At 71.9% G+C, this 46,920-nt stretch carries 52 protein-coding genes and 1 pseudogene; 38 read left to right on the top strand and 15 right to left on the bottom strand.

The features are described 5' to 3' along the window. Nucleotides 1-81: 81 nt before the first annotated feature. Genes F8568_RS30060 through F8568_RS30050 form a run of 3 tightly spaced genes read right to left on the bottom strand, consistent with a single transcriptional unit; the run spans nucleotide 82 to nucleotide 1,340 of the window. Nucleotides 82-273, bottom strand: a complete 192-nt coding sequence (locus F8568_RS30060; protein ID WP_151597070.1) for a DUF397 domain-containing protein — start codon at nucleotides 271-273, stop codon at nucleotides 82-84. A gap of 48 nt (nucleotides 274-321) precedes the next feature. Beyond that, complete coding sequence (locus tag F8568_RS30055) at nucleotides 322-513, bottom strand: DUF397 domain-containing protein (protein ID WP_151597069.1); 192 nt, start codon at nucleotides 511-513, stop codon at nucleotides 322-324. Then, on the bottom strand, nucleotides 438-1,340 hold the full coding sequence (locus F8568_RS30050) for a helix-turn-helix domain-containing protein (protein WP_151597068.1): 903 nt from the start codon (nucleotides 1,338-1,340) through the stop codon (nucleotides 438-440). The genes F8568_RS30055 and F8568_RS30050 overlap by 76 nt, the downstream gene beginning before the upstream one ends. Before the next feature lie 99 nt (nucleotides 1,341-1,439). Here F8568_RS30050 and F8568_RS30045 point away from each other — a divergent pair, with 99 nt between their 5' ends. Beyond that, on the top strand, nucleotides 1,440-1,898 hold the full coding sequence (locus F8568_RS30045; RefSeq protein ID WP_151597067.1) for an ATP-binding protein: 459 nt from the start codon (nucleotides 1,440-1,442) through the stop codon (nucleotides 1,896-1,898). Further along, a complete protein-coding gene (locus F8568_RS30040) occupies nucleotides 1,892-2,218 on the top strand; it encodes a hypothetical protein (protein WP_151597066.1) in 327 nt (108 codons plus the stop codon). The genes F8568_RS30045 and F8568_RS30040 overlap by 7 nt, the downstream gene beginning before the upstream one ends. Here the strand turns inward: F8568_RS30040 and F8568_RS30035 are convergent, their stop codons facing one another. The 3 genes from F8568_RS30035 to arfB all read right to left on the bottom strand — a co-directional run bounded on the left by F8568_RS30035 (nucleotide 2,219) and on the right by arfB (nucleotide 4,744). Beyond that, nucleotides 2,219-2,722 (bottom strand): Uma2 family endonuclease, encoded by a 504-nt coding sequence (locus F8568_RS30035; protein WP_202125527.1) that lies wholly within the window; start codon nucleotides 2,720-2,722, stop codon nucleotides 2,219-2,221. Between the two features lie 264 nt (nucleotides 2,723-2,986). Next, nucleotides 2,987-4,057, bottom strand: coding sequence for a right-handed parallel beta-helix repeat-containing protein (locus F8568_RS30030; RefSeq protein ID WP_151597064.1), 1,071 nt, complete (start codon nucleotides 4,055-4,057; stop codon nucleotides 2,987-2,989). A gap of 261 nt (nucleotides 4,058-4,318) precedes the next feature. Further along, the gene (arfB, locus tag F8568_RS30025; protein WP_151597063.1) at nucleotides 4,319-4,744 is read right to left on the bottom strand and encodes an alternative ribosome rescue aminoacyl-tRNA hydrolase ArfB; all 426 of its coding nucleotides are present in this window, start codon (nucleotides 4,742-4,744) and stop codon (nucleotides 4,319-4,321) included. 95 nt (nucleotides 4,745-4,839) lie between these two features. Between arfB and F8568_RS30020 the strand changes: the two genes are divergently transcribed. Beyond that, on the top strand, nucleotides 4,840-5,673 hold the full coding sequence (locus tag F8568_RS30020; RefSeq protein WP_151597062.1) for an oxygenase MpaB family protein: 834 nt from the start codon (nucleotides 4,840-4,842) through the stop codon (nucleotides 5,671-5,673). Between the two features lie 176 nt (nucleotides 5,674-5,849). Here the strand turns inward: F8568_RS30020 and F8568_RS30015 are convergent, their stop codons facing one another. Then, on the bottom strand, nucleotides 5,850-7,007 hold the full coding sequence (locus tag F8568_RS30015) for a S1C family serine protease (RefSeq protein WP_236009370.1): 1,158 nt from the start codon (nucleotides 7,005-7,007) through the stop codon (nucleotides 5,850-5,852). Here F8568_RS30015 and F8568_RS51170 point away from each other — a divergent pair. The 3 genes and pseudogenes from F8568_RS51170 to F8568_RS30005 form a co-directional block, all read left to right on the top strand. Next, nucleotides 7,006-7,452: pseudogene (locus F8568_RS51170) on the top strand (TetR family transcriptional regulator); the annotation flags it as partial. The gene F8568_RS30015 and the pseudogene F8568_RS51170 sit on opposite strands and share 2 nt — an antisense overlap. Nucleotides 7,453-7,743: 291 nt before the next feature. Next, nucleotides 7,744-8,481, top strand: a complete 738-nt coding sequence (locus F8568_RS48765; RefSeq protein ID WP_407924497.1) for a response regulator transcription factor — start codon at nucleotides 7,744-7,746, stop codon at nucleotides 8,479-8,481. Nucleotides 8,482-8,750: 269 nt separating this feature from the next. Continuing rightward, the gene (locus F8568_RS30005; RefSeq protein ID WP_328601087.1) at nucleotides 8,751-10,352 is read left to right on the top strand and encodes a sensor histidine kinase; all 1,602 of its coding nucleotides are present in this window, start codon (nucleotides 8,751-8,753) and stop codon (nucleotides 10,350-10,352) included. A gap of 177 nt (nucleotides 10,353-10,529) precedes the next feature. Here the strand turns inward: F8568_RS30005 and def are convergent, their stop codons facing one another. Together def and F8568_RS29995 are read right to left on the bottom strand one after the other, a co-directional pair. Beyond that, nucleotides 10,530-11,063, bottom strand: coding sequence for a peptide deformylase (def, locus tag F8568_RS30000; RefSeq protein WP_328601086.1), 534 nt, complete (start codon nucleotides 11,061-11,063; stop codon nucleotides 10,530-10,532). Nucleotides 11,064-11,181: 118 nt separating this feature from the next. Then, the gene (locus F8568_RS29995; protein WP_151597058.1) at nucleotides 11,182-12,192 is read right to left on the bottom strand and encodes a DivIVA domain-containing protein; all 1,011 of its coding nucleotides are present in this window, start codon (nucleotides 12,190-12,192) and stop codon (nucleotides 11,182-11,184) included. A gap of 298 nt (nucleotides 12,193-12,490) precedes the next feature. Here F8568_RS29995 and F8568_RS29990 point away from each other — a divergent pair, with 298 nt between their 5' ends. The 3 genes from F8568_RS29990 to F8568_RS29980 all read left to right on the top strand — a co-directional run bounded on the left by F8568_RS29990 (nucleotide 12,491) and on the right by F8568_RS29980 (nucleotide 17,635). Then, the gene (locus F8568_RS29990) at nucleotides 12,491-13,012 is read left to right on the top strand and encodes a gamma carbonic anhydrase family protein (RefSeq protein ID WP_151597057.1); all 522 of its coding nucleotides are present in this window, start codon (nucleotides 12,491-12,493) and stop codon (nucleotides 13,010-13,012) included. Nucleotides 13,013-13,148: 136 nt separating this feature from the next. Beyond that, nucleotides 13,149-17,258, top strand: a complete 4,110-nt coding sequence (locus F8568_RS50670) for a hypothetical protein (RefSeq protein WP_160573800.1) — start codon at nucleotides 13,149-13,151, stop codon at nucleotides 17,256-17,258. 191 nt (nucleotides 17,259-17,449) lie between these two features. Further along, nucleotides 17,450-17,635 carry a hypothetical protein gene (locus F8568_RS29980; protein ID WP_151597056.1) on the top strand — a complete coding sequence of 62 codons (186 nt, stop codon included), beginning with the start codon at nucleotides 17,450-17,452 and terminating at the stop codon, nucleotides 17,633-17,635. A 96-nt stretch (nucleotides 17,636-17,731) separates the two neighbouring features. On the opposite strand, the gene F8568_RS48755 is transcribed toward F8568_RS29980, so the two are convergent. Beyond that, nucleotides 17,732-17,935, bottom strand: coding sequence for a heavy-metal-associated domain-containing protein (locus tag F8568_RS48755; protein ID WP_328601085.1), 204 nt, complete (start codon nucleotides 17,933-17,935; stop codon nucleotides 17,732-17,734). A gap of 216 nt (nucleotides 17,936-18,151) precedes the next feature. On the opposite strand from F8568_RS48755, the gene F8568_RS29970 reads away from it, so the two are divergent. Both F8568_RS29970 and F8568_RS29965 read left to right on the top strand, forming a co-directional pair. Then, nucleotides 18,152-18,769 carry a DUF47 domain-containing protein gene (locus tag F8568_RS29970; RefSeq protein WP_151597054.1) on the top strand — a complete coding sequence of 206 codons (618 nt, stop codon included), beginning with the start codon at nucleotides 18,152-18,154 and terminating at the stop codon, nucleotides 18,767-18,769. Next, entirely contained in the window at nucleotides 18,766-19,926 is a 1,161-nt protein-coding gene (locus tag F8568_RS29965) for an inorganic phosphate transporter (RefSeq protein WP_328601084.1), read from the top strand. Before F8568_RS29970 ends, F8568_RS29965 begins: the two co-directional genes overlap by 4 nt. A gap of 176 nt (nucleotides 19,927-20,102) precedes the next feature. Here F8568_RS29965 and F8568_RS29960 read toward each other — a convergent pair whose 3' ends face one another. Continuing rightward, nucleotides 20,103-21,782 (bottom strand): bifunctional metallophosphatase/5'-nucleotidase, encoded by a 1,680-nt coding sequence (locus tag F8568_RS29960; protein WP_151597053.1) that lies wholly within the window; start codon nucleotides 21,780-21,782, stop codon nucleotides 20,103-20,105. Between the two features lie 97 nt (nucleotides 21,783-21,879). Here F8568_RS29960 and mshD point away from each other — a divergent pair, with 97 nt between their 5' ends. From mshD to F8568_RS29910, 10 genes are all read left to right on the top strand, one after another. Next, entirely contained in the window at nucleotides 21,880-22,692 is an 813-nt protein-coding gene (gene mshD, locus F8568_RS29955; RefSeq protein ID WP_151597052.1) for a mycothiol synthase, read from the top strand. 94 nt (nucleotides 22,693-22,786) lie between these two features. Beyond that, entirely contained in the window at nucleotides 22,787-22,978 is a 192-nt protein-coding gene (locus F8568_RS29950; RefSeq protein ID WP_151597051.1) for a hypothetical protein, read from the top strand. Beyond that, nucleotides 22,975-23,565, top strand: a complete 591-nt coding sequence (locus tag F8568_RS29945; protein WP_151597050.1) for a hypothetical protein — start codon at nucleotides 22,975-22,977, stop codon at nucleotides 23,563-23,565. The genes F8568_RS29950 and F8568_RS29945 overlap by 4 nt, the downstream gene beginning before the upstream one ends. A 333-nt stretch (nucleotides 23,566-23,898) precedes the next feature. Then, the gene (pstS, locus tag F8568_RS29940; RefSeq protein WP_151597049.1) at nucleotides 23,899-25,014 is read left to right on the top strand and encodes a phosphate ABC transporter substrate-binding protein PstS; all 1,116 of its coding nucleotides are present in this window, start codon (nucleotides 23,899-23,901) and stop codon (nucleotides 25,012-25,014) included. A gap of 170 nt (nucleotides 25,015-25,184) precedes the next feature. Beyond that, nucleotides 25,185-26,102 (top strand): phosphate ABC transporter permease subunit PstC, encoded by a 918-nt coding sequence (gene pstC / locus F8568_RS29935; RefSeq protein WP_151597127.1) that lies wholly within the window; start codon nucleotides 25,185-25,187, stop codon nucleotides 26,100-26,102. Next, complete coding sequence (gene pstA, locus F8568_RS29930; RefSeq protein WP_151597048.1) at nucleotides 26,099-26,995, top strand: phosphate ABC transporter permease PstA; 897 nt, start codon at nucleotides 26,099-26,101, stop codon at nucleotides 26,993-26,995. Before pstC ends, pstA begins: the two co-directional genes overlap by 4 nt. A gap of 22 nt (nucleotides 26,996-27,017) precedes the next feature. Next, nucleotides 27,018-27,794: a phosphate ABC transporter ATP-binding protein PstB gene (pstB, locus tag F8568_RS29925; protein WP_151539321.1), complete on the top strand. Its 777-nt coding sequence runs from the start codon at nucleotides 27,018-27,020 to the stop codon at nucleotides 27,792-27,794. A gap of 9 nt (nucleotides 27,795-27,803) precedes the next feature. After that, nucleotides 27,804-28,964, top strand: a complete 1,161-nt coding sequence (locus F8568_RS29920) for an EfeM/EfeO family lipoprotein (protein ID WP_151597047.1) — start codon at nucleotides 27,804-27,806, stop codon at nucleotides 28,962-28,964. After that, the gene (gene efeB / locus F8568_RS29915; RefSeq protein ID WP_151597046.1) at nucleotides 28,961-30,169 is read left to right on the top strand and encodes an iron uptake transporter deferrochelatase/peroxidase subunit; all 1,209 of its coding nucleotides are present in this window, start codon (nucleotides 28,961-28,963) and stop codon (nucleotides 30,167-30,169) included. Before F8568_RS29920 ends, efeB begins: the two co-directional genes overlap by 4 nt. Nucleotides 30,170-30,208: 39 nt before the next feature. Further along, nucleotides 30,209-31,879 carry a phospholipase C gene (locus F8568_RS29910; protein WP_151597045.1) on the top strand — a complete coding sequence of 557 codons (1,671 nt, stop codon included), beginning with the start codon at nucleotides 30,209-30,211 and terminating at the stop codon, nucleotides 31,877-31,879. Nucleotides 31,880-32,183: 304 nt separating this feature from the next. Here the strand turns inward: F8568_RS29910 and F8568_RS29905 are convergent, their stop codons facing one another. Beyond that, the gene (locus tag F8568_RS29905) at nucleotides 32,184-32,900 is read right to left on the bottom strand and encodes a winged helix-turn-helix transcriptional regulator (RefSeq protein WP_151597044.1); all 717 of its coding nucleotides are present in this window, start codon (nucleotides 32,898-32,900) and stop codon (nucleotides 32,184-32,186) included. A 213-nt stretch (nucleotides 32,901-33,113) separates the two neighbouring features. On the opposite strand from F8568_RS29905, the gene F8568_RS29900 reads away from it, so the two are divergent. The 10 genes from F8568_RS29900 (at nucleotide 33,114) to F8568_RS29860 (ending at nucleotide 39,520) form a co-directional block, all read left to right on the top strand. Beyond that, complete coding sequence (locus F8568_RS29900; protein ID WP_151597043.1) at nucleotides 33,114-33,374, top strand: MoaD/ThiS family protein; 261 nt, start codon at nucleotides 33,114-33,116, stop codon at nucleotides 33,372-33,374. Between the two features lie 139 nt (nucleotides 33,375-33,513). Next, nucleotides 33,514-34,221, top strand: a complete 708-nt coding sequence (locus tag F8568_RS29895; RefSeq protein ID WP_151597042.1) for an LmeA family phospholipid-binding protein — start codon at nucleotides 33,514-33,516, stop codon at nucleotides 34,219-34,221. Between the two features lie 31 nt (nucleotides 34,222-34,252). Beyond that, nucleotides 34,253-34,783, top strand: coding sequence for a sigma-70 family RNA polymerase sigma factor (locus F8568_RS29890; protein ID WP_151597041.1), 531 nt, complete (start codon nucleotides 34,253-34,255; stop codon nucleotides 34,781-34,783). Further along, nucleotides 34,780-35,547, top strand: coding sequence for an anti-sigma factor family protein (locus tag F8568_RS29885; protein ID WP_151597040.1), 768 nt, complete (start codon nucleotides 34,780-34,782; stop codon nucleotides 35,545-35,547). The genes F8568_RS29890 and F8568_RS29885 overlap by 4 nt, the downstream gene beginning before the upstream one ends. Nucleotides 35,548-35,610: 63 nt before the next feature. Continuing rightward, nucleotides 35,611-36,063, top strand: coding sequence for a thioredoxin family protein (locus tag F8568_RS29880; protein ID WP_328601082.1), 453 nt, complete (start codon nucleotides 35,611-35,613; stop codon nucleotides 36,061-36,063). A 93-nt stretch (nucleotides 36,064-36,156) separates the two neighbouring features. After that, nucleotides 36,157-36,327 (top strand): putative leader peptide, encoded by a 171-nt coding sequence (locus F8568_RS51165; protein ID WP_407924496.1) that lies wholly within the window; start codon nucleotides 36,157-36,159, stop codon nucleotides 36,325-36,327. Nucleotides 36,328-36,407: 80 nt separating this feature from the next. After that, complete coding sequence (locus F8568_RS29875) at nucleotides 36,408-36,845, top strand: DUF4395 domain-containing protein (protein WP_151597039.1); 438 nt, start codon at nucleotides 36,408-36,410, stop codon at nucleotides 36,843-36,845. Beyond that, nucleotides 36,842-37,681: a sulfurtransferase gene (locus F8568_RS29870; RefSeq protein ID WP_151597038.1), complete on the top strand. Its 840-nt coding sequence runs from the start codon at nucleotides 36,842-36,844 to the stop codon at nucleotides 37,679-37,681. The genes F8568_RS29875 and F8568_RS29870 overlap by 4 nt, the downstream gene beginning before the upstream one ends. A 66-nt stretch (nucleotides 37,682-37,747) precedes the next feature. Beyond that, the gene (locus F8568_RS29865) at nucleotides 37,748-38,056 is read left to right on the top strand and encodes a DUF1416 domain-containing protein (RefSeq protein ID WP_151597037.1); all 309 of its coding nucleotides are present in this window, start codon (nucleotides 37,748-37,750) and stop codon (nucleotides 38,054-38,056) included. A gap of 156 nt (nucleotides 38,057-38,212) precedes the next feature. After that, on the top strand, nucleotides 38,213-39,520 hold the full coding sequence (locus F8568_RS29860; RefSeq protein WP_151597036.1) for a hypothetical protein: 1,308 nt from the start codon (nucleotides 38,213-38,215) through the stop codon (nucleotides 39,518-39,520). Here the strand turns inward: F8568_RS29860 and F8568_RS29855 are convergent. From F8568_RS29855 to F8568_RS29845, 3 genes are read right to left on the bottom strand one after another with little or no spacing between them, the layout of a single operon-like run. Then, nucleotides 39,402-40,019: a hypothetical protein gene (locus F8568_RS29855; RefSeq protein WP_151597035.1), complete on the bottom strand. Its 618-nt coding sequence runs from the start codon at nucleotides 40,017-40,019 to the stop codon at nucleotides 39,402-39,404. The genes F8568_RS29860 and F8568_RS29855 overlap by 119 nt on opposite strands. After that, nucleotides 40,016-40,612: a hypothetical protein gene (locus F8568_RS29850; protein WP_151597034.1), complete on the bottom strand. Its 597-nt coding sequence runs from the start codon at nucleotides 40,610-40,612 to the stop codon at nucleotides 40,016-40,018. The genes F8568_RS29855 and F8568_RS29850 overlap by 4 nt, the downstream gene beginning before the upstream one ends. Next, a complete protein-coding gene (locus F8568_RS29845) occupies nucleotides 40,612-41,424 on the bottom strand; it encodes a hypothetical protein (protein ID WP_151597033.1) in 813 nt (270 codons plus the stop codon). Before F8568_RS29845 ends, F8568_RS29850 begins: the two co-directional genes overlap by 1 nt. Nucleotides 41,425-41,468: 44 nt before the next feature. Between F8568_RS29845 and F8568_RS29840 the strand changes: the two genes are divergently transcribed. The 7 genes from F8568_RS29840 (at nucleotide 41,469) to F8568_RS29810 (ending at nucleotide 46,579) form a co-directional block, all read left to right on the top strand. Further along, nucleotides 41,469-42,173 (top strand): hypothetical protein, encoded by a 705-nt coding sequence (locus F8568_RS29840; RefSeq protein ID WP_151597032.1) that lies wholly within the window; start codon nucleotides 41,469-41,471, stop codon nucleotides 42,171-42,173. 74 nt (nucleotides 42,174-42,247) lie between these two features. Then, entirely contained in the window at nucleotides 42,248-42,658 is a 411-nt protein-coding gene (locus F8568_RS29835; protein ID WP_151597031.1) for a YbaB/EbfC family nucleoid-associated protein, read from the top strand. Between the two features lie 93 nt (nucleotides 42,659-42,751). Next, nucleotides 42,752-43,066, top strand: a complete 315-nt coding sequence (locus F8568_RS29830) for a type VII secretion target (RefSeq protein ID WP_151597030.1) — start codon at nucleotides 42,752-42,754, stop codon at nucleotides 43,064-43,066. Beyond that, on the top strand, nucleotides 43,063-44,052 hold the full coding sequence (locus F8568_RS29825) for a WXG100-like domain-containing protein (RefSeq protein ID WP_160573799.1): 990 nt from the start codon (nucleotides 43,063-43,065) through the stop codon (nucleotides 44,050-44,052). Before F8568_RS29830 ends, F8568_RS29825 begins: the two co-directional genes overlap by 4 nt. 28 nt (nucleotides 44,053-44,080) lie before the next feature. Next, the gene (locus F8568_RS29820; RefSeq protein WP_160573798.1) at nucleotides 44,081-44,545 is read left to right on the top strand and encodes a hypothetical protein; all 465 of its coding nucleotides are present in this window, start codon (nucleotides 44,081-44,083) and stop codon (nucleotides 44,543-44,545) included. A gap of 19 nt (nucleotides 44,546-44,564) precedes the next feature. Next, nucleotides 44,565-45,023, top strand: coding sequence for a hypothetical protein (locus tag F8568_RS29815; RefSeq protein ID WP_151597028.1), 459 nt, complete (start codon nucleotides 44,565-44,567; stop codon nucleotides 45,021-45,023). Between the two features lie 257 nt (nucleotides 45,024-45,280). Continuing rightward, a complete protein-coding gene (locus tag F8568_RS29810) occupies nucleotides 45,281-46,579 on the top strand; it encodes a S8 family peptidase (RefSeq protein ID WP_160573797.1) in 1,299 nt (432 codons plus the stop codon). The last annotated feature ends 341 nt before the right edge of the window (nucleotides 46,580-46,920 follow it).

Genomic DNA, 46,920 nt, shown 5'->3' with positions numbered 1-46,920 from the left:
GGTGTCTCGGGGGGGGGGGGGGGGGCCCCCCCCCCCCCACCCCCCCCCCCCCCCCCACAACTCAACGAAGGGAGGTGGGGGTTAGAGGTCGAGTTCGTTGCGCTTGGCGCGCGCGATGAGGTCGGCGAACGTAGCGGGGGTGAGGGTGAGGTGGCCGAGCTGCGGGTTCTTGCTGTCCCGGACGCCGACGCCGGAGGCCACGTCGGCGACTTCGACGCAGTCCCCCTGCTCGGGACCGCTGTGGCTGGACTTCCTCCACAGGGGGACGGTCATCGCATGTCCTCCATGATCTTCTGGATCATCTCGAACGTGGGGGCGGGGTTAGAGGTCGAGTTCGTTGCGCTTGGCGCGCGCGATGAGGTCGGCGAACGTGCCGGGGGCGAGGGTGAGGTGGCCGAGCTGCGGGTTCTTGCTGTCCCGGACGCCGACGCCGCTGGTCAGCTGGCTGACCTCGACGCAGGCACCCTGCTGTGTTCCGCTGCGGCTCGACTTTCGCCATGCTGGGAGGGACATCGCGTTTCCTCCATGATTCTCTGGATCATCTGGAAGGACGCCCCTTCGTCGAGCGCCATCGCGCTGATCCGCTCGTACCGTACGCCATACGATCTCACGTCCGCCGGGGATGCCACCAAGCGTCCGGCGCCGGGGGACTCGGTGTAGGCGACCTCTCCGAAGTCATCGCCGCTCATGAGATGGAAGGAGCCGTCGAGACCGGCGTGGGCTCCGGTCGCCCACGAACGCGGAATCACTCGGACGACGACGTTGACGCGTTCAGCCTCCTCCAGGAGGCGAGCGAGTTGCGCGCGCATGATCTCGGCCGTGCCGATGGGCCAGTCGAGGGCGTTCTGGGAAAGGATCACCGTGACATGCGGTGGAGGTGTCCGAAGCAGCAGATTCTGCCGTTCGAGACGGTCGGCGAGGAGTCGGTCCGGGTCGGCTTCGATGCCTGATCGCAGTAGCGCATCGGCGTACTCCGGCGTTTGGAAGATCCCCGGAATGACATTGGCTTCGTAGAGCCTCAGCATATCGGAGCGTTGTTCGAGTTCCACGTACTGGGCGAACCACGCGGGGTCGTGGCCGACCGCGGCATACCAGACGAGCAAGGAGAAAAGCCGCCCGGTATTCCATGCCTTGTCCAGCAGGGCCGCCTGCTTCGCGTCCAGACGGTCGATTCCCGTTTCGATTCGGGACACCTGGGACTTGCCTGCGCCGATGACCCGGCCGAGCGCCTCACCGGATAGTCCTCGCTGAGTGCGTTGGAAGCGCATGTAGTAGGCGGTGAAGTCCCGCAGGTTGGTCTGCGGCTTGGGGAGTTCTTCGGGTGATCGCTTGCGAGCCATGAGCTTCCCCCTGTTCCGAGATGTTCTCAGAACGCGGCGTACGTGCGACATCGGTCCCGTGTCGGAGGAATCTGTGACTCGGTTCACAGGAAAATTTCGGTGGAGGTGGTGGTGATGGAAGTGACGGAACGGCAAACTCGGATTACTCGGGCATTTCCGGTCTCATTGGCGGTTGCCGGGCTGGCGCGGGATCAGGTTGCTCATGCGCTGATCGGATGGGAAATGCCGGAAATGGTGCCCGATGCGCTTTCGATCACGGGGGAACTCGTGGCGAACGCGCTGCGGGCGTCCGAGCGACTCGAGACGATCAAGGTGCATGTCGGGCTCGGTGCCGGGGAGGTCGTCCTCGGAGTGTGGGACGGGTGCGCGGCGCGGCCGGCTCCGCGTCGCGTCGAACTCTCCCTGGAGACGCTCGATCTGCGGGAGGAGAACTTCGACGACAACGGCGGGTGGGGGCTGTCGATCGTCGACGCGCTGGCCGTCCGGTCGTGGGTGGAGGAGACGCGTCCGCGCGGCAAGTGGGTCTGCGCCGCGCTCAAGGCGGTGGGCGCGTGCTGACCGGGACGCGCACGCGGCGGCGGTCGGAGACGGCGGTGCGGCACCTGGAGGCTCTCGCGGTGGCGCTCGAACCGGACGGGTGGCGGTTCGTCCGCCTGTACCGGCGCGAAGAGTTCCCGCTGCCGGTGCCTCTGCTCTGGGTGTACGTGCGGGACGTCGGGCTCGCGGTCCGCGCCCGCGCCGTTCGCGGCGGTGGGTGGGTGTACGGCGAGGCGCAGCGTGGACGAGGGGAGGTCCTGGCTCCGTGCTCGGACGTGGACGCGGCGGCCGAGGCGGTCGCGGGCCGTCTCAAGCGGCGGATGTTCCCAGGGACATGGTGATCACGACTCGTCCTCGTAAGGGAGGAAGGCACCGCTGTCGATGGTGTATCCGCCGGCCTCGACCTGGTCTCCGAACACATGATCGTGGCGCCTGCGGTAGCGCGGGCCCTCGGGCGTGGAGCCCGGATCGCTGAGCACCGTCACCGTCGACTTGCGCGGATCGATGATGAGGTAGGTCGGGATGCCCATGGCCGGGTAGTCGGCCGCCTTGTTCTCGTAGTCGTTCTCCGGGTTGGGGACGGACACCACCTCGGCGACCAGTTCCACGTCCTCCGGCCGCAGATACGTCCGGCCGGGGCGTTCGAGTGCGGCCTCGGGGACGACGACGAGGTCCGGCCTGCGCAGCCGGCCCGTTGCCGGATCGTCGATTTCGGGTGTGCCGCCATGGGCCAGCATGTCCGGGCCGAGCTGAGCTTCCAGTTGCCGCCTCAGACGCGCGATCGCCAGCTCGTGCCGGTTGACCGGGCTCATCATGACGTGCACCCCTTGGTCGTCCAGCTCCACGCCATAAGCGTCCAAACGTTCCATGATCGCGATTGCGGTCGGGCGCAGCAGGTCGTATGCCCTCATGCTCCGTCCTTCGCGCTCGGCGGCACCGGTGAGGCACGGTCACTTCGCCCCATCGGCGGATTCTCGGTCGTGACGTGTCTGGAAGAGTCCCACCCCAGCCTAGAGCACTCGTGGTGGAGCACGCGGAACAAGCGGGTGTGAGGGGAGACCGCGTGGGAGCTGGAGGCGCCCGCGCGGTCTCCCGGTGCGGTGGTCAGGTCAGCAGAGGCCGGCCGGGTTGGAGGTGCGGCAGTGGTTGTGGCGGAACCGGTTGGTCTTGCTGCCGCTGTTGTCGACCAGGTCGAACGGCGCGTTGCCGCGGACGACGTTGAACTGGACGAGGTTGTCGCGGGCGGGCCGGTTCAGCGGCGGTGTTCCGGGGAACAGCACGATGCCACCTGAGTAGGGCAGCTTCCCCCGGTTGTCCTTCACCACGTTCTTCTGGACGACGTTGTGGTCGCCGCCGAAGAACAGCACGCCGGTGCCGCCGAGCGCCGGGACCTCCTCGTGCGGGGCGCACTGCCGGTTGTTCTTCGAGATGTTGTTCTTCCAGATCTTGGTGTTGCCCTGGCCGCCCTTCTGGCTGTCGTCGACGAGGGCGACGCCGGTGCAGTTGCCGACGAGTTCGTTGTCCCACGCCTTGACGTTGCGGGCGTGCCGGACGAGCAGGCCGATGGCGTTTCCGGTGGCGTGGTTGGCGGTGACGACCGTGCCGTGCGCGTTGGCGATGTCCCCGACGTAGAAGCCGGCTTCGTCGCCGTTCCGCACGGCCCAGTCGTGGGCGAACCGGCCGCGGGTCGAATTGAATTCCGAGATGCCGTATTCGCCGTTGTCGGCGGCCAGGACGTGCTCGACGGTGAGGCGGTCGGTGAAGTTGCCGAAGATGCCGTTCTTCTTGAATTTCTTCACCGTCAGGCACTTGATCGTGACGCCTTTGACGGGATGGCCGGGCCGGCCGATGACGCAGATGCCGGTGCCGGGCGCCTGGGCGGCGGCGCAGTGGTCGGTGCGTCCGGGCCGCAGGACGGTCTTGTCGCCGGCGCCGCGGATGGTGAGGCGCTTTTTGACCAGGACGCTCCCGTAGTAGGTGCCGCGGAGGAGCCGGATGGTGTCGCCGGGCCGGGCCCGGTCGACGGCCGCCTGGATCGAGTGTCCCGGACGCACGACGTGAGTGCGGTGCCCGTGCCCGGAGGCGCCGTCCTGCGCCGACGCCTGTCCCGCGAGTGCGAAGGGGGCGAGTCCGGTCAGTGCGGCGACGACGCCGGCCGGGCCCGCGATGGTCCATCTCATTCTATTTTGCTCCGTTTCTGGGTGATCTGCTGTCCGCGGGCGTGCGTGCGTCCGCGGCACGGCCCCGCGGCGCTCGCCGAGGGAACCGCGCAGGTCATTCCGTCAGTCCGGAGAAGCAAACATCGGCGGATCCGCGCGTGATCAGCCGAATTTGCCGTCGCTTTCGCAGTTGCCGGGTTTCCGTGGCCGATCGGCGCGAATGCCGCCCCGGCATTGCGGCCGAATGGCTTATTTCTGGCAATTCGCCACGAAGTGGGGTGCTCAGTCCCAGCGGCGGGAGCGCTGGCGCTTGATGTCGGAGCGGCGCTTCTTGTTCTCCAAGCGCCGCTCGTTGATGCCGCGCGGCACCTCCTTGGGGATGCGCTTCTTCGGCGGCGGGGCCGTGGCCTCGGCCAGCAGCGCGCCGAGCCGCGCCCGGGCGGCCTCGCGGTTGCGCATCTGGGAGCGGTACTCCTCGGCGCGGATCGTCAGGACGCCCCGGACGAGCCGTCCCGACAGCCGCTCCAGCGCGCGCGCCTTGAGCGGCTCGGGCAGGGATGGGGACGCGGCGACGTCGAAGGACAGCTCGGCGGCCGTCGCGCTGGTGTTGACGTGCTGCCCGCCGGGTCCCGAGGAGCGGGAGAAACGCCAGCCGAGCTCGGACTCCGGGATGGAGACCGAGCCGCGGACGTGGATGTCGTCGGGCATGCCCCCGATTATCCCCGGCCGGGAACGATCATGTCGTCCGGTTTTCCGCCACCCCGGGGCGCGCGTCCTGCAAGTGCTTACTTACACTGATCGCCATGACCGAAGGACTGTTCCGCGACGGCGACCTCATCCGCCACATCACCCGGGAGGGCGCGCTCATCGCGGCGGGCGGCGCCGCGTCGCTGCTGCAGACCGCGCACCCGCAGGTCGCGCAGGGCGTGTACGACCACAGCTACACCGCCGAGGACCCGCTGCGGCGGCTGCGCAACACCATGGGCTGGCTCTACGCGGTGCAGTTCGGGACGCGGGAGGAGGCGGAGACCTTCAGCGCCCTCGTCACCCGGGGGCACGACCAGGTCACCGGCCCCGGGTACCGGGCGAACGACCCGGAGCTGCAGGTGTGGGTCGCGGCCACGCTCTTCGCCGTCGCCGCGCAGTTCTACCAGCTGCTGTTCCGCCGGACGTTCACCGAGGACGAGCTAGCGGAGTTCTACGGCCAGACCAAGGTCTACGCGACGATCCTGGGCTGCCCGGAAGGGCGGCTGCCCGCGACGTACCGGGACTTCCGCGTGTACTACGCCGGCATGCTCAGCAGCCTGAAGATCAGCGACGCGTCCCGGGCGATCGCGGACCAGGTGCTCAATCCGCGGCTGCCGGGCGGCCCGCTGAACGCGCCTGGGCTGGCGGCGATCCGGCTGATCACCGCCGGCCTGATGCCGGCGCCGATCCGCGAGCAGTACGGCTGGAAGTGGACCCGGGCGCGCGAGCTGCGGTTCCGGCTGCTGATGGGGACGCTGTCGGCGGTGTATCCGCGGCTGCCGGTGCGCGTCCGGACGCTGCCCCGCGAGTACTACCTCCGCTCGACGCGGAAGATGCTGGCGAAGGTGACGGCCGGTCGCCGTCCGACGCTCCGCATTCCGTCCAGCTGACGTTCCGACCATGGCAACGGCCGCGTGACCCACAGGTAGGTCACGCGGCCGCTCTCCCATGCCGGAGCCGCCCCCAGTACCCGGCCCGGTCTGGGAACGGCCCCGCACACCGGGGCCGCCGCCCGCCCGCCCGCTCCCCCCAGAGCATGGACGGGACGGCGCTCCCCGGTGAGCCCCTAGGCCGACGCGCTCTCGATGATCTTGTCGGCGGACTTCTTCGCCTGGTCGATCGGGATCGCGAAGCCGACCCCGATGTTGCCCGAGCTGCTGCCGGACGTGGCGATCGCGGTGTTGATCCCGATCACCTGGCCGGCGCTGTTCACCAGCGCGCCGCCCGAGTTGCCGGGGTTGATCGCCGCGTCGGTCTGGATCGCGTTCTCGATGACGGCCTGCTGCTGCTGGGACAGCCGTCCCTGCAGGCCCGGCGGCAGGCCCTGCTCGCCGCCGCCGGAGTCGCCCTCCTGGACCTGGCGCCCGAGCGCGCTGACGATGCCGGACGTCACCGACCCGCTCAGCCCGAGCGGGTTCCCGACCGCGAGGACCGAGTCGCCGACCGCGAGCCTGCCGCTGTCGCCGAGCGTCGCGGGCTTCAGCCCGGACACGCCCTGGGCCTTGATCACCGCGATGTCGTTCGCGGTGTCGGCGCCGAGCAGCGTCGCGTTCGCCGTCCTGCCATCGCTGAACTTCACCGACAGCTGCCCGCCGTCGGACACGACGTGCGCGTTCGTCATGATCACGCCGTCCGAGCGCAGGATCACCCCGGACCCCTCGCTCTCGCTCATCTGCGACCGGCTCGTGATCGACACGACGCTCGGCTGCACGGCGGCCGCGACCTGCGCGGTCGTGCTCGCCTTGCTCGACGCGCCGGACACCGCGACCGGGCTGGAGTAGACGGTGCCGTGGTCGGTGAACGCCACCGCCATGGCCGCGCCCGCACCGCCCGCGCCGACCGCCAGCGCGGCCCCCGCGACGAGTGCCGCGATCTTCTGCCGGGCCGTCCACATCGGGCCCCGGCGGAACGGCTCGGCCGCCTCGGTGGGCGGCATGCCCCAGTGCGGCGGTCCCGCCGCGCCTGCGCCTGCTCCGGTGCCCGCTCCTGCCGCGGGCATCGCGGGCCAGCCTTCGGGCTCCTGCCACGCCCCGTGCGGCCGCTGCCCGTGCGCGTCTGCCTGCGGCTGCGCGTGCTGCCGTCCGGGCGGGGTGAGAACGGGCTGCTCGGCTGCTCCGGCGTGTCCCGCCGCTGCGGGCTGCTCGGGTGCCCCGTGCCGCTCGGACCCCGCGACGTGCCGATCCCAACCGTGCTGCTGTGGCTCCTCGGGCCTGCCGGCGTCCATGTGCACTCCCTCGTCTCGCCGTCGCATACGAATCTGCGCCGAGGGTCTGGAACCCACCTGGATCCGACCTGAAAGTGTGCTGGATAAGGCCGGCGTCAAAAAACCGCGGCCGAGAGGGCGTGCGGCGTGTCGCCCTCTCGGCCGCGGTGGCGGGGAGGAATGGCCAGGGCGCGGGGACCCGGTCCCTGTCCGGACCGGGGCGCGCCCTGTGCCGACTACTCAAGCGCACGTACCTGAACGTTCCCTGAATCCACCCCCTGCGCTTCCCGAGGATCCGGTGCGGCCTCACCGCGCGGGATCGCCGCGGCGACGGCGTGACGACGGCTCCGGCCGGCATCTCGAGATCACCCGCCGGGACGGCCTCGACGCCCTCACCATCCGCGCCCTCGCCGCCGACCTCGGCGTCTCCCGCATGGCCCTCTACCGGCACGTCTCCGGCAAGGACGAACTCGTCGCGCTCGTCATGGACGCGATCGCGGCGCACGACATCGTCCCGGCCGGCCTCGGCGCGCGCGGAAGACCGCGAAGGACTGCCCCGGCTGAGCGCCGCCGCGCCCCACCTCCGCGAGATCACCACCGCCGAGGTGTTCGCCACCGAACTCGACATGCTCATCCGCGCCGTCGAGGCGGAGGCCGAGGCCCGGGCCCGCGGATGAGGGAATGCTCGGCTCACCTTCAGGGGACATTCAGGTTCGGGTGGGAACCTCGAAGGCGACCCTGGAGGGAGAGCGTGTCAGTGGTTGAACGGACGGCGAACGCGGCCGCGAACGCAGGCGTGCGGGCACCCGAGGCGACGCTGCTCGTCGTCGAGGACGAGCCGAACATCCTGGAGTTGCTGGCCGGCAGCCTGCGCTTCACCGGCTTCGAGGTGCTCACCGCGACCAACGGCGCCGACGCCGTCCAGTCCGCGCGCCGGCACCGGCCCGACCTGATCGTCCTCGACGTCATGCTGCCCGACATCGACGGGTTCGACGTCGCGCGGCGGCTGCGGTCCGGCGGCGACCACACCCCCGTGCTGTTCCTCACCGCGCGCGACGCGGTCCAGGACCGCATCAAGGGCCTGACGATCGGCGGCGACGACTACGTCACCAAGCCGTTCAGCCTGGAGGAGGTCATCGCCCGCATCCGCGCCGTGCTGCGCCGCTTCCGCGGCGGCGTCGCCGAACCCCCGCCCCGGATGGTGTTCGCCGACGTCGAACTCGACGAGGACAGCCACGAGGTCTGGCGTGGCGGCAAGGCCGTCCAGCTCTCGCCGACCGAGTTCAAGCTGCTCCGCTACTTCATGGCGAACGCCGGGCGCGTCCTGTCCAAGGCCCAGATCCTCGACCACGTGTGGAACTACGACTTCCGTGGCGACGCGGGCATCGTCGAGTCCTACGTGTCCGCGCTGCGCCGCAAGGTCGACAACGCCGAACCGCGCCTCATCCACACGCTGCGGGGCGTCGGCTACGTCCTGCGAGAGCCTCCGGCCTGATGGAACCCCGCGTCCCCGGCCCCGTCCCCGGCGCACGACCGGTGGGCTCGTCCCCCGGTGACCAGCCGGTCGCCGGCGCGACGTCCGGCAGCGGGCCCGCGGAAGGCGCGCACTCCGCGGGCCCGGCGAACGGAGCGCAGCCTCCGGCACCGGGCGATCGGCCGGTCGCGGGCGAGCCGTCCGGCGGCATGGCTGCGGGACGGGCACCCGGTGCTCGTCGGTTCGCTGGAGCGATGCCCGGCGGCGGGTCTGCGAACGCTGACGAAGCGGTGCGGGAAACGCTCGGCGGCGCGTACCCGGCGGGCGGCGGCATGGCCGGTGCGCATGCCGCCGGAACGCCGTACGGCGCGTACGCCGCGGGCGGGGCCGGCGGCGACGGGCCCCGGCGGTCGCGGTGGAGCTCGTGGATCCGGGGGCTGTGGGCGCGGTCGCCGCTCCAGATGAAGCTGATCGCCGGCATGCTCGTCCTGGTCACCCTCGGGATGACGGTGATGAGCGCGGCCGGCGCCTCCGTGCTGCGGCAGTACCTCGTCGGGCGCGCCGACGACCAGCTGCGCTCCTCGGTCGGGCGCGTGATGATCCAGGTGACCGAGCAGGTCCAGGGCCACTACGACATCAACGTCCGGGTGCCCAGCGAGATGTACGCGCAGATCCGCGCCGCCAACGGCCGCCTGCTCGGGCAGAACCTCGCGGTGGGCGAGCGCGGCTACCCGAAGTTCCCGAGCGACCTCTCCGGCCGGATCGACCGGCCGTTCACCGTGTCCGGGACGGGCGGGTCGAGCGCGAAATGGCGGGTGCTGGCCGAGCCGATCCCGGGCACCGGCGCCACCGTCCTCATCGCCGTCAGCATGGCGGAGATCCAGCGGACCGTGAACCGGCTCGTCGCCATCGACGTGATCGTCGGGCTGCTGGTGCTCGCGGTGCTGGTCGTCCTCGGGGTGTGGGTGGTGCGGGCGAGCCTGCGGCCGCTCGCCGAGGTGGAGGAGACCGCCGGCGCGATCGCGGCGGGCGACCTGTCCCGGCGCGTCCCGGAGGCCGATCCGCGCACCGAGATGGGACGTCTCGGACGGTCCCTGAACGCGATGCTCGCGCAGATCGAGGCCGCGTTCGGGGCGCGCGCGGAGTCGGAGGCGGCGGCGCGGCGCTCGGAGGAGACGGCCCGCCGCTCCGAGGAGCGGATGCGCCGCTTCGTCGCCGACGCGAGCCACGAGTTGCGCACTCCGCTGACCGCCATCCGCGGCTTCGCGGAGTTCTACCGGCAGGGCGCCGCCCGCACCCCTGAGGAGATCGGCCGGATGATCGGCCGCATCGAGGAGACCGCCGGCCGGATGGGCCTGCTCGTCGAGGACCTGCTGCTGCTCGCCCGGCTCGACCGGCAGCGGCCCATCGAGCGGCGCCCTGTCGACCTGCTCGCGGTCGCCGCCGACTCGGTGCAGGAGGCACGGGTCGTCGCGCCGGACCGCCGGATCGAACTGTCGGTCGAGGGCGGGCTGGCCTACCAGGTGCGCGGGGACGAGCCGCGCCTGCGCCAGGTCCTCGGAAACCTGCTCACGAATGCGGTGGCGCACACGCCGGCGGGCACGCCGGTGGAGGTGCGCCTCGCGCCGGGCACCCTGCGCGGTGCGCCCGCGGCGGCGCTGGAAGTGGCCGACGAGGGCCCCGGCCTCTCGCCTGACCAGGCCGAACGGGTCTTCGAGCGGTTCTACCGGGCCGACGCGTCCCGCTCGCGGGAGAACGGCCGCACCGGGACGGGCCTCGGCCTCGCCATCGTCGCCGCGCTCGTCGCCGCGCACGAGGGGTCGGTCGAGGTCGACTCCGCGCCGGGGGAGGGCGCGACGTTCCGCGTGCTCCTCCCGCTGGACGCCGACTGAGCCGGGTTATCCACAGAACGACGTTCTACTTCTGTGTTGCGGCCGGGTGCCGGAGCATGGCCTCAACGGCTCGGACGAGAGGTCAGGGGGAATCCATGGCGGTATCCATGGTGGCGGCGCCCGCGCGGCTCGGCACCCTCGCCGCAGGGAGGCCGCACCGCACCGGTGCCGTCTTGCTCACGGGCGCTGCAGATCCCGGATCGCCCGCATCGCCTCGCGCCGCACCTCGCCGGACAGCACATCGATGTACACCTTGCCGTCGAGATGACCGCACTCGTGCTGCAGGCAGCGGGCGAAGTACCCGGTGCCCTCCACGCGGACGGGCCGGTTCTTGGCGTCCACGCCCTCCACGACCGCATGCGCGTGGCGCGGCGTCTCGAACCGCATGCCCGGCAGCGACAGGCACCCTTCGGACTCGACCAGCAGCTCACCGTCGGCGGCCACGAGAACCGGGTTGACGGCGTGGCCGACGTGCCGGCGCCCGCGGTCGTCCTCGCAGTCGTACACGAACAGCCGCAGACCGGAGCCGACCTGGTTCGCGGCCACTCCGGCGCCGTCCTGCTCGTACATCGTGACGAACATGTCGTCGACCAGCTTCTCCAGGGCCGTGTCGAACGTCCGTACGGGGTCGCACTCGGTGCGCAGCACCGGGTCTCCGAGAAGCCGGATCGGGCGGGCGGTTCCGTTGCGCGTAGTGGTCCTCTTGCTCACCCGGGTGATCCTATGCCGCGATGTCCGCTCCGCCTTTTCCGCGAACGCGAACGGTGCGCCCGGCATGGGCCGGACGCACCGTTCGCGGGGCGTGTGACGTCTCCGCCGGGGCTGGGGATCAGCTCGGGTCGGCGGGCCCGCGCGGGGCCGGGGGAACGATCGGGGCGTGCCCGCCGGACGGGCCGCCCTCGGTGCCCTCCACCGGGCGCGGCGCCTTCGCCTGCGGCGGGACCTGCGGGCCGGTGCCGGTGGCCGGGCCGTCCGGCTCCGGCTTCCGCATCGCCGGCGCCGACGCGGGTGCGGGCGAGGGCGCGGCGACCGGCTTGGCCGGGGCGGGCTTGGCCGGGGCCGCCTTGGGGCCGGTCGCGGCGGACGGGCCGGGCTGCGCGGCGACGGGCTGGGCCGGGGCCGGCTGCTTGCGCGGCGGCGACTGCCGGACGGCGTCCTCGACCATCTTCTCCAGCGGCCCCGCCTCGTTCTCGGCGGTCAGCAGCCGGTGCAGGGTCTCGCTGATCTCGGTGAGCCGCTGCAGCGCCTGCGTGTGGTTCTTGGTCAGCGCGGTGAGCCGCTGGGTGGCGCCCTCATTGATCACGCTGGCGCGGCGCTCGGACGCGGTGAGGGTGCGCTCGGCCTCCAGCCGCGCGCTGGTCACCGTCTGCTCCGCCTCCTGCTTGGCGGCCGACAGCACGCTGTCGGACTCCTTCTTGGCGGCGGCCAGCATGGTGTCGGCCTTCTCCTGCGCCTGGGAGAGGTTCTTGTCGGCGTGCGCGCGGGCCTCGTCGATGATGCGCTTGGACTCCTGCTCGGCGTCCTTGCGGATCTCGGCGCCCTTGGCCTCGGCCTCGGCGACCTTGTCCTGGGCCTCGTCCTCGGCGAGGTTGATGATCTGGCGCAACCGGTCGCTCAGGTCGTCGCCGGTGGGCTTGCGGGCCTCGCGCACCTCCGCCATCTCCCGGCGGACGCGCTCGGCGTCGTCCTGGGCGCGCGCGAGACGGGCCTCGAGCTCGCGGTGCTTCTGCTGGGCGCGGGCGATGTAGTCGTCGACCTGGCGGCGGTTGTAGCCGCGCATGACGATCTCGAAGGACTCGTCTTGAAGGAGGTTCGGCAGGATTTCGGCTTCGTTGCTCATGATGCCTTGGGGGGTCGTTGGCGGGGGTATCACCCCGTCAGGGTCGGTTTGCGAATCCTCACCCGCCGGTCAGCGGGCCCACAGCTGAAACGTCAGCATCGACTCTCGTGCGCTCGGCCCCGCTCGCGCAACCGGAACGCCCTTCTCGCTGCCGTTTCGTCATCTCTCTGGAGGCGACAAACTACCGAATATCCTGAAAAAACACCTCCACCTGCGCCGCCGTGTCGCCCAACAACCCGCGAACCCACCCCACCCCGCCCGTGCGGCGAGGGCGAGGGGACGGCCTAGCATCGGGCGCATGAGCTATGTGGGGTCGCTGGGCGAGGAAGAGCCGAAGATCCACGCCGAGGCGTGGGTGGCGCCCGGAGCGGTGGTCGTCGGACGCGTGACGCTCGGCCGGGCGTCCAGCGTCTGGTACGGCTCGGTGCTGCGCGGCGACGACGAGGAGATCGTCGTCGGCGACGAGTGCAACATCCAGGACCTCAGCTGCCTGCACGCGGACCCGGGCATGCCCGCCGTCCTCGAGGACCGGGTCAGCCTCGGGCACAAGGCCATGGTGCACGGCGCGCACGTCGAGACCGGTTCGCTCATCGGCATCGGCGCCATCGTGCTGAACGGCGCCCGGATCGGCGCGGGCACGCTCATCGCGGCCGGCGCCCTGGTGCCGCCCGGCAAGCAGATCCCCTCGGGCGTCCTGGTCGCGGGCACGCCGGGCAAGATCGTCCGTGAGCTGAACGACGGCGACCGCCTGGTCCTCGCGCACACCCCCGACGTCTACATGCAGAAGGCCGAACGCCACCGCGACGCCACCTGGCGCTGAAGCCCCCGACCCTGGGCGCCCCAGCGCCGCGCGCCGACGCACCCGCGCTCGGTTTGGGTGGGGTTGAGCTGGGGGGATCTCGGGGGGAGGCCTTCGGGGGAGTTCTGGGGCGTCCGGGCTGACTACCATGACCCACGTGGTGTGGGGACCGGGCTATGGCAGTGCTCCGCCGCCCAGCCCCCGGATGGGGCAGGATCCGTTCGCGGAGGCCGAGCGCGACACGAGGGCGATGGTGGCCGCCCAATGGTGGCCGTCGGCGCCTCCTCAGCAGCGCCATCACGCCATCGCCGGGCGCATGCTCGTCCTGCCCGACGGGACGTGGTGGCTGTTCGGGGCGTGGGCCCGGTGGTACCGGCTGCACCCGTCGGACGGGCAGTGGTACCTGTGCCCGCCGCCGCGGACGCCCGCCGTGCGGATGGCGGCGCGGCCCGCGCAGCAGGGCGGGGTGCAGGTCCCGCAGCTGCCGCCGCACGTGATCCCGGCCGGGCCCGACTTCTCCTACGATCCGCCCGCGTCGCTGCCGTTCGTCGGGCACGGGTTCGCGACCGAGCTGACGTCGCGGGTCCGCGCGACCGTGGAGTCCGCGGCGGCGCTGTCCGCGCCGGAGTACCCGCACTGGTGGTCGCAGTTCACGCAGGAGACGCCGTCCACCGTGGCGGTCGCGTGGGGCGTGATGATGTGGTGCGCGGCGGCGCCGGCGTTCGACGCGCGGCTGGACGCGCAGATGCTCGACCTGTGGAAGCCGTACCGGGCCAGGCCGCTGCCGGACGTGGACGGCCCGCGCTGGCTGACCCCGCCCGCGCTGGAGACGCTGGTCGGGCTGTACTCCGAGCGGCTGCGGGCCAGCCGCGTGGACGCGGCGGTCGTCGTCCTGCGGACGATGTGGGCGGTCGCGAGCGCGCTGCGCGACGACGTCCGGTTCCAGAACCGGGCGGACGCGCTGCTGGCCATTCTCGGGACGACACTGAGCAACCCGACGGTCGACTACGGCGCGCTCCCGTACGGGGACCAGGCGATCGTCCAGCAGTGGCTGACCCGGTGCCCGCCGCACCTGGTGCCGGCGCTGCGGAACGAGAGCTCGCCGGGCGACAACTTCCGGCACGCGTTCTACACGCTGAGCGAGGCCATCGCCGACCTGCCGGGCGACCCGTCGGACCCCGCGTACACCGAGCCGCGGATGGTCGCCGCGGCGCTGCTGGCCGCCGACCTGGACGTGGTCCGCAAGGACGTGGCGGGCTCGATCGTCCCGTGGCTGGACCCGGAGATCCGGTACACGGTGCAGGCCGTCGCTGAGCAGAAGGGGCATCCGCTGCGCCGGCTGTGGCCCGCGGACCTGCGGCTGCCCGACCCGCTGCGGGCGGCGGGCTCCGGCGAGGGCGCGGAGACGCTGCTCGCGGCGATGTACGAACTGGACCTCGCATGGTGCCGGCTCGGCGGGATGCCGGCGCGGCCGCGCGGCTTCCCGGTGCCGACCGCGATCATCGCGGGGATCATCGGGCGCGGCCGTGCGCGCGCGACGGCGGCCGCGCAGACCCAGACACCGCCGCCGAGCCCGTCGCCGTCGCCCTCGCCGCCGTTCGGCATGCAGAGCCAGCCGGGGGTGGCGCCGGGCGCGCCGCCGCAGCCGGCGGAGCCGCAGGGGCCCGCGCAGCCGTTCGTCCAGCCGCCGGCCCAGCCGGGCTGGGAGAACGCGCCCGGCCCGGCGGGGCGGGGGCAGCCCGGGGCCGCGGCGGGGTTCGCCTCGCCGGACCCGGCGATGGGCAGAGGCTTCTCGCCCCCCGAGGAGGACGGCGGGGGCAGCGCGGCGCCGCCGTACACCGAGCTCGGTTTCCAGCAGTCCGCGCCCAAGCCCGTGCCGAGCGATCACGATCAGGGGCGGGCGGCTTTCGGGATGCCGGGCGCCGCGCCGTCCGGGCAGCCCGCCCCCGGGTATCCGGGCGGGCCGGAGCAGCCTCCGTACGCCGGCGGGCCGCCGGCCGGCGCGCCATATCCGGGCGCCGCGCAGGCGGGGCCGCCGGCTTTCGCGGACCAGGAGTCCACGTCGCCCGACCGCGGCGAGCAGCCGCTCGGCGGGTTCTCACCGGACGAGGACAAGGCCGACGAACCGATCGTGCCGCCGTACACGCAGCTCGGCTACCAGCGGCCGGGTGCCGGGCCTCCAGCCCAGGGACTGCCCCCCGGCGCCGGCGTGGCCCCGGCGATGCAGAGCCCGCAGAGCCCGCAGGGTCCCGATGGCCCGCAGGGCGTGCAGGGTGTGCCTGGCGTGCAGGGGGCGCCGAGTCCGCAGGGGGCTCCGGCGGAGCCGTTCGATCCCTATGCGACGCGGGCCGAGGACGATGCGGGGCCGGCCGGCGACGTCTACGCGACGCGCGTGGAGGGCGGGGGAGGGGCGCCGGTGCCGCCGGCCCCGAGCAACGCGCAGGCGCCCGGGACGCGGATCCTGGGTCCGGAGGACATGGAGGACGGCCCCGCGCAGGCCGCGCCGCCCGGCCCCGGGACGCGGGTCATGTCCGAGACCATGGTCGGCGACTTCGACTTCCTGGACGACACGCCGTCGCCGGAGCGGCCCGTCCACGAGATCCCGCCGCCGCAGGACCTCGGCCGGCGCCGGACGCTGGAGCGGTTCGGGATCGGGTTCGTGTCCGGCGAGCACGACGCGGGCGAGCTGCTGGACGAGCTGCGCGCGCAGGTCGAGGAGTGGAACGCACCGGCCGGGGAGGGCGCCGAGGCGACCCGGGTGGACGGCCGTCCGGGGTCGGCGCCGGCGGGCGTGCCGGGGGTGCTGCTGGTCGGCGGCCCGCACACCGGGCAGCGGAGGTTGGCGCGGCTGATCGCGTTGACGCTGGCGGACGCGGGCCTCGGCGACGGGGCGATCCGCGCGCACGACGCCGACGACGTCCGGGACGCGCCGGTGGACGCGGTGGAGCGGATCCTGCGGCAGCCGGGCCCGGCGATCCTGTTCGAGCGGCTGGACGTGGCGATCGGCGCCGCGCAGGACCCGGTGGCGGTCACCGGCGCGGTGCGCCGGGCGCGCCGGGACCCGGTGAACACGACGCCGCTGATCGCGACGTGCGAGCCGCGCGCGTACAAGCGGCTGCTGCGCGAGCATCCGAGGCTGGTGCAGGCGTTCCGGGTGTACCGGCTGCCCGATTTCAGCGGGCTGGACAACCGGATGACGCTGCTGCACCTGCTCGCGGACGAGCGGCGCGTGACGATCGGGGCGGCGGCGCTGGAGGTCGCGAAGGAGGACCTCGAGCGGCTCCGCGGGCCGGGCGACCTGGTGAACGCGCGGCTCGTCGAGGCGTATCTGGACCAGGCGAGCCAGCGGAACATGGCGCGGGCGGGGGCGTCGCACGACCGGCTGGTCCTGACGCCGGACGACCTGCACGGCGTCGCGGAGGGCATCGAGCCGGCGCTGCGCCCGCCCGGCGACATCGACGGCTACCTGCGGCAGCTGGACGGGCTGACGGGGCTGGACGAGGTGAAGGCGGTCGTCCGGGAGCTGGCGGACGAGGCGGAGCAGGCGGCGGACCGGGTCCGGTACGGCGTGGCGGACCGCGACTCGCACCATCTGGTGTTCACGGGGCCGCCCGGGACGGGCAAGACGACGGTGGCGGGGCTCGTCGGCGGGATCTACGCCGCGCTCGGCCTGCTGGAGTCGGGGCATGTGGTGGCGTGCCGTCCGGTGCATCTGGCGGGCCGCGACCAGCCGGACACCGAGAGCCGGGTCGCCGGCATGATCGAGCAGGCGCTCGGCGGCGTGCTGCTGATCCAGGAGGCGTACCTGCTGGACCGGAGCCCGGCGGTGGTGCGCGAGCTGCTGCGCGGCATGCGCGAGCGCGGCGGGCGGTTCGTGGTGGTCTGCTCGAGTCCGGCGGCGGAGATGGAGGGGTTCCTCGCGGGCGATCCCGCGTTCCGCGCCGAGTTCGGGCGGGTCGTGGAGTTCCAGGGGATCAGCGACCGGGAGATGGTCCAGCTGTTCCAGAAGTACGCCGAGCGCGACCTGTACATGCTGGACGAGGAGCTGCGCGTCGAGCTGCTCACCCGGTTCGAGCGGCTGCGCCAGGACCCGTCGTTCGCCTACGCCAGGACGGTCCGGGCGCTGTTCGAGCAGACGGTCGCGCGGCAGGCGGCGCGCCTCGCGGGCGCGGACGTCAACGCGGCGACGGTGGCCCGGCTCACCGCCCGCGACCTGCCGGAGACGGCGCTGGAGCAGATGCTCGGCGACTTCCACCGGGGCGGCTGACGGCGTCCGACAGGAGCCCTTGACCGCCTTCTCAGCGGTCCCCTTCCCGGTGATCGGGCGCATCATGCCCGCCTGACCCGGGAAGACCACGGGTGCGGGTGGCCCTCGAATGGCCCTCTTGGGTCATGTGCCCGTCGGGGCGGGACGCGTAGCCTCGACTTGGGTGTGGGGAACGAACGGAGGTGGACGCGGTGCGCCAGCAGAACCTCGATCTGCGCGTCCACGACCGCGTTGCGTTGGACGAGATCGAACTCTATGCCGAGATGCTCAGTGCGGTGGCGGCGGCGGATCGGCCGCTCACCATCGCGGAAATCGACATGGTGCTCGGGGTGCGTTCCGGCGAGGCCGGTCGTCGCGAGCTGACGCCGCAGGATTAGCCGAGGCCCGATCCGCCCGGGGGCGTCCGCGACGGACGTCCCCGGTCCCGTTTCCGGCGGGCCGGCCGCGCGGGTGCGGGATCCGGAAAAAGCAGGTCAGCCCGCGACATCGTAACCGGCCTCGTCGATCGCCGCGCGCAGCGCCGCGTCGTCCAGACCATTGCCACGGACGGTGACGACCTTGGTGTCCACGTCCACCGCCACCTCGCGCACGCCGGGCACCTGCCGGACCTCCCCGCTGATCGCGTTCACGCAGTGCCCGCAGCTGATCGCCGGGACGCTGTAACGAATCTCACTCACGTTCGTCGTCACTCTCCGTGCGGTCGATGGTTCGGCCCCGAGCCTATGCGCAGCGCCCCGATCGGCGTGACCGCAGGGGTATGTACCTGGTGATCTAGGGCAATCTTGTAGGTGAGAGGATGGCGGACACCGGCCGAAGCTGGGGCAAAGGTTCTTTTTACGGCCGGTAGCGCCTACGATCCTCTGCGGACTGTTCCGGCACTTCAGGAGAACGACGTGCGCTTGCGTCTCACGCCGCGTGAGGACAGCTTCTACGACATGTTCGCCGACTCGGCGAACAACCTGGTCACCGGCGCCAGGCTGCTCGTGGAGCTCATCAGCGACGGCGCCGACCGGGCAGCGATCGCGGAGAAGATGCGCGCCTGCGAGCACGCGGGCGACGAATGCACTCACGCGATCATGCGACGGCTGAACGAAACCTTCATCACCCCGTTCGACCGCGAGGACATCTACCGGCTGGCCTCGACGATCGACGACGTGATGGACGAGATGGAGGAGGCAGCCGACCTCGTCGTCCTCTACAAGATCGACGAGTTTCCGAAGGGCATCGTGCACATGGTGGAGGTGCTGGAGCGGGCCGCCGAGCTCACCGCGGAGGCCATGCCCCGGCTGCGGTCCATGAAGGAGCTCAGCGAGTACTGGATCGAGATCAACCGGCTCGAGAACCAGGGCGACCAGGTGTACCGCAAGCTGCTGGCGCAGCTGTTCGGCGGCGACTACGACACCCTGGACGTGCTGAAGCTCAAGCAGGTCATCGACTGCCTCGAAGAGGCCGCGGACGCGTTCGAGCACGTCGCGAACACGGTCGAGACCATCGCGGTCAAGGAATCATGAGCGCAGGCGAGGACCCGGGCACGACGCTCGTCCGGGACCCCGCGGCGGACGCCGCGCCCACCATCGGCGAGCAGGCGACGCGCCGGGTGAGCGGACGGGCCTGGCTGCTGCTGCTCGCAGGGATCGTCCTGGTGATGATCGCGGGCGCGCTCGGGCTGCGGTCCGACGCGCAGATGGCCGTGCTCGTGCTGGTCATCGTGGTGTCGCTGGTCTTCGACTACACCAACGGCTTCCACGACGCCGCCAACGCCATCGCGACGGCGGTGTCCACGCGGGCGCTGACGCCGCGGGTGGCGCTCGGCATGGCCGCGCTGATGAACATGCTGGGCGCGCTGCTCGGCGTCGAGGTCGCCAAGACCATCAGCGAGGTCATCACCCCGCCGACCGGACTGCACGGCCTCACCGTCATCGCCGCCGGCGTGCTCGGCGCGATCACCTGGAACCTGATCACCTGGTACTTCGGGCTGCCGTCGTCGTCCTCGCACGCGCTGATCGGCGGCGTCGTGGGCGCCGGGCTGGCCTCGTCGTCCTACGTGAACTGGCACAGCGTGGTCGACAAGGTCGTCGTGCCGATGGTGGTGTCGCCGGTCGTCGGGTTCGCCCTCGCCTACCTGGTGATGGTGGCGATCCTGTGGCTCTTCCGGCGGGCGCAGCCGAGCCGGGTGGTGCGCCGGTTCCGCATCGCGCAGACGCTGTCGGCGGCGTCACTCGCCCTCGGCCACGGCCTGCAGGACGCGCAGAAGACGATGGGCGTCATCGTCCTCGCGCTGGTCACCACCGGGCACGCGAGCGGGAACTCGGTGCCGCTGTGGGTGATCGTGTCGTGCGCGGGCGCGCTGTCGCTCGGCACGTACGCGGGCGGCTGGCGGATCATGCGGACGCTCGGCCGCAAGGTGATCGAGGTGGACCCGCCGAAGGGCTTCGCCGCCGAAGCGACCGCATCGATCGTCCTGTACGTCACCGCCTACTTCTGGCACGCTCCAATCTCCACCACGCACACGATCACCTCGGCGATCATGGGCGCGGGCGCCACCAAGCGGCTGTCCGCCGTCCGCTGGGGCATGGCGGGCAACATCGTGATGGCGTGGGTCCTCACCCTCCCCGCCGCCGCGATCGTCGCCGCCGTCGTGTACTGGCTGGTGCACTTCTGGGCGTAGTTGCCCAGGGGGGCGACCCCCTGGAACCCCCCGTCGGGCAGGCCCGCTGCGCTCGCTGCACTCGCTCCGCGGGCCTGCCCGTGCCCCGGCTTAGGTCTGGCCCTCCGTACCTTTCTCAGCCGGGCCTTCCGTTGGGGTGTTCAGCCGGGTTTTTCGCTCGGGGGTTCAGGCGGGTCTCAGTTTCCGGAGATTCGGGTCAGGGTGGGGGGTGCGATCGTGCCCTGGGCGCCTAGGTAGGTGACGAAGCCGTCCAGGTCGATGGGGCCGAGGACCTGGTCCTTGCCCTGGGTGAACGTGGTGAAGCCGTCGCCGCCGCCGAGCAGGAAGTTGTTGGCGGCGACCTTGTAGGTCGCGGCCGGGTCCACGGCGGTGCCGTCGACGGTGATGTTCGAGACGCGGTCACCGACGGGCTTGGAGCGGTCGATGGTGAAGTGCAGGTTCGCCGACGGCTGCAGGATCTTCTCGCCCGCGGACGTCCACTGCTGCTCGAGCAGGGCGTCGAGCTGGGCGCCGGTCAGCGACGTCACGCCGAGCACGTTGCTGAACGGCTGGACGGCGAACGCCTCGCCGTAGGTGACGACGCCGTCGCCCTCGGAGCCGCTCGCCTTGTAGGTGAGGTCGGTCCGGACGCCGCCGGGGTTCATCAGCGCGACCTGCGCGCCCTTGTCCTTCATCGCGGCGAGCTGGGAGTCGGCGATGACGTCGCCGAGCGCGGTCTCGCCGGCGGCGGACGGGGCGCGGGTGAGGTCGGCGGTGATCTTGCCGACGGGCTTGTCGGCGATCACGCTGACCCGGTCCTTCCAGGTCTGCACGAACTTCTGCGTGGCCGGGTCCGGGGCGATGTCGCGGGTGACGACGTGGTTGTCGGCCGTCATCGACGACCGGACGATGTCGTCGGTGCGCTGGTCGACCTTGAAGTCGACCTGGGTGATGACCCGGCCGAACGAGGAGCCGGAGGAGTAGAGCCGCGGCCGGCCGTCGGGGCCCTTCACCGTGCAGATGTACTGCTGGTGGGTGTGGCCGGCGAGGACGACGTCGATGTCGGGGTCGGCCTGCTGGGCGATGCGGGTTCCGGCGCCGGGGACGACGCCGCAGTCGTCGGGCTTCTCGCCGGCGTTGACGTTGTCGCCCTCGTGGACGAGCAGCACCATCGCGTGGACGCCGCGCTTCTTCAGTTCCTTGGCGGCCTTGTTCGCGGCGGCGACCTCGTCGTCGAACCGCAGGCCCTTGATGCCGTCGGCGGTGACGATGGTCGGGGTGGTCTTGGTGACGACGCCGATGAAGCCGACCTTGACGCCGTTGACGCGGCGGATCGTCCAGGGGTCGAGGATCGGCTTGTTCTTCTTCTCCAGCAGCACGTTCGCCGCGAGGTAGTCGAAGTCGGCGCCCTTCCACTTGCCGGCGGGGGAGCACCCGTCGACGGGGTGGCAGCCGCCGTTCTGGATCCGGAGGAGCTCCTCGTAGCCCTCGTCGAACTCGTGGTTGCCGACGGCCGAGGCGGTGAGCCCGATGTCGTTCATGAACTGGATGGACGGCTCGTCGTGGAAGGCCGCCGAGATCAGCGGCGACGCGCCGATCAGGTCGCCCTGCGCGACCGTCAGGGTGTCGCGGTCGCGCAGCTGCTTGAGGTGGGCGGCGATGTAGGCGGCGCCGCCGGCGGGGACGGAGTTCCCGTTCTCGTCGATGGCGGTGCCGGAGCTGCCGGTGGGGGGCTCCAGGTTGCCGTGGAAGTCGTTCAGTGCGAGCAGGCGCACGGACGCCGGGGGCTTGGGGTGCGCGGACGCGGGCGCCGCGGCCAGGCCCAGGGCCGTGACCACCGCTGCCGCGCCGGCCAGGAGGGTGCGTCGTCGGATCATGCGCTGGACGCTAGAGAGGCCGGGCATCCGGCGATCGGCGGAGTGATGACGGTTATGTGACAACTTGACCAGGGTGACCGCCGGTTAGGGTGTGATCATGGACGAGCGGGAAGTGGGCGCGCTGGTGGAAAGGGCCACGGCCGCGGACGGTGTGGCGCCGTTGTCGGAGCACGCGCTGCTCGCGTTGCGCGCCGGGCGGGGCGGCCTGGTGGTCCGCGACGGTGGGGCGGTCGCCGGGTACGCGCATCTCGATGCGGCCGCCGGTGAGCTGGTCGTCCATCCGGAGTTCCGGCGGCGCGGGCATGGGCGCGCGCTGCTGCGGGCGCTGCGCGGGAAGGCGGGCGGGCCGCTGCGCGTGTGGGCGCACGGTGATCTGCCGGCCGCGGCGGGGCTCGCCGAGTCCGAGGGGATGGCCCGTGTGCGCGCGCTGCTCCAGATGCGCCGTCCTGCTGAGGGACCGCTGCCGGAGCCGGTGGTCGCCGAGGGCGTCCGGCTGCGCGCGTTCGAGCCGGGGCGTGACGAGGAGGCGTGGCTGCGGGTGAACGGCCGCGCGTTCGCCGACCATCCCGAGCAGGGCGCCTGGACGATCGAGGACGTCCGGGAGCGCGAGGCGGAGGACTGGTTCGACCCGTCCGGCTTCTTCCTCGCCGAGCGCGGCGGCGAGCTGGTGGGGTTCCACTGGACGAAGAGGCACCCCGGCGGCATCGGCGAGGTGTACGTGGTCGGGGTCGACCCGGACGCGCAGGGCCTCGGCCTGGGCCGCACCCTCACGCTCGCCGGGCTGCACCATCTGCGGGAGACCGGCGCCGGGCAGTTCATGCTCTACGTGGACGAGTCGAACACGGCGGCCGTCCGGCTGTACGAGTCGCTCGGGTTCACCCGGTACGCGGTCGACGTCATGTACGAATAATGTCAATGAATCGTTGACGCGGCCGGGATGTCAAGGAATCCTTGACGTCATGACCCCTCCTGTCCGAGCCCTGATCGGTACCGTCTGCCTTCCGGTGGTCGCTATCCTCTTCGCCCTCCAGGCCGTGTACGACAGCCTCGCGCTCTGGGCGGCCTCCATCGTCGCCGCGTTCGCGGTCTTCGTCGCGGGCGTCGTGACGGCGGCCCGGAGGCCGCGCCCGTCCGAGGACGCCGCCCGCCTCGACGAGCTCGAGCCGCTGCGCGGCCGCGACGAGGACGGCCGGTGACCGCGAGCCTCACCGGTGAGCAGTCGGACGCGATCCGCGAGGCCGTCGCGGAAGCCGTCCTGTCCGCGCACGAGAAGGGCCGCGAGGGCCTCGGCGGCGACCCGGACGCCGCGTTGCTGATGGTCGCCGCGTCGGCCGTCGCGGCGGAGGAGGCGAGCAGGCTGCTGCGCCAGTCGATCACCGGCGCGCGCGCCGCCGGGCACAGCTGGGAGGTCGTCGGGCGGCTGCTCGGCATCAGCCGCCAGGCCGCCCAGCAGCGCTTCGGCGCCGCCGCGGCCGCGGCGAAGGGCGCCGTGCCGGACGACGGTCCCACCCGCAGGGTGCTGCGGCCGCTGCACGCCTTCAACGAGATGGAGGCGCTGGAGAAGGAGGGGCGCCGCGGCTGGCATGCCGTCGACTACGGCTACCTGTTCCACCTGGTCGAGGCCTCGCCGGACAAATGGGAGCACCGGCGGCTGTGGTGGCCGTCGCGACGGCGCCGCCGCGCCCTGGAGGAGCGGGGCTGGGAGCTCATCGTGCCGTCCGATTTCGACTCGCCGTGGGCCTACTACAAGCGCCGCCTGGACGAGCCCGCCGATCCGGACTGACCATCGGCCACGGAGCGTCACGCCGCAGGGACGAATCCGCCATATCGCCTGAAAGGCACCGCTTCCCGGCGGCCCCTCCGGCAAACCCCCATGGCCTTCTCTGTACGGGCTTTTGGCATGTCTGAGCAGCACTGTTAACCCGGCGGCCACGCCAAATCAGGACATTCTTCGCAATAGAGCTCGACCGCGTTCATTCTCCGTTCACCTGGATCGGGGCGTCCGGTCACCTCGCCTGCCTACCGTCGCACTCGACGGCGACCCCACCACCTGGTCACACCGTGCCAGTGCGGCGGTCGGGGGACCCGCCCGACGAATCCAAGAGGAGACCTCCCGGTGAAGAACGGTTCTCGGCTCGCCGCCCTCGGCGGTGTGGTCGTCGCTGGGGCGCTGGCCCTGTCCGCCTGCGGCAGTGACGACAACAACGGCGGCGGCGACGCGACGGGCGGCACCAGCGCCGCGGCCGCCAACATCGACTGCGCGAAGGGCGCGATCAACGCGGCCGGGTCGAGCGCGCAGAAGAACGCGATCGAGGAGTGGACGAAGGTCTACACCAGCAAGTGCTCGGGCGCCAACATCAACTACAACCCGAGCGGCTCGGGCGCGGGCGTCCAGGCGTTCACCTCCGGCCAGGTCGCCTTCGCCGGCTCCGACTCGGCGCTCAAGCCCGAGGAGCACGGCCCCGCCGACGCGCGCTGCAAGGCCGGCAAGGCCATCGACCTGCCGATGGTGCCCGGCCCGATCGCGGTCGTCTACAAGCTCGACGGCGTCGACGGCCTGCAGCTCTCGCCGAAGACCCTGGCGGGCATCTTCGCCGGCAAGATCACCAAGTGGAACGACCCGGCGATCGCCAAGGAGAACAGCGGCGCCAAGCTGCCGTCCTCGGAGATCAAGACGCTGCACCGCTCGGACGACTCCGGCACCAGCGACAACTTCACCAAGTACCTGAAGGCGACCGCGCCCGACGTGTGGTCGTTCGAGCCCGGCAAGAAGTGGGTCGCCCCCGGCGGCCAGGGCCTGAAGGGCTCCGACGGCATCTCCACCGCGCTGAAGCAGACCGAGGGCTCGATCTCCTACGTCGAGCTGTCGTTCGCCAGCAACAACAGCCTGCAGACGGCGAAGCTGCAGAACGGCGCCGGCGAGTACACCGAGATCAGCCCGGAGAGCGCCTCCAAGGCCGTCCAGGGCGCGCAGATCGTCGGCACCGGCAACGACCTCGCCCTGAAGCTGGACTACAACACCAAGGTCGCGGGCGCCTACCCGCTGGTCCTGGTCACCTACGAGATCGCCTGCGAGAAGGGGCTGCCGGCCGAGCAGGCCACGTTCGTCAAGTCCTTCCTGACCTACATCTCCAGCCCCGAGGGCCAGCAGTCGCTGACCGCGCAGGGCTACGCCCCGCTGCCCGACAACATCGCCACCAAGGTGCGCGAGACGGTCAAGGCCCTGTCCTGACCGGCGAGGACTCCGGCATCAGCCACAGCCCCGCCGCCGGCGACCCCGGCGGCGGGGCCGCCGCACGTCTCAGCGGCCCGGACGCGGGCCGCGAGGAGGGAGACACCGTGACGAGCGACACCCCCGCCGCCCTGGCCAAGGCGGCGGAGCGTCCCCGGCCCGCGCTCTCGATGAGCACCGGCCGCGCCGGGGACCGGATCTTCGCCGGGCTGAGCCGCGGCTCCGGCCTGGTGATCCTGGCGATCATGGCGGCGATCGCCGTCTTCCTGGTCTGGAAGGCGATCCCGGCGCTCCAGGACGACAAGGCGAACTTCATCACCTCGCAGGAGTGGAACCCCGACGGCGCCCCCGCGAAGTTCGGCATCGCCCAACTCGTCTTCGGCACCCTGATGACCTCCGTCCTGGCGCTGGTCATCTCGCTGCCCGTGGCGGTCGGCATCGCGCTGTTCATCACCTACTACGCGCCGCGCCGGCTCGCCGGCCCGATGGCCTACCTCGTCGACCTGCTCGCCGCGGTGCCCAGCATCGTCTACGGCCTGTGGGGGCTGAACTTCCTGGTCACGAAGATGACCGGGGTGTCGGAGTTCCTCAACTCCTACTTCGGCTGGATCCCGCTGTTCGGCGGGCACGAGACCGGCGGCCGGACGATCCTGACCGCCGCCATCGTGCTCGCCATCATGATCCTGCCGATCATCTCCGCGATCACCCGCGAGGTGTTCGTGCAGGTCCCGCACGCGCACGTGGAGGCGGCCCTCGCGCTCGGCGCGACCCGCTGGGAGATGATCCGGATGGCGGTGCTGCCGTTCGGCCGGTCCGGGATGGTGTCGGCGGCGATGCTCGGCCTCGGCCGCGCGCTCGGCGAGACGATCGCGGTCGCGATGGTGCTGTCCACCACGTCCGGGATCGACTGGCACATCCTCAAGGACGGCGGCAACACGTTCGCGGCGAACATCGCCAACACCTTCGCCATGTCCGGGCCGACGGGGCGCAGCGCGCTCATCGCGTCCGGCCTCGTGCTGTTCGTCATCACCCTGATCGTCAACGTGGGCGCCCGCGCGGTCGTGGCCCGCCGCAAGGAGTTCTCGTGACCTCGCTCTCCGGTACGAAGTCGTCGACGCTGGCGTCGGTGTCGGCGGGCCGCAAGGCCAAGGACCGCGCCGCGAAGGCGTTCGTCTACGTGGCGTTCCTGCTGGCGGTGATCCCGCTGGTGTCGGTGCTGTGGACGGTGATCTCCAACGGCGCCAAGCGGTTCGACGGCGTGTTCCTCACCCACTCCATGAACGGGCTGGCCAGCAAGGACGCCGGCGGTGGCGCCTACCACGCCATCATCGGCACGCTGGAGCAGGTCGGGCTGACCACGCTGATCTCCGTCCCGTTGGGCGTGCTCACCGCGGTCTACCTGGTGGAGTACGCCAGGAACGGGCGGCTCGGCCGCACCATCAGCTTCTTCGTCGACGTCATGACCGGCATCCCGTCGATCGTGTCGGGCCTGTTCGTGCTCGCGTTCTGGCTGCTCGCGCTCGGCATGGACTTCTCCGGCTTCGCGGGCGCGCTGTCGCTGACGATCCTGATGCTGCCGACCGTCGTCCGCGCCACCGAGGAGATGCTGAAGCTCGTCCCCGGCGACCTCAAGGAGGCCGCGTACGCGCTGGGCGTGCCGCGCTGGCGCACGATCATGTTCGTGGTGCTGCCGACGGCGCTGCCCGGGATCGTGTCCGGCGTCATGCTCGCCGTCGCGCGGGTGATGGGCGAGACCGCCCCGCTGCTGCTGACGATCTTCATCACGAAGGCGATCAACACCGACCCGTTCAGCGGCGCGCAGGGCTCGCTGCCCACCTTCATCTGGGACCAGTCCACCGACCCCAACACCAACGCGGTGGACCGCGCCTGGGCGGGCGCGCTGGTGCTGATCCTGCTCATCATGCTGCTCAACCTGGCGGCCCGCCTGGTCGCGTGGCTGCGCAGGCCGTCCTCCCGTTAGCCCGATAGGAGAGAACCCCACAATGGCCAAGCGGATCGAAGTCTCCGGGCTGCACGCCTACTACGGCGGCACCCACGCCATCGAGGACATCTCGATGACGATCGAGCCGCGCTCGGTGACGGCGTTCATCGGCCCGTCGGGCTGCGGCAAGTCCACGTTCCTGCGCACCCTGAACCGGATGCACGAGGTGATCCCGGGGGCGCGCGTCGAGGGCAAGGTGATGCTGGACGACGAGGACCTGTACGCCTCGTCGGTCGACCCCGTCGCGGTCCGCCGCGTCGTCGGCATGGTGTTCCAGCGGCCCAACCCGTTCCCGACCATGTCGATCTACGACAACGTCGCGGCCGGGCTGAAGCTGAACGGGGTGCGCGGCAAGCGCCGGCTCGACGAGATCGTCGAAGAGTCGCTGCGCGGCGCGAACCTGTGGAACGAGGTCAAGGACCGGCTCGGCAAGCCCGGCGCGGGCCTGTCCGGCGGCCAGCAGCAGCGGCTCTGCATCGCCCGCGCGATCGCCGTGCAGCCGCAGGTGCTGCTGATGGACGAGCCGTGCTCGGCGCTCGACCCGATCTCCACGCTCGCGATCGAGGACCTGATCGGCAAGCTGAAGAGCCAGTACACGATCGTCATCGTCACGCACAACATGCAGCAGGCCGCCCGGGTCAGCGACCGGACCGCGTTCTTCAACATCGCCGGCACCGGCAAGCCCGGCAAGCTCATCGAGATCGACGACACCAGCAAGATCTTCACCAACCCCGAGCAGAAGGGCACGGAGGATTACATCACCGGCCGCTTCGGCTAACCTGCCGCGGTGGACGATGATCGTGGGCTCCCCTGGGCGCGGCTGCTGGGCGGCTCCCTGTGCGCGGTGCTCGCGGTCTCGCTCGCGGCATGCTCCGGGGACGGTCACCGCGGCGGGACGGCGGTGCAGGCCGACCGCGCCCACTGCGGGCGGGGCTGGAGCGACCCGCACGCCGGGACGCAGACGCTGCTGGTCCACAACGCCGACAGCGCCGCCGCCGAGGTCGACCTGATCGACCCGTCCACCGGGGCGATCTACGCCGAGCTGGAGGGCGTCGGGCCGGGGACGACCCGGGCGATGCGGGTGACGCTCGGCGGCGGGACGTACGCGTTCTGGTGCTTCCCGGAGGGCGGGCGCCCCGTCACGGGGCCGAAGGTGACGGTGAGCGGCCCGGCGGGCGGCCCGGCGGTGCGTCCCGTCACGCAGAACGACCTGTTCCCGGCATTGCGGTCCTATCGCGCGTACGTGACCAAGGGGCTCGGCGTCCTGCGCGACCGGGTGGACGAGCTGCGCGACGCCGTCCGCTCCGGCGACCTGGACGCGGCGCGCGCGAAGTGGCTGCCCGCGCACCTCGCCTACGAGCGGCTCGGCGCCGCCTACGGCACGTTCGGCGACTACGCCGACAAGATCGACGGACGGCCGGCGGGGCTGCCGGAGGGCGTGCGCGACCCCGGCTTCACCGGGTTCCGGCGCGTCGAGCACGGGCTGTGGCACGGGGAGTCCGCGGCGTCGCTGCGAGAACCGGCCGACCGGCTCGCCGCCGACGTCCGCGCGCTGATCGCCGACTTCCCGCGCGAGCAGATCGACCCGTCCGACCTCGGGCTGCGGGCGCACGAGATCCTGGAGAACACCATCCAGTTCGAGCTGACCGGCAAGGGCGACCAGGGCAGCGGGACGGCCCTCGCGACCGCGTCGGCCAACCTCGAGGGGACCCGCGCGGTGCTCGACCCGATGCGTCCCGTGCTCAAGCCGCGAATGGACCTGACCGGCGTCGACACCTGGCTCGACCGCACGGCGAAGCTGCTGGAGGCGCAGCACCGGCACGGCCGGTGGACGCCGCTGGACGAGCTGGGCACCACCGACCGCGAGCGCATCAACGGCGCCGTCGGCGCGCTGGTGGAGCGGCTCGCGTCGGTCGCGACGGTCGCCGCGGTGCGGAGGACGTCGTGACCGGGCCAGGCCGCCGCTCGTTCCTGCGCGGCGCGCTGGCGGCCGGCGTCGCCGGGGCGGTCACGACCGGGAGCGCCGCCGCCGCGAAGGACCCGACGAGCCCGTCCCCGAAGCCGCCGCCGTTCCACGGCGTCCACCAGGCCGGCATCCTCGAGGAGCCGCAGGCCCGCTCGGTCGTCGCCGCGTTCGACGTGATCGCCGAGGGCAAGGCCGAACTCACCGACCTGCTGCGTGCGCTGACCGACCGGGCGCGCGTCCTGACCGGCGGCGGAGTCCCCGCCGAACCGGGCATCAGCGCGCCGCCGCCCGACTCCGGCATCCTCGGCCCCGACGCCCCCGCCGGCGGCCTCACCGTCACCGCCGGCGTCGGCGCGTCCCTGTTCGACGACCGGTTCGGCCTCGCCGCCAAGCGCCCGAAGCGGCTCACGGCGATGCGGACGTTCCCGGGCGACGACCTCGACCCGGCCTGGTGCCACGGCGACCTCGTCCTCACCCTCGGCGCCGCCGACGAGGACACCGTCCTGCACGCGCTCCGCGACATCTGCCGCCACACCCGCGGCGGCATGCAGATCCGCTGGCGGATCAGCGGATTCTCCAACCGGCCCCGGCCGTCCGGCACGCCCCGCAACCTGATGGGCTTCAAGGACGGCATCGCCAACCCCGACATCACCGACGCCGCCGCCATGAACCGGCTCGTCTGGGCCGCACGCGACGAGCCCGCCTGGACGTCCGGCGGAACGTACCAGGTCATCCGGCTGATCCGGATGCTGGTCGAGTTCTGGGACCGGGTCGGCCTCCCCGAGCAGGAGCAGATGTTCGGCCGCAGCCGCGACACCGGCGCGCCGCTCGACGGCCTCCACGAGACCGACGAGCCCCGCTACGCCGCCGACCCCATCGGCAAGGTCATCCCGCTGACCAGCCACATCCGCCGCGCCAACCCCCGCGTCCCGGACACCGAGGGCAGCCGCATCCTGCGCCGCTCCAGCAACTACGACCGCGGCGTCGACGGCGCCGGGAACCTCGACATGGGCCTGGTCTTCGGCTGCTTCCAGCAGGACCCGCACCGCCAGTTCGAGGCCGTCCAGGAGCGCCTCGCCGACGAACCCCTCACCGACTACATATCACCGTTTGGCGGCGGTTACTTCTTCGTTCTTCCCGGCGTCAGAGATCGGGTAGATCATCTCGGCCGGGGCATGATCGAGTAGGAGCGACGCGCCTGCAGGCCCCGCACCAGAGGAGGAGACATGCGGGAGACACCAGGCCCGAGAGAACCGGCCGGAACCGGACGCCGCCGCGGCGCCCGCCGCCGGCCCGCGCTGATCGCCGCGGCCGCCGCCACGGCGGGCCTCGCCGGCCTCGCCGCCGCCTGCGGATCGTCCGGCGCGTCCGCCGGGCTCACGGCCCAGAACGGCGCCACCGGCCACGGGCACGGCTCGCCCGCGCGCACACCGATCCAGCACGTCGTGGTGATCTACGGGGAGAACATCTCCTTCGACCACTACTTCGGCACCTATCCGCACGCCGCCAACACCGACGGGACACCGTTCCACCCCGCCAAGCACACCCCGAAGGTCAACGGCCTCACCAACAAGCTCCTGAAGCACAACCCCAACCAGTACAACCCGAAGCGGCTGTCCCCGTCCCAGGCGCTCACCTGCGACCAGGACCACGGCTACGCCTCGGAGCAGAAGGCCGTCAACGGCGGCAAGATGGACAAGTTCGTCGAGTTCACCGGCAAGGACAAGTGCACCGGGCAGCCGATCCTGTTCGGCGAGCCGGGCCTCGTCATGGACTACTTCGACGGCAACACCGTCACCGGCATGTGGAACTACGCCCAGAACTACGCCATGAGCGACAACTCGTGGGACGGGACGTTCGGGCCGTCCACCCCCGGCGCCATCAACCTCATCTCCGGGCAGACCCACGGCGTCTACGCCGTCGACCCGAAGACCCACAAGAAGGTCTCCGACGCCTACGCCGTCCAGTCCCCGGACGCCGACGGCATCGGCACCATGATCAACGACCCGGACCCGGCGTTCGACGACTGCTCCGACAACAACCACACCTCCACCAACGCCCTCGCCGTCATGACCGGCAAGAACGTCGGCGACCTGCTCAACGCCAAGAAGGTCACCTGGGGCTGGTTCCAGGGCGGCTTCCGGCCCACCGGCAAGGCGAACGGCTACGCCGTCTGCGGCGCCGCCCACGCCAACATCGGCAAGAACCAGGTCGTGGACTACAGCCCGCACCACGAGCCGTTCCAGTACTACAAGTCGACCGCGAACGAGAAGCACCTGCCGCCGTCGTCCGTCCAGGCCATCGGGCGCACCGACCAGGCCAACCACCAGTACGACCTGACCGACTTCGACGCCGCGCTCGCCGCGCACAACCTGCCGTCCGTCAGCTTCCTGAAGGCGGGCGAGTACCAGGACGGCCACGCCGGCTACTCCGACCCGATCGACGAGCAGAAGTTCGTCACCAGCACGATCAACAAGCTGCAGAAGTCGCCGGAGTGGAAGTCGACCGCCGTCGTCCTCGCCTATGACGACTCCGACGGCTGGTACGACCACGTCGCACCGCGCGTCACCAACGGCTCCGCCGACGCCGCGACCGACCAGCCGCTGTGCACCCGCGTCAAGGCGGCCGGCGGCTACCAGGACCGCTGCGGCCCGAGCCAGCGCCTGCCGATGCTGGTCATCTCCCCGTACGCCAAGGTCAACCACGTCGACCACCACCCGGTGGAGCAGGCGTCGGTGCTGCGGTTCATCGAGGACAACTGGGGCACCGGCCGCCTCGGCGACGCGTCCTTCGACGGCCGCGCGGGCAGCATCGAGGGCATGTTCGACTTCCGCCACCCCAAGGCCAAGCAGGTCATCCTCAACCCCGACACCGGAGCCGTCGTCAGCAAACACTGAACGAAGAACCCCCGCCACGGGCAGGCACGCGGAGCGAGTGCAGCGAGCGCAGCGGGCCTGCCCGGCGACGGACGGGCTGTTTCGCGCGGAGCTCTTGCGGAGCGGGAAACGGCCCGTCTGTCGTGACGGGGGGTTCCAGGGGGGTCGTCCCCCCTGGGAAATGACGGGCAGGCACGCGGAGCGAGCGCTAGCGAGCGCAGCGGGTCTGCCCGGCGACGGACGGGCTGTTTCGCGCGGAGCTCTTGCGGAGCGGGAAACGGCCCGTCCGTCGTGACGGGGTTCCAGGGAGTCGTCCCCCTGGAACCTACGCTTTGGCGGGGGTTCTTTCTTCGGTGTCGCCGGGGCGGTGGTCGGGGACGAAGCGGTAGCCGACGTTGCGGACGGTGCCGATCAGCGACTCGTACTCGGCGCCGAGCTTGGCGCGCAGGCGCCGGACGTGGACGTCCACGGTCCGGGTGCCGCCGAAGTAGTCGTAGCCCCACACCTCCTGCAGCAGCTGGGCGCGGGTGAAGACCCGGCCCGGGTGCTGCGCGAGGTACTTGAGCAGCTCGAACTCCTTGAACGTGAGGTCCAGGATCCGGCCGCGCAGGCGGGCGGTGTAGGTGGCCTCGTCGATGGTCAGCTCGCCGCTGCGGATCTCGCCGGGCACCTCGTCGGCCTCGGCGACCGCGGCGGCGCGGCCGACCGCGAGCCGCAGCCGCGCCTCGACCTCGGCGGGGCCGGCGGTCTGCAGCAGCATGTCGTCCAGGCCCCATTCGGAGCTGAGCGCCGCGAGGCCGCCTTCGGTCACGATGCCGAGCAGCGGGCAGTCAAGGCCGGTGGTGCGCAGCAGCCGGCACAGGCTCTTGGCCTGGACCAGGTCGCGCCGGGCGTCCACCAGCACGATGTCGGCGGGCGGCGCGTCGATCAGCGCGGACGCCTCGGCGGGCGCGACGCGCACCGAGTGCAGCAGCAGCCCGAGCGCGGGCAGGACCTCGTCGGACGGCTCCAGCGCGTTGGTCAGCAAGAGCAAGCTGCTCAAGGGCCCGCCTCCTCGTCCTAAAAGACGTAGGACCCAGGCGGCCCACCCTCCGAGCCCTTCCGGCGGCGGCCGTCGGCTCGGAGACGAGGCGGCCATGAAGGGTGTTGCGGATGAACTCCATGGCCTCGTCGCCCGGATCCCTCGTCCTGAGCATATCCGAGGTGTCGGCGGAGGCAATGGCCGCATGTCCGAGAGGCATGAGATCGTGGGAGCGTGGCCAGAGGGACGATGCGGTACTGGGCCGCGGCGAAGGCGGCTGCGGGGACGCACGAGGAGCCGTTCGACGCCGGCACGCTGGCGGAGGCGATCGAGGCGGCGCTGGCGCGCGACGGCCGGGGCGCGGACTTCGCGCGGGTCGTCGGGCGCAGCTCGTTCCTGATCGACGGGGACCCGGTGGGCGGCCGTCCGCACGGGTCGGTGGAGCTGCCGGAGGGCGGCGTGGTGGAGGTGCTGCCGCCCTTCGCGGGCGGCTGATCCCGGCAGGCCCCCGCGCCGGGGTGGCCTCACGGGGTGATCGGGGCGCGGGGTGAACTCATTCCGCAGTGCGACTCGACCGGGGCGTTTCGGGCATTAAGGTGTGGCGATCGCGCGTGCCGCCGCCCGAGGGAGAGAGATGCGCAAAGCACTGCTGGCGTTGCTGATCGTGGTCGCCATCGGCCTCGTCGTCGCCGACCGGGTCGGGGTCCGGATCGCGCAGGACCGGATCGCGCAGCAGGTCGCGGCGCAGTACGACCTGCCGCAGGAGCCCGATGTCACGATCCACGGGATCCCGTTCCTGACGCAGGTGGTCGGCGGCGAGTACGACCACATCACCGTGGACATCGGCGACTGGACGGAGCAGGGCGTCACCGTCTCGGACGTGACGGTGGACATGAGCGGGCTGAACGCGCCGCTGTCCGACGTGATCAACGGCGACACCACGAACATGACGGCCGGCACCGCCGCCGCCTCCGCGATCATCCCCTACGACGTGATCAAGAAGCAGGCGCCGAAGGAGGTCGAGAGCATCGGCCCGAAGGGGAACGACCTCGCGGTGGGCATGACCGGCAGCCTCCTCGGGGTCAAGGTGAACGGCACCGCGGTCGTGTCGGTGAAGCCGACGTCCAAGGGCATCGCGATCACGCCGGAGTCGGTGGGAGAGGGTGCGGCGCAGCTGCCGCTGACGCTGGTCCGGCAGCAGCTGACCTGGACGGTCCCGGTCAGGGACCTGCCCATCGGGGCGCGGATCAGCGGCATCCAGCCGACCGCCGGCGGGCTGAAGGTGACGGCGACCGCCCACGACGTGAACCTGAACGATCTTCAGCAGCAGCAGCAGAAATAGCCGCGCACCAGGTGAACCGGGGCGCGACCGGATCCGTGACAGGGATGTGGGTCCCACCGCGGATGAGGGTTTGCTGCGCGCCCTGTACAGCGAGCACGGCGGTCCCCTGCTGGGCTACGTCCTGCGGCTGACCGGCGGGGACCGGCCCCAGGCCGAGGACGTCGTGCAGGAGACGCTGCTGCGCGCCTGGCGGCACCCGGACGCGCTGGCGGGCCGTCCGGTCCGGCCGTGGCTGTTCACCGTCGCGCGCAACCTCGTGGTGGACGCGCACCGGGCGAAACGGGCGCGGCCCCCGGAGACGGGCATCGACGAGCAGCTGCTGACGACGCTCGCGGGCTCGGACGACATCGACCGGGCGCTGGAGTCGTGGACGGTCGCCGAGGCGCTCGCCGAGCTGACCCCGTCGCACCGGGCCGTGCTCGTGGAGACCTACTACCGCGGCCGGTCGGTCGCCGAGGCCGCCAAGGCGCTCGGCATCCCGCCCGGCACCGTGAAGTCCCGCACCTATTACGCACTGCGGGCGCTCAAACTCGCATTGGAGGAGCGGGGGTTGGCGCCATGAACGAATGCGCGGACGTGCGCACCGCGCTCGGCGTGTACGTGGTCGGCGCGATCGACCCGGCCGAGCGGGGACGGGTCGACGCGCACCTGGAGGGCTGCCCGGCGTGCCGGGACGAGCTGGCCGGGCTGGCGGGGCTGCCGGCGCTGCTCGGCCGGGTCGAGGAGGCGCAGCTGGAGCAGGTGGCCGGGCCGGGCCGGGAGGGGCCGGACCCGGAGCTCCTGGACGGCCTGCTGGCCCGCGCGGCCGAGCGGCGGAGGGGATGGCTCGGCCCGCTGGGGCGGCGGGCCGGCGGGCGGGGCCGCGTCGCCCGATGGGCCCCGCTCGCCGCCGCCGCGTGCCTGCTGCTGGTCGTGGGGGCGCTGTTCGGCGGGCTTCTGCTGCCGTCGGGGGACGGCGGCCGCACCGCGTCCCCGCCCACCGCGTCGGCCTCGCCGGACCCGGAGACCACCGTGACGCCGGCGGGCCGCGGCGAGCGGCTCGTCGCCGTCAACCCCGACAACAAGGTCAAAGGCGTCGTCTACCTGCAGCGCAAGGAGTGGGGCACGCAGGTCGAGCTGTACCTGTCGGGCGTGCCGAAGGGGGAGCACTGCCGGATGATGGTGATCGCCCGGGACGGGCGGCGCGACGCCATCGGCAGCTGGTCCGTCCCGTACGACCGCGGCTACGGCGACTACCACGGCTCGACGATGTTCCCGCGCGGCCAGCTCTACTCGTTCGAGATCGTCGGCCTGGACGGAAAGCCGCTGCTCACCATCCCGACGTAGGCCCGGATGCCCGCATAGGCTCGTCGCCGTGGAAGAAACGCGGCCGAGGGCGGGTTGCTCAGGATGATGACCGGAGTCTGGGTGGCCCTCGGGGTGCTGCTGGCGGCGACGGTGTTCGGCCTCGTCCGCCGGCGCCGCGACGGCGTGCTGCGCGCGGCACCGGGCGCCGGCGGCGACGGGCGGAAAGGCGGGGACGACCGGGTGGACGAGACCCTGCGAGCCGACGAGCTGGGCGTCGAGCTCGGCGCGAAGGCCACGCTCGTGCAGTTCTCCAGCGCGTTCTGCGCACCGTGCCGCACGACCCGGCGCGTCCTCGGCGAGGTCGCCGGGATGGTGGACGGCGTCGCGCACGTCGAGCTGGACGCCGAGGCGCACCTGGAGCTGGTGCGCCGGCTCAACGTGGTGCGGACGCCGACCGTCCTCGTCCTGGACGGGACGGGACGGATCGTCCGGCGCGCCGCCGGGGCGCCCCGCAAGGCCGACGTGATCGCCGCGCTCGGCGTCGCGATCCCGTGACCGGCGAGCGCGGCGGGCAGGGCCGCGCGGGCGCGCGTTTCGGGGCGCTGTCAAGACCCGCGGAGGGGGGATCAACCTGTGAGCCGTACCCGGATGACCTGCGATAAGACACATGTCACTGTCTCGGAAGGCGAGACGGATGTGACAGCGCGTGGATTGCGGCTTACCATCGAGTCCGTGCGTTACTGGACAGAGCAGATGCTCACGAAGCGTCGCGCGGTCGACTTCTGCCGCGTGGCCGCCTCGCTCTGTCGCACGGCCTGAGGCATCGAGCCCATCCGCCCCCGAGCTCTTCCGATTTCCACGCTCGTACGCACGCTTCCTCTCCGCCATGGAGCACCCCGATGCTGGTTGATCCGCGTGGGCCGCGCTTCAGCGCGTCCGTCACGACGGTCGTTCTCGTCGCGGTCCTGGTGACCGGAAGCGGGGCACTGCTCGCCGCTCAGGCCGTCGTGTTCGCCATCGGCGCGTTCCTCGGCCTCCGGTACGCCCCGTACGGGCTGGTGTTCAAAGCGCTGATCCGCCCCCGGCTCGCCCCTCCCGCGGAACTGGAGGACGCGGCCCCGCCCCGCTTCGCGCAGGGCGTCGGGTTCGTCTTCGCCGCGCTGGGGACGGCCGGATACGGGACGGGGATCACCTGGCTCGGCATCGGTGCCACCGCCCTCGCGCTGGCGGCGGCGTTCCTGAACGCGGCGTTCGGGTTCTGCCTCGGCTGCGAGATCCATCCGCTCTTCCGACGTATCACCGCGAAGATTCGCTCCGACAGGGAGGTTCCCGCATGAGCCGCTCCGACGTCCTGGTGGACACCGATTGGGTCGAGGCCCACCTGGACGACCCGGGCCTGGTCCTGGTCGAGGTGGACGAGGACGTGTCCGCCTACGACAAGGGCCACATCCGTGGCGCCGTCAAGATCGATTGGAAGACCGAGCTGCAGGACCCGGTGCGCCGCGACTTCGTGGACAAGACCGGCTTCGAGCAGCTGCTGTCGTCCAAGGGCATCGCCAACGACGACCTGGTGATCCTCTACGGCGGCAACAACAACTGGTTCGCCGCGTACGCGTACTGGTACTTCAAGCTGTACGGGCACGACAAGGTGAAGCTGCTCGACGGCGGCCGCAAGAAGTGGGAGCTGGACTCCCGCGAGCTGGTCGAGGACGTCCCGTCGCGTCCCCGCACCGACTACAAGGCCAAGGAGCAGGACCTCACGATCCGCGCGTTCCGCGACGAGGTCGTCGACGCGATCGGCAGCAAGAACCTGATCGACGTCCGGTCCCCGGACGAGTTCAGCGGCAAGCTGCTCGCCCCGGCGCACCTGCCGCAGGAGCAGTCGCAGCGGGCCGGCCACGTGCCGACCGCGCGCAGCATCCCGTGGTCGAAGGCGGCCAACGACGACGGCACGTTCAAGTCCGACGACGAGCTCCGCGAGCTGTACACCGAGGCCGGCGTCGACCTGAACAAGGACACGATCGCCTACTGCCGGATCGGTGAGCGCTCGTCGCACACCTGGTTCGCGCTGCGCGAGCTGCTCGGCCTGCCGAACGTCAAGAACTACGACGGTTCGTGGACCGAGTACGGCTCGCTGGTCGGCGTGCCCATCGAGCTCGGCGACCCCAAGTAACACGAGCTGGACCCCACCGCCGCCGGCGGAACGAATCTTTTCCGTGTGCACGGAGATGGAGGAGCAATGACCCAGGGCTGCGCAGCGCCGGAGCAGACGGCGCACCTTCCCGCGACCGTCGACCTGGCCAACGAGGCCGTCATCCAGGGCACCGTCACCCGTGACGGCGCGCCCGTGTCCAGCGCGTACGCGCGCCTGCTCGACTCGACCGGCGAGTTCACCGCCGAGGTCGTCACCGGTGAGGAGGGCGTGTTCCGCTTCTTCGCCGCCGACGGCGACTGGACGGTGCGGGTGCTGGCCGCGGGCGGGGTGAGCGTCGACAACGCGGTCACCGCGAAGACCGGCGAGGTCGCCGCGCTCCAGGTGGCCATCTGATCGCACGATCGCCGAACCCCGCCGTCCCGGTCCGTCCGGGGCGGCGGGGTTCGCCGTTTCCCCGGGCGGCGGTCTCCCCGGGGCGGTTTCTCCGGGCGGCGGGCCGGGCCGCGACGGCCTGGGGCCGGCGAGGGGCCGCGGGGTAGCATCGGCGCGATGTTCGCACTGTCCGCCCGGTCGCCGCTGCTGCTGCCGTGGGCCGCGCTCAAGCTCGCGGGACGGTTCGTCCTGCCGCTGACGCTGTGGTTCACCGCCGGGCGGCTGCTGCGGTACGGCGCCCTGTACGGCGGATACCGGCTCGGCGCGATGAAGGGCACCGCCGGGACGGTCGCGCCGCTCGTCACCGTCGGGCTGCTGGTGATGATCACGCTGGCGACGGCGGTGCTGATGGTGCACTGCGTCCGCGAGGGCCTGGACGTGGTGCACGCCCGCGAGGCCGACGGCGACCTGACGCCCTGGGCGGTCGGCAACGACGAGTCGGTGGTCGGCGCGATGGCGCGGGCCGCGCTCCCGTTCGTCGTCTTCTACCTGGCGTGGGGGCTGCAGACCGAGGACGCCCGCGAGTTCGCCGACATGGCGGCCGGCCGCGGCTTCGCCGAGGGCGGCTTCCAGGGCCAGCTCAAGGGCATGGGCATGCTGATCTCGCTGGAGAAGCACGTCGTGCTCGCGGTCGGCATCACCGTCGCGTTCTTCGTGCTCAAGACGCTGGTGGAGTGGCTGCTGGAGGAGCGCCTCGGCCGCTCGGCGGGCGCGCTGATGGCCTTCCTGGAGATCAACTTCACGCTGTTCGGCATCTTCACCATCGACCACCTGCGCGGCGAAGCGGCCGACTGGATCACCGGCCGGCAGGCCTGGCAGTGGCTCGACGGCGCCGCCGGACCCGTCCTGGACCTGTGGCCGCCGTTCAAGGACGCGGTGCTCGGCGCGCTGATCTGGCTGGTCATCGCCGGGGTGATCCTCGGCCTGGACGCCGCCGACGAGCGGGTCGTGCTCGGCCGCGGCCGCGCGGCGCGGCGGCTCGCGGCGGCCGGCGGGATCGAGCGGCAGGGCAGCGTCCGGGAGGTGCTGACCCGCGGGTTCCGGGAGATGTGGCTGCCCGCCTGGTACGGGCTGCGGCTCGTCCGCCGGTCCGGGATGCTGCCGTTCGCGGTGTTCTGCCTGCTGTTCTCCGCGCTGGACGTGGGCCGCGACGCGTCCCGCCGGTGGGTCTACCAGCTCCTCGGCCCGCACGAGGTGACCTGGTGGATGCCGCGGCTGCCGCTGGTCGACTTCGGCACCGGCCTGGTCTTCGAGATCCTGCGGATCTGCCTGCTCGCGGCGGCGTTCAACCTGGTGATGGCGCGGGTCACGGCGCGAAACGCAGCGAAGGCAGTGGCGTCCCCGGCTTCCGTGACGCCTTCGGCGCCTGCACCTTCAGCGCCAGGGCCGCCGCCAAGGTCCGGGGCACCGTCCCCCGGACGGTGAGGCGGCCGGCGGTGCCCGCGCGCGGCGTCCCGGCCACGAGGCCGGTCGCCGACCAGCTGCGGCCGCCGCCGTCGGTGAAGGTGTAGCCGACGCCGTAGGAGCCGATCGCCTTCGCGGCGGCCGCGTCGCCGGGGCGTACCGCGAGGACGACCTGCAGCTGCGTGACGGTGTCGTCCTTCGGTTTCGTGCCGAACGACGGCGGCGCGGTCGCCTGCCGCGCGACGACCTTCCACTGCGCGCCCATCAGCGTGCCGGTCGCGCCCTGCGGGACGTCCGTCACCTTCTCCGGCGGCTTCAGGCTCTTCTGGACGCTGTCGGTCTCGTCCGTCCATTTCAGGACAAGGAAGGCGGGCAGCAGGGCGGTCAGCGCGAGCGCCTGGATGACGCGCCGGTCGCGGGGGCGCAGCCGCGGCCGTGTCCGCGACGTCCGCGGGGGGATCGGCGGCAGATCGGGGTTGGTCCGCTCCGGGTCGTCGAACGCGGGGCCGGCGGTCGTCACGAGGCCGCCTGCGGGTCGAAGCGGTCGACGGCGCCGCGCAGCAGCGCCCGCGCCCGGGACGCGCCGATCCCGAGGTCGATGTCGGCTTCGGCGGACAGCTGGGGCAGCAGGCCGCCCGTCCCGACGACGAGGTGCGCTCCGCGCAGCCGCCGCTTCGGCAGCTCGAACAGCAGCGTCCCGGGCGCCCAGATCATCGGCTGCATGTCGGGGATGGTGCTCGTCGTCCCGGACCGCGGGTCGTAGCGGTAGCTGTAGCCGCCGGGCGTCTCCAGTACCGCCGTGCCGAGCCGGAGCGGTTCGCGCTCGCTCTTCACCCGGATCCGGACGGCGAGGTAGATGCCCTCGGTGCCGATCGGCGGCTCGTTCCCGAAGCTCAGCCCGTTCGCCAGCGACCGTGCCGCCCGCACGTCCTCGACGCGGACGCTGAACATGCGGTTGGTAACGGTCTGCCCGATCTTCCCGTCGTTGCGGAGCGGGTCCAGCTCCTTGGCGTCCACCTTCGGCCGCATCGTGTGCACCCACATCGCCGCGACGAGCAGACCGGTCCCGATGACCGCGGTACCGCCGCGCACCAGCAGCTCGCGCCCGTTCATCAGGGGCTCGCGGTGGGCCGGGGCAGCGCCGGGCGGGTGCGCTGCGCGGGCGGGCGGGCCGTTCCCGTGGGCCGCGCCGTTGCCGTCGGATGTGCCGCCTGCGTCGGGAACAGCGTCGGGGTCGGTGCGGGAGTGGCGGCGGGGGCCGCGGCGGCGACCGGGAGGGTCATCCTCGCGGCGAGCTTTCCGTCCTCCTTGTCGGGCAGCCAGTTGTAGCTGACGTCGGTGAACCCCGTCCGGTACTCCCATTTGCGCAGGCCGATGGTGAACCGGCGGGGCGCGTCCGCCGGCCCCGCCTTCCACATCGCGGACGCCTCGACGGGCAGGCCCGGCTGCACCGTGTCCGTCTTCGCGCCGCCCGCGAGGCCCTCGACCTGGTCGGGCTCCAGCCACTTGCCGGCCTTGGTGCGCGCGGCGAGGCCGTCCGTCAGCCCGCCGTCGCCGAGCGACTCGGTCTCCTTGCCGTTGTTGACCACCCGCATCCGGACGATCAGGTACCGCTTCGGGTCGCTGTCGAACACGCCCTTGACCAGGCCGATCCGCGCGTCCCGGACCGTCACGGTGAACAGGCCGACGTTCAGCGCCTTGCCGGGCTTCTCGACGGGCTGCTTCGGCGCCTCCGCGAAACCGCCCGCGGCCCACGTCACCGCCGCCGCGACGGCGACCGCGCACGCCACGCCGGCGGGGACCAGCCGGCGCCTCGCGGACGCGCGGCCCCCGCCCTCGCCGGACGGCTCCCCCGGGCGCGGCCCGCCGGGAGACGGGGGGACCGGCCCGCCGGGAGGCGGAGGGACCGGGGCGGTGGACTGCACCCGCCGAATGCTAGTACGGCGGCCGCCGCGTCTAAGCTCCTCGGATGGCGTACAGAATCCGCTTCGTCCCGGTGCTGCCCGTTCTCATGATCATCGCCGGCGTCGTCGCGGCGCCGCTCGTCGTCGCCGGGATGTTCATGGCGGAGATGCACGCCTGGCAGGCCGTGCTCGGCATCCTGTTCTGGGTCGTGGTCGTCCTGTGGCTGGTCGGCGGCGGCGTCGCGCGGCTGCGCCGGATGGCCCGCAGCGGATGGACGGCGCTCGCCGTCGAGCCGGAGGGCGTCCGGATCGGCGCGCGCCCCGGCGCCGGCCCGCAGTTCTTCCCCTGGTCGGACGTGGACGCGATCGTCTGCTTCGACGTCCCGCGGATCGTCCGCCGGGCGCCGATCCGCCACCTCGGCGTCAGCCTGCGGGACGGTGCGCCGGGCGGTGTCGCCGAGTTCGAGGAGCGGCTCGCCGCGGCGCGCGCGGGGTCCGGGGCGTCCGGCACCGACCGCGAGACCTTCGACCACATGGCGCGCAAGCTCGCCGATGGCGCGTTCCCCCGCGAGCACGCGGTCAGCGCGTACGTGCGGCGGCGCGACTGGTGGCTGAACCGGAACGCGCTGGAACGCGCCCTGGAGAACCTGGCGCCGGGCGTCCCGCTGGTCGACCTGGAAGCCGACCGCCCGCCGCACGAATGGCTCGACGACCGGGCGCGGCTGGCCGCCCTGGAGGTGGACCGTCCCCGCGGCGTCCGGTCGGAATGATGAACACGGCGTGGCGACGCGGTGGATCTTTGTTGTAATGTCCGGATCCGGTCACCCGTCCGGAAGAGAAGTGCATGGACCCGATCGACCCGAACATGCCCCCCGCCATCGCCGACCCCGAGAAGTGGCTCCGCGACCAGCAGCAGTGGGCCGCCGCCATGAAGGAGCGCGCCGACCGCGCCCAGCAGGAACTGGCCGGGAACACCACGACGCTGACCAGCCGCGACCACGCGGTCACCGTCACCGTGAATCCCGGCGGCGTGCTGCTCGACCTGCGGTTGTCCCCGCACGCCGACCGGATGAGCGGCGCCCAGCTCACCGCGTCGATCATGGAGACCTACCGGAAGGCGTGCGGCCGCGGCGCCGCCCGCACCGTAGAGATCATGTCCGAGGTCGTCGGCGAGGACTCCGAGGCCATGGACTTCCTGCGCGCCGCCCTGCCGCCCGCCGACGAGGACGACGAACAGGACCGCCCGCGCTGGTGACCTTGGCGCCCGCCCGCGCCGTGGCAGTGCAGTGCCCATCCCGCGCTCACCGTCACCGGCGTCCACCCCCGGCACGCGAAGGAGCTCCGCCCCATGGGCCAGAACGGTTTCGAAGTGGAGAGGTCCGCGCTCGACACGCACGCGGGCAAGGTCGACCACGTCGCAGGACGCGTCGACAAGGCGAACCAGGCCGCCGCCCAGTCCACGCTCGGCGGTTGGCAGATGTACGGGGCCCTCTGCTCCCCGCTCATCGAGCCCGTGCTCGCCGGCCTGTTCGGCGACTCCGACGACATGGTGAAGAAGGCCGCCGAACTCGGCCGCTCGATGGCCACCGGGCTGCGCAGCAGCAAGCAGAACTACGAGGCGGTCGAGCAGGCCATCGAGGCGCTCACGAAGCAGGCCCGATGACCACCCCCAACGACCTGGTCGCGCAGCCGGAGGGGCAGAAGCGGTTCGAGGGCGCCGGCCTCGCCGACAGCGTCGACGGCCTCATCGCCGACATCGGCGAGAACAAGAACTGGGAGACCCTCGCCGTCGACGGCCTCGCCGTCGGCCTCGACGCCCTCGGCATCGCCCTCGACCCGCTCGGCGCCATCCTCAGCGCCGGCGTCGGCTGGCTGCTCGAGCACATCGCGTTCCTTCGCGAGCCGCTCGAGGTGCTCACCGGCGACCCCAAGCAGATCCAGGCGCTGTCGAAGACCTGGTCCAACGTCGCGACCGAGCTGATGGGCGCCGCGAACGACTACTCCGACGCCATCGGCGACATCGCCGCCTGGGACGGCGACGCGGCCGCCGCGTACCGCAAGACCGCCAAGGAGTACGTCGGCGCGCTGGACGCCGTCGCGCAGACCGCGCAGCACACCTCGCAGGGCATCGCCGTCGCCGGCCAGGTCGTCGCCGTCGAGCGCGCGTTCGTGTTCGCGGCGATCTCCGAATGGGTCGGCAAGGTCATCTCCAAGGCGCTGCTCGCCCTCGCGACCTCGGTGTTCACCTTCGGCGGCTCGCTCGGCTTCTTCATCGCCAGCGTCGTCGGCGACGCGATCACGCTGTTCGCCCGGCTCGGCAAGCGCCTCGCGCGGCTGCTGCAGGTCATCCGCCGGTTCGTGGACCGCTTCAGCGGCACCAGCGCCCGCGCCGCCGACGCCGCCGCCGCGCTCGGCCGCCGCGGCGACCAGATCAACCGCTGGGCCGACCCGAAGATCAACGGCTCGAATGTCGCGGAGGTCATGTTCACGCCCGCCGCGTACCGCCGCTACACCGAGGCCATGGACGGCTCGTTCGTCGGCCAGACCGCCAACGTCGCGGGGAGCCTGTGGGCCCGCACCGGCGCGGAGGCCGCCAAGTCGGCCCGCGACTTCGGCGACGGCATGGACGACGGCCACTACACCTCATGACCGCGACCGCCGCCACTACGCTGCCGGTGTGACGGAGTTCATCGACTATGGGCGGTTCGCGGAGCGGTTCGCGGAGCGGTTCGCGGAGCGGCTCGCGGAGCGGCTCGCGGAGCGGTTCGCGGAGCGGCTCGCTGGGTCGCGCCCGCGCTGGGACCTGCTGCGCGAGTTCCAGGACGAATGGGGCAACACGGTGCCCGCCGGAACCGAGCCGTGGCCGAAATGGTCGGAGGCCGAGCACCGCGCCTACGTCCGCTCGCTCCGCGATTGGTGGACCGGCGAGGAGGAGGACCCCTTCGAGGGCGTCGACCGGACGCTGCCCGTCCCTGTGGCGCTGGACGAATGGTTGGGACCTGCCGTTCAACTCCTTCACCCACTCGCCCCGGCTGTACTGGACGAACCCCGAGTACCCGCCGACGCTGCGGCCCGACCCGTCCGGCTACGGCGTCGCGGAAGGACTGCCGGAGCCGAACCCGTTCGTCGAACCCGGCGGTGACCTGCGGCTCTGCTGCTTCATGGCCGAGTACGAGTACTGCAACGAGTGGGCGTACCTCGCCTCGGAGGCCGGCCACGACGACCCGCGCGTGCTCGTCAGCGTCGGTGAGGACGAATGGGCGTTGCAGGCACGGTCCATCTCCGAGTTCTTCGTGCTGCTCGCCGCCGTACGGCTGCCGTCCCACTTCGGCTGGAGCGTCCAGCTCATCGACGACGACTTCCCGGACGGTGCGGCGCCGCGTGAGCGCATCGAGGCGGCGTACTGTCCGATGGGCTTCCAGAACTGGCGGGAGCTCGGCGCCGACTCCGCCCTGTTCGGCGGGCCCGACGTGATCGTCCGGCACGACACCGGCATGGCCGACTTCTCCGTCGAGATCAGCGGCCGTACCCGGGAGGCCCTCGCCGCCGCGGCCGGGACACTCGGCTGGACATGGGACGAGGCGGCCGTCGAACCGCCGAACAAGGACGCGGAGCCCTGACCGGCGGGATCGCCGGAGGCGTGGGGAGCGCTGGAGACGCTGGAGGCGCGGGAGGTGCTGGAGGTACGGGAGGTACGGGAGGTGCTGGAGGCGCGGGAGGTGCTGGAGGTACTGGAGGTACGGGAGGTGTTGGAGGCGCGGAAGGTGCGGGGAGTGTTGAAGGCGCGGTGAGCGCCGGTAACGGCGCTGAGAGTGCCGGTAACGGCGGTGGATCGTCTAGAGTCATGGCGTTCGCACGGTTTCAGGAGAGATGGGGAATGCGCGGAGCGGGACTCGTGGCCGGCGCCACCGGCCTGGCCCTGACCACGGCACTCGTGCTCGCCCCGGCCGCGTCCGCCGCCCCCGGCGACCGGCCGGACACCGCACCGACCACCAAGGCGCCGGCCACCAAGAAGCCGGCGCCGAAGAAGTCGTCGGAGCCCAAGCAGCAGGCACCTTCCGGCGGGCAGTGCAACAAGCCGAGCGGCCAGCCCGCCTCGGCGATCACCCAGCAGCCCTGGGCCCAGCGGCGGCTCGACTTCGAGCAGGCATGGCCGATCACCCGCGGCGCCGGCGTGACCGTCGCCGTCGTCGACAGCGGCATCGAGGCCGCCCACCCGCAGCTCAAGGGCAAGATCGCGGGCAGTTTCGACGCGACGCACACCACCCCCACCGACTGCTACGGGCACGGCACCGAGGTCGCCGGCATCATCGCCGCGTCCGACCAGCGCCGCCGCAACGTCCCGTTCGTCGGGGTCGCGCCGCAGGTGAAGCTGCTGGACGCCAAGTTCACCACCGGCGAGAGCACCGACGACAACACGCTGCTGCCGAAGGCCATCGAATGGGCCGCCGAGCACGGCGCGAACGTCATCAACGTGTCGGCGCGCGCTCCCGACACCACGCTGCTGCGCCAGGCCGTCCAGGTGGCGAAGAAGCACGATGTGCTGATCGTCGCCGCCGCGGGCAACGTCGACAAGGACGAGCGCGGCAAGGAGAGCGCCGGATACCCGGCCAACTACCCGGGCGTGCTGTCCGTCGCCGCGGTCGACGAGAGCGGGACGATCTCCGACTTCTCCAACCACAAGACGCGCATCGACGTCTCCGCGCCGGGTCAGGACATCATCTCGACCGTCGGCACCGGGTACATCGGCGGCCAGCAGGGCACCAGCTTCAGCGCCCCCTACGCCGCCGGAGTCGCCGCGCTCGTCAGGTCGCGGTACCCCAAGCTGAACTACCAGCAGGTCATCAACCGGATCCTGATCACCGCGGAGGGCGGTAACGGGCAGGGCAGCGGGTACGGGATGATCAGCCCGCTGCAGGCGGTGTCGGCCGTGCTCGACGCGAACGCCAAGCCCGGGCAGGCGTCCGCCGCCCGCCCGCTGAGCGGTCCCGTTCCCATCGCGCACGCCGCGCCCGTCGACCACCGCACCCGCAACATCGGCCTCGGCATCGCCGGCGGCGCGCTCGGCCTCACCGTTCTGGTGGCTTTCGGCGGCGCCGTCATCCCGATGGGACGACGGCGAGGCTGGAAACCCGGCCGCATCCCGGCCCTCCCGACCGGCGAAAACCGCGACTAGTCTTTTCGTGGCTTTCTTTCTCGGGTGTGCAGTGGTGTGAGTTCGTCCGGGTTATTTGCGGCCGGCCGTGCTCGGTGGTTGTTGGAGCGTCTTCAAGGCTATCCGGGCGTTCTTTCGGGGTGTTTGGGTGTTTTTCTGAGGTGTTCGGGCGTTTTTCCGGGCGTTCGGGTTTCTTTCAAGAGGGTGTTGCTTGATTGGTGGGAGGGGTGTTCGGGTGGTGGGGTGGCGCTTGCGTACGGGGCCGCCCCTCCAAAGTCAAGGGCGCCTTCGGCGTCGCTTCGCGATGGACTTCGTCCACCCTTGACTCAATGCCACTTAGTTAGGCTGCTGGGTAGATGATC

This window comes from Actinomadura physcomitrii (assembly GCF_008923205.2).
Lineage (GTDB): Bacteria > Actinomycetota > Actinomycetes > Streptosporangiales > Streptosporangiaceae > Spirillospora > Spirillospora physcomitrii.
Note: the sequence above shows the minus strand (reverse complement) of the source record. Positions and strands in the feature narration are given on the sequence as shown.

What these genes read in the sequence shown, in the direction of transcription:
- F8568_RS30060 (WP_151597070.1), bottom strand. Translation starts at nt 273, where the DNA reads ATGACCGTCCCCCTGTGGAGGAAGTCCAGCCACAGCGGTCCCGAGCAG.
- F8568_RS30055 (WP_151597069.1), bottom strand. Translation starts at nt 513, where the DNA reads ATGTCCCTCCCAGCATGGCGAAAGTCGAGCCGCAGCGGAACACAGCAG.
- F8568_RS30050 (WP_151597068.1), bottom strand. Translation starts at nt 1,340, where the DNA reads ATGGCTCGCAAGCGATCACCCGAAGAACTCCCCAAGCCGCAGACCAAC.
- F8568_RS30030 (WP_151597064.1), bottom strand. Translation starts at nt 4,057, where the DNA reads ATGAGATGGACCATCGCGGGCCCGGCCGGCGTCGTCGCCGCACTGACC.
- arfB (WP_151597063.1), bottom strand. Translation starts at nt 4,744, where the DNA reads ATGCCCGACGACATCCACGTCCGCGGCTCGGTCTCCATCCCGGAGTCC.
- F8568_RS30020 (WP_151597062.1), top strand. Translation starts at nt 4,840, where the DNA reads ATGACCGAAGGACTGTTCCGCGACGGCGACCTCATCCGCCACATCACC.
- F8568_RS30015 (WP_236009370.1), bottom strand. Translation starts at nt 7,007, where the DNA reads ATGGACGCCGGCAGGCCCGAGGAGCCACAGCAGCACGGTTGGGATCGG.
- F8568_RS29995 (WP_151597058.1), bottom strand. Translation starts at nt 12,192, where the DNA reads ATGAGCAACGAAGCCGAAATCCTGCCGAACCTCCTTCAAGACGAGTCC.
- F8568_RS29990 (WP_151597057.1), top strand. Translation starts at nt 12,491, where the DNA reads ATGAGCTATGTGGGGTCGCTGGGCGAGGAAGAGCCGAAGATCCACGCC.
- F8568_RS29965 (WP_328601084.1), top strand. Translation starts at nt 18,766, where the DNA reads ATGAGCGCAGGCGAGGACCCGGGCACGACGCTCGTCCGGGACCCCGCG.
- F8568_RS29960 (WP_151597053.1), bottom strand. Translation starts at nt 21,782, where the DNA reads ATGATCCGACGACGCACCCTCCTGGCCGGCGCGGCAGCGGTGGTCACG.
- mshD (WP_151597052.1), top strand. Translation starts at nt 21,880, where the DNA reads ATGGACGAGCGGGAAGTGGGCGCGCTGGTGGAAAGGGCCACGGCCGCG.
- pstC (WP_151597127.1), top strand. Translation starts at nt 25,185, where the DNA reads ATGAGCACCGGCCGCGCCGGGGACCGGATCTTCGCCGGGCTGAGCCGC.
- pstB (WP_151539321.1), top strand. Translation starts at nt 27,018, where the DNA reads ATGGCCAAGCGGATCGAAGTCTCCGGGCTGCACGCCTACTACGGCGGC.
- F8568_RS29910 (WP_151597045.1), top strand. Translation starts at nt 30,209, where the DNA reads ATGCGGGAGACACCAGGCCCGAGAGAACCGGCCGGAACCGGACGCCGC.
- F8568_RS29895 (WP_151597042.1), top strand. Translation starts at nt 33,514, where the DNA reads ATGCGCAAAGCACTGCTGGCGTTGCTGATCGTGGTCGCCATCGGCCTC.
- F8568_RS29885 (WP_151597040.1), top strand. Translation starts at nt 34,780, where the DNA reads ATGAACGAATGCGCGGACGTGCGCACCGCGCTCGGCGTGTACGTGGTC.
- F8568_RS29880 (WP_328601082.1), top strand. Translation starts at nt 35,611, where the DNA reads ATGATGACCGGAGTCTGGGTGGCCCTCGGGGTGCTGCTGGCGGCGACG.
- F8568_RS51165 (WP_407924496.1), top strand. Translation starts at nt 36,157, where the DNA reads ATGACCTGCGATAAGACACATGTCACTGTCTCGGAAGGCGAGACGGAT.
- F8568_RS29875 (WP_151597039.1), top strand. Translation starts at nt 36,408, where the DNA reads ATGCTGGTTGATCCGCGTGGGCCGCGCTTCAGCGCGTCCGTCACGACG.
- F8568_RS29870 (WP_151597038.1), top strand. Translation starts at nt 36,842, where the DNA reads ATGAGCCGCTCCGACGTCCTGGTGGACACCGATTGGGTCGAGGCCCAC.
- F8568_RS29865 (WP_151597037.1), top strand. Translation starts at nt 37,748, where the DNA reads ATGACCCAGGGCTGCGCAGCGCCGGAGCAGACGGCGCACCTTCCCGCG.
- F8568_RS29860 (WP_151597036.1), top strand. Translation starts at nt 38,213, where the DNA reads ATGTTCGCACTGTCCGCCCGGTCGCCGCTGCTGCTGCCGTGGGCCGCG.
- F8568_RS29850 (WP_151597034.1), bottom strand. Translation starts at nt 40,612, where the DNA reads ATGAACGGGCGCGAGCTGCTGGTGCGCGGCGGTACCGCGGTCATCGGG.
- F8568_RS29840 (WP_151597032.1), top strand. Translation starts at nt 41,469, where the DNA reads ATGGCGTACAGAATCCGCTTCGTCCCGGTGCTGCCCGTTCTCATGATC.
- F8568_RS29835 (WP_151597031.1), top strand. Translation starts at nt 42,248, where the DNA reads ATGGACCCGATCGACCCGAACATGCCCCCCGCCATCGCCGACCCCGAG.
- F8568_RS29830 (WP_151597030.1), top strand. Translation starts at nt 42,752, where the DNA reads ATGGGCCAGAACGGTTTCGAAGTGGAGAGGTCCGCGCTCGACACGCAC.
- F8568_RS29825 (WP_160573799.1), top strand. Translation starts at nt 43,063, where the DNA reads ATGACCACCCCCAACGACCTGGTCGCGCAGCCGGAGGGGCAGAAGCGG.
- F8568_RS29815 (WP_151597028.1), top strand. Translation starts at nt 44,565, where the DNA reads ATGGCCGAGTACGAGTACTGCAACGAGTGGGCGTACCTCGCCTCGGAG.
- F8568_RS29810 (WP_160573797.1), top strand. Translation starts at nt 45,281, where the DNA reads ATGCGCGGAGCGGGACTCGTGGCCGGCGCCACCGGCCTGGCCCTGACC.